This window comes from Pantoea sp. EKM21T (assembly GCF_011800405.1).
Classification (GTDB): Bacteria; Pseudomonadota; Gammaproteobacteria; order Enterobacterales; family Enterobacteriaceae; genus Pantoea; species Pantoea agglomerans.
The window spans coordinates 288358-346028 of record NZ_JAALFV010000007.1 but is presented as its reverse complement, the minus strand read 5'-3'; the positions used below and the strand labels follow the sequence as shown (position 1 = coordinate 346028).

The window sequence follows — 57671 nt, the reverse complement described above, 5'->3', positions numbered from 1 at the left end:
CAGCGTGCATTCGCCTTCTCTGATGCTATTCTGTCTGCCCTAATTTTGTCGCTGCCTCTTTTGCGCAGCGACACTGAGCACGGAACGGCGAATGCGCTTTATTACGGCAACCGATAAAAATCTCTGGCGGCTTGCGCTGCCGATGATCCTTTCAAATATCACCGTTCCCTTACTGGGAGTGGTCGATACTGCAGTAATTGGTCATCTCGACAGCCCTGTCTATCTTGGCGGGGTTGCGGTCGGGACTACAGTGACCAGCTTCCTCTTTATGCTGCTGCTTTTCCTTCGAATGAGTACCACTGGCCTTACGGCGCAGGCATTTGGCGCTGGCGATAAAATGGCGCTGGCACGCGCGCTGACTCAGCCGCTAATCATTGCGCTGCTGGCGGGCGTACTGTTCATCGCTTTGCGTTATCCGATTATTCAGCTGTCGACCCATCTGGTTGGCGGCAATCCCGATGTACTCGAACAGGCGGCACTGTTTATTCAGATTCGCTGGCTCAGTGCGCCTGCCACGCTGGCAAACCTGGTCATTCTGGGCTGGCTGCTGGGCGTGCAGTATGCACGCGCGCCGGTGATCCTGCTGGTGGTGGGCAACCTGGTTAACATCGTGCTCGATCTCTGGCTGGTGATGGGGCTGCACTGGGGTGTCGCGGGGGCGGCAACCGCCACGGCGCTGGCGGAATACATTACGCTGGTTGTCGGCAGCATCATGGTCTGGCGGGTGTTAAAACTGCGCGGAATTACGCTTAGCCTGCTGAAGCAGAGCTGGCGCGGTGACAGCGGCCGGCTGCTGCGACTGAACCGGGACATCATGCTGCGCTCTCTGATGCTGCAGCTCTGTTTCGCCTCGCTGACCGTACTGGGTGCCCGGCTGGGCCCGGATGTGGTGGCGGTTAACGCAGTATTACTGATGTTCATCACTTTTACGGCTTACGCGCTGGATGGCTTTGCCTATGCGGTTGAAGCTTTTGCGGGTGAGGCGCATGGTGCAAAAGATGGCAGCAAACTCCTGCGCGTCTGGCACTCTGCCTGTCGGCAGGCGGTGGTGGTGGCGCTATTCTTCTCGCTGATCTATGCCATTTTTGGCCCGCAGATCGTTACCCTGCTGACCTCTCTTCAGTCACTCCAGCAGACAGCGGACCGCTATCTGGTCTGGCAGATGATTATGCCGCTGATCGGTGTCTGGTGTTATCTGCTGGATGGCATGTTCATCGGAGCGACGCGCGGGCGCGAGATGCGTAACAGCATGGTAGTTGCCGCAGCCGGCTATTTTCTGACGCTGCTTAGCGTACCGGTGCTGGGTAACCATGGTCTTTGGCTGGCAGTCACGGTTTTCCTGGCGCTGCGCGGCCTGTCGCTGTGGCTCATCTGGCGTAAGCACTGGCGTCAGAACAGCTGGTTTGATGCATGAGTCAGCAGTGGCTGCACGCAAGCCGATACGGATTATTCTGTATTATTCCACGGTTAAGAAATTGGCTACTACAATTAACTCTATGCAGCGCAGTTAACCAGCGCTTTGTATCGTTATTTTGTTAAGTAGCAAGATAATCATTAAAACCCGAGGATTGGAGGTCTGCCATGAATAAAGACGAAGCAAGCGGCAACTGGAAGCAGTTCAAAGGCAAAATGAAAGAGAAATGGGGCAAGCTGACCGACGATGATATGCAGGTTATCGAAGGTAAACGCGATCAGCTGGTCGGCAAAATCCAGGAGCGTTACGGCTCTACCAAAGATGAAGCCGAGCGCGAAGTAAGCGACTGGGAAGGTCAGAACAAAGATCACCGCTGGTAATCAGACAATAGCTTGATAATCAGCTGAATGCGTTCCGGTGGGCCCTCACCGGAACCGCACAAGGATGTGCCGATTACCCGCGTTTCCCCCGCTTTTTACCCTCATCCTGATGGTCATGCTCGCAGCTTTCATGGTGCGTACAGGCTTCAACCGCAGCACAATTTTCACATAAACCATGCGCTTCAATCACGCTGTGGCGTAATGCAAACTGCGCTTCACCTGCCAGGCTAGCAATGATTTTCTCTACGCCCTGCGCCTGTTTCTCTGTAACGGCGGCACAGCGGTCACAGACCAGCATCACCGAGGTATGTGCTGGTGCCTCAAAATGGTGACACATGACGTAGCTGTTGTTGGATTCCACCCGATGAATGAAACCCTGCTCCAGCAGGAAATCGAGCGCCCGGTAAACCGTGGGTGGCTTGGCCTGCGGCTCGCTGACCCGGAGTTGATCCAGCAGATCGTAGGCGCTGATCGAGCCAGACTGCTCGGCCATCAGGCGCAATACTTCAGCACGCTGCGAAGTCAGACGCACACCGCGCTGCAGGCACATCTTTTCGGCCTGAATCAAAATTTGCTGCGACGTCATGTTTGTCATGAAAATTCTCCGCTGGATAAGTGATGTTATTTTATCACACATAGTTTCGCGGCGCTGAGGTTGGTTTTCGTCTGAAAAAACAGCATCATTTGCCTGATAAAGCAGCATAATCAGAATTTAAGCCGTCTTCTATCTCAAATCTGACGACAAATCAGATCCATTCCGAATCAACCTGAAGCGGAATTTGTTGGCATTTTGCTTTGCATCTCACTGAGTTAAGAAGTAATGTTCAGAAAGACTTAAGAAAAGTCTGGCATTATTTGAAATATCCCAATGCAGTTTGAACAATTACAACGTTTTTTTGATTGGAAAACGTCCAATCCTTTGAATTAAGACACTGTTTCCTTTGAATTCACAGCAATAACGCGTTAGCCAGGGTTCACAATAGGGCTAACAAACTATTCAGTCATTGAATGTTTCAATGGCAATTTCTCAGGTGATGGCAGGCAAATGGTGAAAAAATCCGCTCAACGTTCAGCGCTAATCTACACAGCTGTAACGACCGCGCTTTTCCTTTCTTCTTCCGCCATGGCGGCAGGGACCTGGTATGATGCACGTAATGACGCCATGGGCGGCACCGGCGTAGCATCTTCTCTTTATGGCTCCGCAGTGCTGGCGAACCCGGCATTAATGACGCGCGCCAAACCCGACGATAGCGTCAGCATTATTTTTCCCTCAGCGGGCATTCAGGTGACTGACAAAGATAAGCTGATAGATAAAGTGGATGATATTACCGATACCGTTGATCGCTACCGCGACGTTGTTGGCAACCTCACTCTTGCAGATTTTTTCCGTGTTAACTCTGAACTGCGCGCTGCCTCAGGTGATGTTGCTGATAAGCTAAGCGATTTGCGCGGTAACAAAGCAGACGGTTCTGCCGGCGCGGCCGTGGCCGTTACGATCCCTAACGAAACTCTGCCTTTCGCCTTTATCACCAAAGCCTACGGTACAGCGCACGTCCGCGCTAACGTGGTACAGAGTGATATTGACTACCTGCGCAGTATAGAAAACGGGGCGTTTCCTCGTCCTGGCGATCAAAATAACCTGCGCTCCAGCGCGAATGGCTTAGCGGCGCTGGTCACCGATTATGGTGTTGCGGTGGCGCATGAGTTCACCATAGCTGGTCAGCCAGTATCGGTAGGCGTCACACCGAAAGTGCAGAAAACCTGGCTCTATAACTACACCGCCAGCATTTACAACTACGACAAAAGTGACATCAATAACAGCCAGTATCGCAGCACCGACACCGGCTTTAACGTTGATGCCGGTCTGGCGACCACCTTTGCTGAAAACTGGACGCTGGGTGTAACCGGACAGAACCTGGTTTCACGCGATCTGCAGACCAAAGAGGTCAATGGTTTCCGCGACACCTACCAGATTCGCCCGCTGGTCACCACCGGTCTGGCCTGGGATAAAGGTCCGTTTACCGTGACGGGCGATGTGGATCTGACTGAAACCAAACGCTTCAAAACTCAGGATAACAGCCAGTATGCGGCAGTGGGCGCGGAATACCGCGTACTTGACTGGCTGCAGCTGCGTGCAGGTTATCGTGCGGACATGCGTTCTAACGACGAAAATGTCGCTACGGCCGGTTTTGGTCTGTCACCGTTTAACAAAGCCGTCCATCTGGATCTGGCGGGCTCTGTAGGTGCTAACAACACCTGGGGCGCGATGATGCAGCTGGGCTTTAACTTCTAAGCGCGTTAATCAGACTGTTCGGGGGCGGGCGATGCACTATCGCCCGCCCTTGTGTTATCCTTGCACAGAATTCCATCACCCCTTAATTACCGGATTGTCTGCGCTTCATGCCTAATTTCTCTTCGCAACGTTTCTCTATCGCCCCTATGCTCGACTGGACCGATCGTCACTGTCGCTATTTTCATCGCCAGTTGACCGGTGACACGCTGCTCTACACCGAAATGGTGACTACGGGCGCAATCATTCATGGCAAAGGGGATTACCTGGCTTACAGTGAGGCTGAGCATCCGGTCGCGTTGCAGCTTGGCGGTAGCGATCCGGCGGCACTGGCGCAGTGCGCGAAGCTGGCAGAGCAGCGCGGTTACGATGAAGTCAATCTTAATGTCGGCTGTCCCTCTGATCGGGTGCAGAATGGCCGTTTCGGCGCCTGCCTGATGGCCGAGGCGAATCTGGTCGCAGATGCCGTTAAAGCGATGCGCGACGTAGTTTCAATTCCGGTCACGGTGAAAACCCGCATTGGTATCGATGAGCTGGACAGCTATGAATTCCTGACCGATTTTATCGGCACGGTGGCGGGACGCGGTGAGTGTGAGACATTTATCATTCATGCGCGTAAAGCCTGGCTCTCCGGCCTCAGCCCGAAAGAGAACCGCGAGATTCCACCGCTGGATTATCCCCGCGTCTATCAGCTGAAACGCGATTTTCCGCAACTGACCATTGCCCTCAATGGCGGCGTGAAAACCCTGGAAGAGGCACTGACCCATCTGCAACACCTTGACGGCGTGATGATGGGACGTGAAGCCTACCAAAACCCCGGCATTCTGGCGCAGGTCGATCAGACATTGTTTGGTCGTCAGCATCCGGCGGCGAACCCGGTTGAAGTGGTGCGCGCCATGTATCCCTATATTGAAGCGGAACTGGCAAAGGGGACGTATCTGGGACATGTCACGCGCCATATGCTGGGTCTGTTCCAGGGGATCCCGGGCGCCCGCCAGTGGCGACGCCACCTGAGTGAAAATGCCCACAAACCCGGTGCCGATGTCCGTGTGCTGGAGGCGGCGCTGGCGCTGGTCGCCGATAAAATCCCGCAGGAAGCCTGACGCCTCACCTGAACCCGAAAAAACCAGCTCTGAATGCTGGTTTTTTTTACGCCATTATGTGGTTTTTCTCACCAGGTTGCGCTCTTATGTTTATCTCTTATCAGCAGAAAATCAATGAGTTAACTGTTGGCACGTTTTTTGTAATAGCTATAACAATCAATCTCAAAAAGGAGCGCTGACGTGGAAATTTTATTCGTATTGGGGTTTTTCCTGATGCTGTTGCTGACCGGCGTTTCGCTGTTAGGCGTGCTGGCGGCACTGGTGGTCGCAACCATCGTGATGTTTGTCGGTGGACTGTTTGCAATTGTTATTAAAGTGTTGCCGTGGCTGGTGCTGGCGGTGATTGCGGTCTGGCTGCATCGTGCCTTTTTTGGCGACAGCGATGAGCGAGCACGTCGCAAGCTGCGGCGTAAGATCAACAGGTTAGACCGCAAAGGCTGGCGCTAAATGCGGTGAAGATCACAGTGTGAGAGATTGGTCAGGGCTGATCTGCAATTAAACATATTTTTTACTTATGTTTTCTGGCAGGATGCCTGTCGTCAAATCGATGTGCCATCGACTCGACACGAATTCATCGCCGCTGTCCCTACACCAGCGCGAACAAAAAATAAAAAAAGATAAGGGCTTCCCGCGGGAGGCCCTTTTTGTTGCTCACTATTATGGAATTAAGAGACAGGATCCCTGCGTGGCGCGGCTCTCCAGCATCTGGTGCGCTTTGCTGGCCTCTTTCAGCGCAAACTTCTGCTGCTCCGGTACATCAACTTTAATTGCGCCGCTCGCCAGCAGCGAGAAAAGCTCGGCACTGGCGGTTTCCAGCTCCTGACGGTTGGTGATATAGCCAAACAGTGAAGGGCGGGTCACAAACAGCGAGCCTTTCTTATTCAGAATGCCGAGATCTATCCCGGTCACCGGACCCGAAGCATTGCCAAAACTGACCATCAGCCCATGACGGCGCAATGAGTCCAGCGATGCTTCCCAGGTATCTTTGCCCACGGAGTCATAAACTACGCCCACTTTTTTCCCATCGGTCAGTTCGCTGACGCGTTGCGCAATATTCTCTTCGCGGTAGTTAATCGTCGCCCAGGCGCCGGCCTTTTTCGCCATCGCTGCCTTTTCTGCTGACCCGACTGTGCCAATCAAATGGGCACCCAGCGCTTTTGCCCACTGACAGGCAATTAACCCGACGCCGCCCGCTGCGGCATGAAACAGAAAGGTCTCACCGGCGCTGATTTTATAGGTCTGGCGCAGCAGATATTGTGTGGTCAGCCCTTTCAGGTAGCTGGCTGCGCCCTGCTCAAAGCTGATCGCCTCCGGGAGATGCATCAGGCGATCTTCCGCCACGTTGTGCACTTCGCTATAGGCCCCCATCGACGCCAGACAGTAGACCACGCGATCGCCGGGCTTAAATAATGTCACGCCACGTCCAACCCGCGACACCACGCCTGCGGCTTCTGTACCCAGGCCAGAGGGAAAAGCGGCGACCGGATAAAGCCCGCTGCGAACATAGGTATCGATGTAATTAATCCCGATAGCGCGATGTTCTACCTGCACTTCATGTTCGGCCGGGTCAGCAGGTTCAAAATCTGTCCACTCTAAAACGTCCGGGCCGCCATGTGCGCTGAACTGAATACGCTTTGCCATTCTGACTCCTGTGATTGTTTCATCATGAGGGTGAGGCACGCACCCCAACTAAGGTATACTTGCGCGTCCCCACAGAAGATCGGTAATGCATTCACTATGGCAGGAAATAAACCCACCAACAAATCGAACGAAACGCAGGATCGCCAGCTCGCAGGCGTGAAAATGCCCCCGCATTCGCTGGAAGCGGAGCAGTCGGTGCTCGGTGGGTTAATGCTGGATAACGAGCGCTGGGACAATGTCTCTGAGCGCGTCGTCGCGAATGATTTTTTCAACCGCTCGCATCGGCTGATTTTTTCAGAGATGCAGCGGCTGCTGGAAAACAGCAAACCTATTGACCTGATTACGCTCTCCGAATCGCTGGAAACCCGTGGCGAGCTGGAGATGGCGGGCGGCTTCGCCTATCTGGCGGAACTGGCGAAAAACACCCCGAGCGCGGCGAACATCGGCGCCTATGCTGACATCGTGCGCGAACGTGCGGTGGTGCGTGAGATGATCGCCGTCGCTAACCAGATTGCCGATGCCGGTTATGATCCGCAGGGGCGTAACAGCGAAGAGCTGCTCGACTTCGCGGAGTCGAACGTCTTTAAAATTGCGGAAGCGCGCGCGGATAAGGATGCTGGCCCGAAAAACATCGAGCAGATTCTGGAATCGACCGTTTCGCGTATCGAATCGCTCTATCAGACACCGCACGATGGCGTCACCGGCGTCGATACCGGCTATCAGGATCTGAATAAAAAGACCGCGGGCCTGCAGGGTTCTGATCTGATTATTGTCGCAGCACGTCCTTCGATGGGTAAAACCACCTTTGCGATGAACCTGTGCGAAAACGCCGCCATGCTGCAGGAAAAACCAGTGCTGATCTTCAGTCTGGAGATGCCCAGCGAGCAGATCATGATGCGTATGCTGGCGTCACTCTCCCGCGTCGATCAGACCCGCATTCGTACCGGGCAGCTGGATGATGAGGACTGGGCGCGTATTTCCGGCACCATGGGCATCCTGCTGGAGAAGAAGAACATGTACATTGATGACTCTTCCGGCCTGACGCCCACCGAAGTGCGTTCGCGCGCCCGGCGTATCTACCGTGAAAACGGTGGATTAAGCATGATCATGATCGACTATCTGCAGCTGATGCGCGTGCCGTCGCTGTCGGACAACCGTACGCTGGAAATTGCTGAGATCTCCCGCTCGCTGAAAGCGCTGGCCAAAGAGCTGAACGTGCCGGTTGTAGCGCTGTCGCAGCTTAACCGCTCGCTGGAGCAGCGAGCCGATAAACGTCCGGTCAACTCGGATCTGCGTGAATCGGGCTCGATCGAGCAGGATGCGGATTTGATCATGTTTATCTATCGCGATGAGGTTTACCACGAAAACAGCGATCTTAAAGGGATCGCGGAGATCATTCTGGGTAAACAGCGTAACGGCCCGATCGGTACGGTACGCCTGACCTTTAACGGTCAGTGGTCACGCTTCGACAACTACGCTGGCCCGCAATACGACGACGAATGATCCCCGGTTTGTGCTGTCATGCACGATCTGTGCATGACAGCCCCCATCATCACAAAATAGTGTTGGACAACCTCTCGGGTTATCGGGTTATCTGTAACAAAGCGACGCCCATCACGCTGTGGAAACGGAATGACTCACGTAGACGATTACGACCTTAAAATCCTGACTTTATTACAATCCAACGGCCGTCTGACCAATCAGGAACTCAGCGATCTGGTCGGCCTTTCTGCCTCACAATGTTCCCGCCGACGTATCAATCTGGAACAGGCTAATCTGATCCTGGGTTATCATGCCCGGCTGTCGCCCGATGCGATCGGGCTTGGCATGGTGGGATTGATTGAGGTGCGTTTAATTAACCACACCGCAGAATATGTTGAGAGCTTTCACCGGATGGTGGAGCAGGAACAGGCGATCGTGGATGCCTATAAAACTACCGGCGATGCGGACTATCTGCTTAAAGTGGCGGTGGCCGATCTCAATTCCCTTAGTGCGTTAATCAGCCAGTTAGTCGCGGGCCACCAGAGCGTTTCCCATGTGAAAACGTCGGTAGTGCTGGGACGCATGAAAGAGAACGGGCTGATGATGCTGCCTGAGCAGAAGACGCGCTAAAAAGGTGCGCGCTGTGCGCTTTTGGTGCACACTTGCGGCAATTAATGCGAAGAGCGCGCATAGAGTCAGAATTTAACGCATAGGTTGACGGTATCAGCCGGCATTTATGCACAAAGTTCTTTTTTAAAGCGCCTTAGATATCAATGGGATATCGCTGGCACCCGGTTTACAGCAGTTCAGTGCTGTGGCGATGGTGCGTTTTTTGCATCGAAACCGCATCATTTGCACTGAGAAAACCCCATGGATAACATCGCAGAACCCTCCCGCGTCCCACATTCGCGCATTGAAGATGCGCTGGCGATGGTGCTTGGCACCCTGATGGTCTCGTTCGGCGTCATCATGCTCAAACAGGCAGGGGCGCTGACCGGCAGCACCGCAGGCATCGCCTTTCTGATCAGCTACCTGTCGCCGCTTTCGTTCGGCAGCGCGTTTTTCCTGATCAACATCCCTTTTTACTGGCTTGCGGTAAAACGCATGGGCTGGGAATTTACGCTGAAAACCTTCTGCGCCGTCGGTCTGGTGTCGCTGTTTACCCAGCTGCACCCGCTGTTCGTCCACTTTTCTGACCTTAACCCCTTCTATGCGACACTGTTCGGTAACGTCATCATGGGAATCGGGTTTATAGTGTTATTTCGTCATAAGGCGAGCCTGGGCGGCATCAATATTCTGGCGCTGTGGCTACAGGATCGCTTTGGGATCCGCGCGGGGAAGCTGCAAATGGTGGTCGATACCTGCGTCGTGCTGGCGTCACTCTTTGTGGTGAGTGGCCCCATCCTGCTCGCGTCGATTGCGGGTGCGGTGATCCTGAATCTGATTATTGCAATGAACCACCGTCCGGGACGCTATCGGGTTTAATCCGCATCTTCCCTCTGGACCAATCATGGAGACCTACACCGTGTTTCAAAACGTTGATGCCTATGCTGGCGATCCGATTCTGTCGTTGATGGAAGCCTTCAAACAAGACCCACGCGAACACAAAGTTAACCTGAGTATCGGCCTCTATTACGACGAAAAGGGCATCATCCCGCAGCTGAAGGCTGTAGCCGCTGCCGAAGAGCAGATCTATGCTGAGCCGCATCAGGCATCGCTCTATCTGCCAATGGAAGGACTGAACAGCTACCGTAGTGCGATTGCACCGCTGCTGTTTGGTGCCGATCATCCGGTGTTAAACGCGGGCCGTATCGCCTCTATTCAGACGCTGGGCGGTTCTGGCGCGCTGAAAGTGGGCGCGGATTTCCTTAAGCGCTATTTCCCGCAGTCTGCGGTCTGGGTCAGCGATCCGACCTGGGAAAACCACGTCGCGATTTTTAATGGTGCAGGTTTTGAGGTAAATACCTATCCCTGGTATGACGCAGAGACCCACGGCGTGCGGTTTGATGCCTTTATCAGCACCCTGAAAACCCTGCCAGCGCAGAGCGTCGTGCTGCTGCATCCCTGCTGTCATAACCCGACCGGTGCTGACCTGAGCGATGCGCAGTGGGATCAGACCGTTGAGGTGCTGAAAGCACAGCAGCTGATTCCTTTCCTGGATATCGCCTATCAGGGCTTTGGTGCCGGCATGCAGCAGGATGCCTATGCGCTGCGTGCAGTCGCGGCGGCGGGCCTGCCAGCCCTGGTGAGCAACTCCTTTTCCAAAATTTTCTCGCTCTATGGCGAGCGCGTGGGCGGTCTCTCTATCGTCTGTGACAGCGCCGAAGAGTCAGCGCGTGTGCTGGGCCAGTTAAAAGCCACGGTTCGCCGCAACTACTCCAGCCCGCCGAATTTCGGTGCGCAGGTTGTCGCGCGCGTACTCAACGATGACGAGTTGAAAGCCAGCTGGCTGGCTGAAGTGGAAGCGATGCGCTTACGCATTCTGGACATGCGTCAGTCGCTGGTGGACGTGCTGAGCACTGCACTGCCAGGTAAAAACTTCGACTACCTGCTGAAGCAGCGTGGCATGTTCAGCTACACCGGCCTGAGTGCGCAGCAGGTCGATCGTCTGCGCAACGAATTTGGCATCTATCTGGTGGGCAGCGGCCGCATGTGTGTGGCCGGTCTGAACAGCAAAAATGTGCATCAGGTGGCTGAAGCGTTTGCCGCCGTGATGTAACTCTGCCGCCAGGCTGTAAAAAAAACCGTCAGGGTGCTCTCTGGCGGTTTTTTTATGGGTCAGGGTTTACCTTTTGGCGACATGCTGCACACTTAAACGGGGTAACCGTTTCAGGAATAAGCTATGTGGCATCAACAAACTATTACGCTGAGCGCGAAGCCGCGCGGGTTTCATCTGGTCACCGATGAGATCGTGAACTCGCTCTCCGGACTGCGTGATATCAAAACTGGTCTGCTGCATCTGCTGTTGCAGCACACCTCGGCGTCGTTAACCTTAAATGAGAATTGCGACCCGACAGTGCGCAGCGACATGGAGCAGCATTTCATGCGGCACGTGCCGGAGAATGCGCCTTATCAGCACGATTACGAAGGGCGTGATGATATGCCGGCGCACATCAAATCGTCGACCTTAGGGGTTTCGTTGTTATTACCGGTTCAGCGGGGACGTCTGGTGCTGGGCACCTGGCAGGGTATCTGGCTGGGCGAGCATCGCATTGAGGGCGGTGCCAGGCGGATTGTCGCCACTTTACAAGGGGAATCGTAATGAATAACTCAGACTTACTGACCTATTGCATGAGTAAGCCGGGCGCGGAGCAGAGCGTCCACAGTGACTGGAAAGCCACGCAGATTAAAAGCAACGGCGTGCTGTTTGCGATGGTACATGAGGCGAAAGGGCGGCCAGCGGTCTCGCTGAAATCGACGCCTGCGCTGGCTGAATTACTGCGCGAAGAGCATAGCGATATTATTCCCAGCGAGCATCTGAACAAGTCACACTGGAGCACGCTGTTCCTGGACGGTTCGCTGAAAGATTCGCAGATCTACTATCTGGTCGATGCCTCATTCCAGCAGGTTGCAACGGCCCGCTAAACGGCAATAAAAAACCCTCTTACCTGAGCAAGAGGGTTTCAGAGGCAGCGGGTTACGCGGCAGGCTGCTCGCGCAGGGTATTGATGTCGATAACGAAGCGGTATTTCACATCGCTTTTCAGCATGCGCTCATAGGCTTCATTGATCTGGTCCATCGCGATCAGTTCAATGTCTGACGTAATGCCGTGCTCACCACAGAAATCGAGCATCTCCTGGGTCTCTGCGATACCGCCAATCAGTGAACCGGCGATGCTGCGACGCTTGAAGATCAGGTTAAATACCTGCGGTGCCGGGTGATCGTGCTCCGGTGCACCCACCAGCGTCATGTTGCCATCCAGCTTCAGCAGGGTGATGAAGGGGTTGAGATCGTGCTGAGCCGCCACGGTATTCAGAATGAAGTCGAAGCTGTTGGCGTGCTGCGCCATCTGCTCCGCATCTTTGGAGATCACGACTTCATCGGCACCCAGACGTTTGCCATCTTCAATTTTGGAAGGCGAAGTGGTGAACAGCACCACATGTGCGCCCATGGCATGGGCGATTTTCACGCCCATATGGCCCAGGCCGCCTAAGCCTACGATACCCACTTTCTTGCCCGGGCCGACATTCCAGTGGCGCAGCGGCGAGTAAGTGGTAATACCGGCACACAGCAGCGGTGCCACGCCCGCCAGCTCCAGGTTCTCGGGAATGCGCAGCACAAAGCTCTCATCAACCACCATCGACGTTGAGTAACCACCGTAGGTAATGGCGCCGGTTTCACGATCTTCACCGTTATAGGTGCCAACAAAGCCGTTTTCACAATACTGCTCCAGACCCTGCTGACAGCTCGGACAGCTGCGGCACGAATCGACCATGCAGCCTACGCCGACCAGATCGCCGACTTTGTATTTCTGCGTCTGCGGGCCAACGGCCGTGACGCGACCGACAATTTCATGGCCCGGAACCACGGGAAAAATGGTGTTTTTCCACTCATTACGGGCCTGATGCAGGTCTGAGTGGCAAACGCCACAGAACAGCACCTCAAGCTGAACGTCATGGGCGCGCAGCTCACGCGGCTTAAAATCGAACGGTGCCAGTTTGGATTTTGCATCCTGAGCAGCATACGCATGCGTAATATTCATGGTGTCTCCAGTTTCGATGTGTCGTGAGTGTTATTCGATGAAGTGCAGCAGCGTTGATGTGCTGCGAAAACAGGGCGACGCCAGGGGCGTGCCAAAGAGGAACCGCTTAAGGATAGTCAGCGTGGGGAAAAGCGTATATGCCTATACATGTCTGAATCTTGCCTGATTCTGCAATTTTCTGGCTGAATCGACAGGGGAGAGTAAAAGGCCCGCACGCGGCGGGCCTGACAGAATTACTTCTGTAACAGTGGCTTCAGGAAGCGCGCGGTATGTGATTTCTCACACTCCGCCACGGTTTCTGGCGTACCAGCCACCAGGATTTCACCGCCGCCGCTGCCGCCTTCCGGACCCAGGTCGACAATCCAGTCTGCAGTTTTAACCACATCCAGGTTGTGCTCAATCACCACGATGGTGTTGCCCTGATCGCGCAGCTTATGCAGCACTTCCAGCAGCTGCTGGATATCGGCAAAGTGCAGGCCGGTGGTCGGCTCATCCAGAATGTAGAGCGTCTGACCGGTGCCACGCTTCGACAGCTCACGCGCCAGCTTCACGCGCTGGGCTTCACCGCCGGAAAGAGTGGTCGCGGACTGACCGAGGCGGATGTAGGTGAGACCCACATCGATCAGCGTCTGCAACTTACGCGCCAGCGCCGGCACCGCATCGAAGAACTCACGTGCCTCTTCGATGGTCATCTCCAGCACTTCGTGAATGCTCTTGCCTTTGTACTTCACTTCCAGCGTTTCACGGTTATAGCGTTTGCCTTTGCACTGATCGCACGGCACATAAATGTCCGGCAGGAAGTGCATTTCGACTTTCAGCACGCCATCGCCCTGACAGGCTTCACAGCGTCCGCCACGCACGTTAAAGCTGAAGCGGCCCGGATTGTAGCCGCGCGAACGCGCTTCCGGCACGCCCGCAAAGAGTTCACGCACTGGGGTGAAGATGCCGGTGTAGGTGGCCGGGTTGGAGCGCGGTGTACGACCAATCGGGCTCTGGTCGATGTCGATTACTTTGTCGAAGTGCTCCAGTCCCGCCACGTCACGGTAAGGTGCCGGTTCGGCGATGGTCGCGCCGTTCAGCGCCCGCTGGGCAATCGGGAAGAGCGTATCGTTGATCAGGGTCGATTTACCCGAGCCGGAAACACCGGTAATACAGGTGAACAGCCCGACCGGCAGCGTCAGCGTGACATCCTTGAGGTTGTTGCCGCGTGCGCCGGTAATCTTCAGTACTTTGGCCGGGTCGCCTTTGACGCGCTCCTCTGGCACTGCAATGCCACGCTTGCCGCTCAGGAACTGGCCGGTCAGTGACGCTTCCTGCGCCATGATCTGATCAACCGTGCCTTCAGCCACCACCTGGCCGCCATGTACGCCCGCACCCGGACCGATATCGATCACATGGTCAGCGGCACGAATCGCATCTTCATCATGCTCAACAACGATCACCGTGTTACCGAGGTCGCGCAGATGAATCAGGGTGCCGAGCAGGCGTTCGTTGTCGCGCTGGTGCAGGCCGATTGAAGGCTCATCCAGCACATACATCACGCCGACCAGACCGGCACCGATCTGGCTGGCCAGACGGATACGCTGTGCTTCACCACCGGACAGGGTCTCGGCGGAACGCGACATCGAAAGATAGTTCAGGCCGACGTTGACCAGGAAGCTCAGGCGATCGCCAATCTCTTTCAAAATTTTCTCGGCGATCTGCGCACGCTGGCCGCTGAGTTTCATATTTTCAAAGAAGGACATCGCATGGCCGATGCTCATCTCAGAGATGGTCGGCAGCGTGGTGTTCTCCACGAAGACATGACGCGCTTCACGACGCAGACGGGTTCCTTCACAGCTGGCACAGGCGCGGTTGCTGATAAATTTCGCCAGCTCTTCGCGTACCGCTGAGGACTCGGTCTCTTTGTAGCGGCGCTCCATGTTATTGAGCACCCCTTCAAATGGATGACGGCGCACCGAGGTGTCGCCGCGATCGTTGATGTACTTAAATTCGATGCTCTCTTTGCCTGATCCGTACAGAATCACTTTCTGTACGTTTTCTGGCAGGCTGCCGAACGACGCTTCGATATCAAAATCGAGGTGTTCCGCCAGCGAACGCAGCATCTGGAAGTAGTAGAAATTGCGGCGATCCCAGCCGCGGATTGCACCGCCCGCCAGCGAGAGTTCAGGATTCTGCACCACGCGGTCAGGATCAAAATATTGCTGTACGCCAAGGCCGTCACAGGTCGGACAGGCGCCCGCCGGATTGTTAAACGAGAACAGGCGCGGCTCCAGCTCGCTCATGCTGTAACCACAGATCGGGCAGGCGAAGTTAGCCGAGAAGAGCAGCTCTTCTGCGGCGCTGTCATCCATGTCCGCCACGATGGCTGTCCCGCCGGAGAGCTCCAGCGTGGTCTCAAACGATTCCGCCAGGCGGGTTGCGAGATCTTCACGTACTTTAAAGCGGTCAATCACCACTTCAATGGTGTGCTTCTTCTGCAGCTCGAGTTTTGGCGGATCGGAGAGGTCACACACTTCGCCATCAATACGCGCACGGATATAGCCCTGGGTCGCCAGATTCTCCAGCGTTTTGGTGTGCTCACCCTTACGATCTTTCACCACCGGCGCCAGCAGCATCAGGCGACGGCCTTCCGGCTGGGAGAGCACCTGATCGACCATCTGGCTGACGGTCTGCGCCGCCAGCGGCACATCATGATCCGGGCAGCGCGGTTCGCCAACGCGGGCAAACAGCAGACGCAGGTAATCATGGATCTCGGTGATGGTTCCCACGGTCGAGCGTGGGTTGTGCGAGGTGGATTTCTGTTCAATGGAAATGGCGGGCGACAAACCTTCGATATGATCGACGTCCGGCTTCTCCATTAACGAAAGAAACTGGCGCGCATACGCAGAGAGCGACTCCACATAGCGGCGCTGACCTTCCGCATACAGCGTATCAAACGCCAGTGAGGATTTACCGGAACCTGACAGGCCGGTTACCACAATGAGTTTGTCGCGTGGGATGGTCAGGTTGATGTTTTTCAAATTATGGGTGCGGGCACCACGAACTTCGATCTTATCCATTCACCTTTCCCGGATTAGCAGCACTCACCGCGCCTTGCCGACACGGCCAGAATAAACGTGTCATTATGGCACAAAAAATAGACTGAATAAATATCCAGTACTCTCAGCCTCCGGCGCGCAGCGGATTAAAACTGGAACCCCGCTCGAAAGTGGGAAACAGACCGCAGGACGTGTTAGAATTGATAGATTAGACTGTATGCATTAACTCATCGGGAGACAGCAACATGGCCAGTCGTGGCGTTAACAAAGTGATTCTTGTCGGGAATCTGGGTCAGGATCCGGAAGTACGTTATATGCCAAATGGTGGCGCTGTTGCCAACATTACGCTGGCTACGTCGGAAAGCTGGCGCGACAAGCAGACCGGTGAAAACAAAGAGATCACTGAGTGGCACCGTGTGGTGCTGTTTGGCAAACTGGCTGAAGTCGCGGGTGAATACCTGAAAAAAGGGTCGCAGGTCTATATCGAAGGCCAGCTGCGCACCCGTAAATGGCAGGATCAGGGTGGCCAGGAGCGTTACACCACCGAAGTCGTGGTTAACGTTGGTGGTACCATGCAGATGCTGGGTGGCCGTCAGCAGGGCGGTAATGCCGGTGCAGGCGCTCCAGCCGGTGGTGGCGCGCAGGGCGGTGGCAACAACAATGGCTGGGGTCAGCCGCAGCAGCCGCAGGGCAACAATAACCAGTTCAGTGGCGGCGCGCAGTCCCGTCCGCAGCCGCAGCCACAGAGCGCGCCGGCCAGCAACAACAACGAACCACCAATGGATTTCGACGACGATATTCCGTTCTGATTCCGTTGGCCAGAGAGTACAAAAAAAGCCCGCTTTGCGGGCTTTTTTTATGCGCGGCGTCTGGCGGCCAGCTACGACCATTCCGCCAGAATCGCCTCCGTGCTCAGCACACGCGGCACGTTGCCGGGGATCAGCAGTGAGGCCCACACGTCATTGTGCTGGTTAATCAGTGCTTCGGCGCTGACCCAGCGGCGATCTGCCGTGGTGTGCGCATCGGCGGCAACGGTAATCGCATAGCCCGCACTGGCACCGACTTTTATCGTGGTATCCAGGCAGTAGTCAGTGGCACAACCGCACACCACAAATTCCTCTACCGCCAGCCTCTTTAACAGCGCGGCCAGGTCGGTGTGCCAGAAGCTGTCGCAGGCAGTTTTAGTCACATAGTGTGCGCCAGCAGGCTGAGCGATTTCCGGCAGCAGCCCGAAAGCCGCATTACCCTCGCACATCTCGCCTTCGCGGTGCTGGATAAATATTGTGATATCGGCGCGTTCGGTCAGCCGGTTAATCTGTGCAATCCTTCCCGCTGTGTCGAAGCGTGGCGTGCTGAAGACGCCATTCTGCATATCAATGACCACGACTACCCGCTGTGCCATGCTTGATCCCATCTGGTTTGAAAAAAACAGTGTTACCTGAGGCATTGTGGAAAGCAATCTTTTGCATTTTCCCCCCTGTCACAGGCATGCTAAACCGACTGGTTAAATAAGGAGAGAGAAGTGGAAGGTGTTCCGGCGAGTTTCCCCTGTGAGAAAGACCGCGCCCGGTTTCAGCAACTCGCCGAACTGCCCGGTGTGGAACTCTATCAGGCCCACATCTCCCGCTACGCATTTGAACCCCATACCCATGAAGCCTTTGGTATCGGCACCATTGAAGCGGGCGCGCAACGCTTTCGCTACCGCGGCACCGAATATACTGCGCCGGAGAACTCGCTGGTCATGATGAATCCGGATGAACTGCATACCGGTGAGTCAGCGTGTGAAGAGGGCTGGCGCTACCAGATGATCTACATTCAGCCGCAGCTGATGGATGAACTGACCGGCGATCGCGGCTGGTGGTTCAACGAGGCGCTGTTGACCGATCCGCGCGTGGCGCGGCCGCTCTCCCGCACGCTGGCGACACTCTGGCAGGCGGAATCACCACTGGCGCGCCAGAGCCTGCTGGCTGAACTGCTGTTGCAGATTCGTCCGCTGGCACGCATGTCCTCACAGGGCAGACCGGATGCACGGCATCGTTTTGATCAGGTAAGAGATTTTCTGCGCGCAAACCTCGCAGAACCGGTGCGGCTGGATGAGCTGGCGGCGCTGGCCTCGCTTTCGCCGTGGCACTTCTTACGCGCCTTTCGTCAGCACTATCACGTTACGCCGCATCAGATGCTGATGGCTTTCCGGCTTTACGACGCCAAGCAAAGGCTGGCACAGGGTGAAGCGGCTGCCAGCGTTGCGGCGGCGGTGGGATTAACCGATCAGGCCCATCTGACCCGCGCCTTTGCAAACCGTTATGGCATCACGCCGGGCCGCTATCAAAAGCAGGTGCGCCAGCCCTGATACCACCGCAATCTGCTACAAGCATTCCCCGCCCGAACCCGCCACACTGAACGAAAAAGCTATATAAGGAAGAAATTATGTTTGCTGGTGTCATGTTTGCCGTCACCGCCGGACTGCTGTGGGGGCTGATCTTTGTCGGGCCGCTGCTGGTGCCTGACTATCCTGGCGCGCTGCAATCGGCGGGACGTTATGTGGCGTTTGGGCTGATTGCGCTGCCGCTGGCCCGGCACGGTCGTCATCGCCTGCGCAAGCTGGCCCGGGCTGACTGGCGTGAAGCGGTAAAGCTCTCGCTGGTGGGAAACCTCTTCTACTATGCGTTTCTGGCGAACGCCATTCAGCGCACTGGCGGACCGGTCTCCACCATGATTATCGGCACGCTGCCGGTGGTGATCGCTGTGACGGCCAATCTCTGTTACGGCCATCTTGAAGGACGCCTGCCGTGGCGGCGGCTGTTTCCGGCACTGGTCATGATGGCGGCCGGATTACTCTGCGTGAATGCGGCGGAGCTACAGAGTCAGGGCCACACCCTTGATCTCAGCCGTTATCTGACCGGTATCGCGCTGGCGCTGCTGGCTGTGGTCTGCTGGACCTGGTATCCGCTGCGCAATGCCCGCTGGCTGCGTACACATCCCGAACTGCGGCCCTCGACCTGGGCAACAGCGCAGGGAGTCGTGACGCTGCCGATGGCGCTAATCATGTACGCGCTGGTCAGCGCGCAGCTCGCCTGGCAACAGCCGGCTTTTTCGCTGCCGTTTGGGCCGCGTCCTGCGGTGTTTATCTCCCTGATGCTGGCGATTGGTCTGCTCTGTTCCTGGCTCGGGACCTTATGCTGGAACGCTGCCAGCCAGCGTCTGCCCACCGTACTGATGGGGCCACTGATTGTTTTTGAGATACTTTTTGGTCTGTTGTGGACTTTTCTCTGGTATCAAAGCTGGCCACCCCTGCTCACCGTGACGGGCATTGTTTGTCTGATGGCTGGTGTCCTGTGGGCAATGCGCATTAAACCGCAGCCTCTCGTCGTCGCGATTAAAGAGTAAACCGCGAAGATCGCCAAAAGACCTCTGCCGCGCGGATAACACGCCGCGCGGCTTTTTAAGATTAAACCCTACCCCGATTTGCTCGCTCTCCGGCAGATTTGTGCCGCGAAATCGATTTCATGCCTCTGCGTAATCGTGCCTTTACCCCCGAAAGCCTCTCTCATCCCCCTTTTGTCAGTGAAAAAACGGGACTGATGGTCTCCTGAACATAGCCATGTTTAGCGTTGCCAGGGAGGAACTGTTCAGATATCGGTCATTAATCAGGAAAAATCGCGCAGCATTATGGACGTTATGCTTTTATCAGCGGCTTTTTATTGCGGTATGGTCCTGAGAAAGGGAGGCTGAAAACCACTATTAACTTCACTCAGTGATGAATGAGTAAGAAAACTCCGCCGCTGCGTTAATAATTAAAGATTAATCTCTGGCATCAATGATGCGCAATGAAGAGAGCGAAAAGATAGACACATAACGTTAGTGATAAGGAGCAATAAACTATTTATCCTGGATTAATCCTGGAGAAAGTATATGCCATTAACCCATTCCCCGGAATTAAACGCAGCCGCAAAAATTTGAGTCAGGTCCAGCATTAACTCAAATATACGGTGATTGTTTTTTGTGCGATGTTTAAATTGGCTTAATGATATTGAGACGATTTAGTTCCGACGATTAGCTGGGCTTACGTAAGAAAGGGAGGGCCCAATCCCGCGTAAACGAGATTGGGAAGGGAAGAGTAGCCGTAGAATGCGAGACGTTTGCTGTTGTGAATCAATTTTACCGCAAAAAAAGAAGCTTAGCCGTGAAGCCATTCATTAGTTATAAATGGAGCGGAAAAGGGTGCCGCAATTGTCCTGTTAAATGATCTTCATCTCTTCTGGTAAGAACAAATCTCAGCGTTAAGTCTAAAAAGCGCGGTAGCATTGGGGTTTAGCGGTTCTCCGTGCCTGACGGATAATGGTATACGCTGCGACTGATATCTAATAAGCGGCAGCTGCGACGGGTGCCGATGTCAAAGGTGGCCTGCAGGAAATCCACAGCCTGACGTTTTTCATTAGTGGTAAAGAAGTGCTTCAGAACGCTCTGCAGCATCTCTTTGTCCGAGTTGAGCGTCTGCAGTTCACGCGTGATGTTCTGCAGTTTTTCTTCCAGCTCTTTGATTTTTCTGCCTTCTTCCGAAGACAACCCAGAAAACTTCTTCTTCCAGCTGTAGAACGTGGCTTCAGAGATGCCTAACTCTTCACAAATCTCTCTGACTTTCACGCCCGATTCAGAAGCTTTAATGGCATTTGTGATTTGATCTTCGCTGTATCGTGACTTTCTCATAAATGCTCTTACCTTTCTTATCGATTAATGGATGAGAATGACTTTAATAATTTCTGGCACTGTAAGATTCTATTAAGGCAGTATTAAAGTGCGCGAATTGAATTGCGAAGCCTAAATTAAGATATTTAGAATAAATATCATCATGGGATAAATCTTATTTTATTCTTATCCGGTGGGCGTGCCTTCCTGGAGGGGGATTTTTGTTATAAATTCATCGCATCCAAAATACGAAAAAATTCTACGTACATTGGATATTTAGCCTGACCGACTTGATTAATATGGCGGGAAGGGCTCTTAAAGGTTGTTTTATTTTCAGCCTGAAATCGTTTCCATCTGAAGTGATTCGCGCCATTTATAATAAGAATTATCCTGAATTAACACTCCGGATCATGATTTACATCTCAATTTTCGGACCAGCTTGGTCTGAAGTCTTACATTTTCGCCAGGCCCACTGAGCGCTTATTAATTCGTTACAGGGATGTTGTACCGAAGCGGTTGTAGTTGAGTAATACTAAGGAAGAGTCGATGAAATTGAGCGTAATGTCTAATGCCGCCTGGATGATGTCTGAGAAGATCATCTCCGTTTTTGGCGTCATTTTTGTGACGTCTTACGTGGCGAAATCCTTTGGCCCAACGGTGTTTGGCCAGATGGCGTTTTCTACTTCACTATTTGCGATGGTGCAAACCGTTGCAATCTTTGGCACCGAAACCATTCTGTTTAAACGCGTCAGCAAAAATGCGTCAAAAGGCCTGCGCCTGATGACCATCGCCCGCACGATGAGAATGGTGCTGTTGCTGGTCACTTCGGTGCCAGTCTTAATCTGGGTCTGGTACAACATGCAGGAAAATTTCCTGGCGTTTGCACTGGCCTCATTTGTTGCCTCGGTTTTTGTCACCCAGGACACCTTCAGCGTTTATAACAACGCGCGTCTTGCCTCGCGTCTTAACACCATCGCCAACGCCGTGGGCATGCTGCTGAGTTTCGGCATCAGCTTCACCGTCGCCTGGCTGCGTCTTAATCCGCTCTGGCTGACGCTGTCGATTGTCGCAGTGACTCTGGTGCCTTACCTGATTAAGCGTCACAACTTCTATCAGGACCATCAGGATCAGATGCCACCACGCGAAAAGCGCACGGCCTATCTGCGTTATCTGATGTATGCCGGTCTGCCGCTGGCGATCTCCAGCATCTTTATCTCTGTGCAGGTAAAAGCGGCGCAGATGTTCCTGGCAGGCACGGCACCCGCGCGCGACCTCGGGCTGTTTGCGGCGGCGAATACCATTTCCGCCTCATGGATTTTTATCCCGGTGGCGCTCATCACCTCCTGCTTCACTGAAATCTTCAGGGAGCGCGGCGAGGTCGCCATTAAGCTGGCTGCGCGGCTCAATGGCTATGTTATGGCCGTTTCATTGCTGATGCTGCTGATCATTTCGCTTTATGGCGAGCGGATCATCATTGCGTTGTACGGCCCGGAATTCACACAGTCAGGAAGTCTCATTACGTTGCTGTCGATAGCGACCAGCTTTTCGGCAATGGGGACCGTAGCGTATCGCTACATGGTCAAAGAGGGAGGATTTAACTACTTGCTGAGGAAAATCATCTGCCTGATGGTCATCAGTTTGCCGCTCTCCTGGTGGTTGATCCAGGGTCACGGCATCATGGGGGCCGCGTGGAGCGTTTTCCTTTCAGAACTTTTGTCCCTGACCGTAATGAATTACTTCTTTAAAAACGGCGTCATTCAAAAGATTCAGGTTTCCTCACTCAACTACAAAACATACAAATGAGGTCAGATATGCTCAAGTTGAAAGAAGAACTCAGAAGAAGTGTGCAGTATTTTATTAAGAAGATGCCCTGGGCTTATCAGGACCGCATCTACTACTTCCATAAGTTCAGAAAGCTGCCCAATCTGCGTCAGCCAAAAGTGTTCAACGAGAAGGTGTTGTACCGTAAGTTTATCTTCGGCGATTACCAGAGCTATGGTCGTCTGTCAGATAAGTACTCGGTGCGCGAATTCATTGCTGAAAAAATCGGTAATGAATACCTGATCCCGCTGGTACACGAAACGACTGACCCGACCACGCTGAACAGCTTACCCTGCTGGAAGGGGACGGTGATCAAGCCGAACCACGCCTCCAACATGGTAGAGATTCTGCTGGAGGAGCCGGACGCACTGCGCAAGCAGCAGATCATTCATGACTGCTATCGCTGGCTGAAGACCGACTTCGCCAACGAAGCGCGTGAGATTCACTATCGCTACATCAAGCCACGTATCCTGGTTGAGAAGTACATTGGTGATGGCAAAAGCGCGCCCATTGATTACAAGTTTCATATGTTCAACAAGCGTGATGGCAAGTTCGAATATGTGCTGCAGGTGATCTACAACCGCTGCCAGCCGCTGCTGTCGATGAATTTCTACGTGAATAACCTCAATGAGGCCTATCACAAGATTCGCGATACCGGTCTGGATGTCTCACCGATTATGCCGTCACTGGAACATGCGCTCGAACTGAGCAAGAAGCTGGCCAGTGATTTCGACTACGTGCGTGTGGACTGGTATATCCATGACGAGCGCATCTACTTTGGCGAACTGACCTTCACCCCAGGTGCAGGACTGGTCACCGGATTAGATCGTGGTTTAAATCAGATGATGGGAGATATGTGGATTCAGGACCGCCGCGGAACGCAGAGCCCGGGCGTTACAGTGCAGGATGTTAATATCCCTGCCATGTTGAAGAAAATTTAAGCACACACAGCAATATAAAAAACCCCGCTAAGCGGGGTTTTTTATGCGCAAAAATCAGGGCATCGGCCAGTCAGCAGGCGCCTGGCTCATCACATCGATAAAGGCATGCTTTGAGATTTCCAGAAAGTTATGCACGTTATCCATACTCAGGGTAATGCCCATCAGACCGGTAACAAACCAGCAGGTCATGCCTAAACCAATCCCGCCACACATAAATGCCATCACGTGACGGCTATCCTGACGAAGTTTGGTTTTCAGGGTGCTGGCAAAAAACATCATGATTGCGCTCAGCAATTCCCAACGCATAACAAGTAAACTGGCGGTTAACGTAGCCATCGGCCGGACCTCAATATCAGTAAGTATTCCTGACAATCTGCGGACATCACCGGCGGCGGAAAAGTGTGTCAGGGGGTGCTTTTTCGCCGTCAACCCAGGTTCAAAGTGTGACTTGGGTCACATTATATCACCCGATTTTAAATTTTGAACAAAATTTGACTCTGGTATGGTAGCGGCGTGAGGGAATAGTGAGCAGTAGAAGAAGAACGGCGGGGAAATCAGTCAGATGCGCCCGGGCGGGCGCATCTGAGGGGTCAACGAACCGGACAGCACTCGCCGGTCGTGCGCTGGGTGAAGCTACTGATACCGTCATTGCAGCCAAAACTCAGCAGGCGAGGGCGCTGAATCGCCTGGCGGCGCATGGTATGGCGGTAAGCGGTAGGCGTCTGTGAAAACTGACGACGAAACACACGGGAGAAGGTCTGCTGCGAGTCATAGCCATACTGCATCGCGATATCAAAAACCGGCCGCTGTGTCTGTGACAGCGCTTCCGCTGCCAGCGTCAGACGGCGCTCGCGAATATAGCCACCCAGCGTCTGTTTCGTTACCGAACGGAACATACGCTGCAGATGCCATTTCGAATAGCCCGATTTTGCGGCAACCTCATCGATCGACAGGCTCTTATCCAGGTTCTGGTCAATCCAGTGCGTCAGGGAATGAATGATCTCTTCTTGCATCATGGTCTCATCCTTCTGGTGCTTAATAAGCGGTAATGGGAGTTTAGTGGTTTTGATGGAGAGCGAGTATAATTCCTCAAGTTAACTTGAGGTAAAGAGTCTGATGAAAAAAGAACGCAACTATCCGAAACCGGTCTTAACACCGGGTGAAGTGGCGCGCCGCAGCGGTGTGGCGGTTTCGGCGCTGCACTTTTATGAGACAAAAGGACTTATTTTCAGCACCCGCAACAGCGGCAATCAGCGGCGATACAGCCGTGACGTGCTGCGACGCGTCGCGATTATCAAGATTGCGCAGCGTATCGGCATTCCGCTGGCAACGGTCAGTGACAGCCTGGATCACATTCCGCCTGACAAGCGCATGTCGACACCGGAGTGGGATGCGCTGACGCAGCACTGGCGCGAAGAGCTGGATAAGCGCATTGAAACCCTGACCCGCCTGCGTAATGACCTGGATGGCTGTATCGGCTGCGGCTGTTTGTCGATGCGCGACTGCCCGCTGCGCAATCCCGGCGACCGGCTGGGTCAGCAGGGCTCGGGTGCGGTGCTGCTTGACCCGGAACAGGATGATAAACATCCGGATGTGGAGTGACGTCTATACTTGGTGAAGGTCAAAACACAGGGAATCATGATGATCACCGTTCACCATCTTGAGAAATCGCGCTCGCATCGGGTGCTGTGGCTGCTGGAAGAGCTGGAAGTGCCGTACCAGATTAAACGCTATCAACGCGAACCGACCATGCTGGCCCCGGAGGCGCTGAAAAAAGTGCATCCACTGGGAAAATCACCGGTCATTACCGACGGGAACCAGGTAGTGGCAGAGTCAGGTGCCATTCTCGAATATCTTGAAGAGAAATATGATCACGAGTTCCGGCTCAAAGTGAGTGATGAGGCGTCGCGGCTGCAGTGCCGCTACTGGCTGCACTATGCCGAAGGCTCGCTGATGCCGCTGCTGGTGATGAAGCTGATCTTCGTTCAGATGGGTAAAGCACCGGTGCCGTGGCTGCTGCGCCCGGTCGGGGCGGCATTCGGTAAAGGCGTGCAGAAGGCGTTTCTGGATAAACAGCTTAAGCCACACATGCAGATGATCGAACAGCATCTGGCTGCAAATCCCTGGTTCGCCGGTCAGCGCTTCAGTATCGCTGATATCCAGATGAGCTTTCCGCTGCTGGCGCTTGCGCGACGTGCCGGACTGGAGCAGATGCCCGCCAGCCAGAAATGGCTGCAGACTGTGCAACAGCGTGCCGCCTGGCAGCGCGCGATCGATCAGGGCGGTGAGCTTTCGCTGCCAGGTTAATTCCCCTCTTCCACTGGCGGGTCGTGTCTCATCACGGCTGCGCCAGTGCGCATCCCCCTGAAAATCGCGTTAACTTCAGGGCGTCAGCGTTTGACGTCGGCCTGGGCCACGTGGCTGCTGGCGACTTAAGCCTGATCTTTATGCTGAAGAATCTCCCTCTGACAGTTGAAAATGTGCCGCTAAACGCCGGATAATCGCATGCCTTTTTATCTGGCCGCTTCTGGCGGCCAACTATCTGCGGCAAGGTAAACGTTTGCCTGCCTGGTAAAACCCGACAGTGACGCCGTCTACCCGCTTATTCCAGGGACAGCGATGGTCGCAGAGCGATCCACACAACAAAAATTTTTGAGGCTCAACTATGTCAACTGAATCACGCCCGGCCAGTGGAAAACTGGACGCCTGGTTCTCGATCTCGGCGCGCGGCAGCAGCGTGCGCCAGGAAATTCTGGCCGGACTTACCACCTTCCTGGCGATGGTCTACTCCGTTATCGTGGTGCCGGGAATGCTGGGCAAGGCCGGTTTTCCCCCTACTGCCGTGTTTGTCGCCACCTGCCTGGTTGCCAGCTTTGGTTCCATCATCATGGGACTGTGGGGCAATCTGCCGATGGCAATTGGCTGTGCAATCTCCTTAACCGCCTTTACCGCTTTCAGCCTCGTGCTGGGCCAGCACATCAGCGTGCCGGTCGCGCTGGGCGCGGTGTTCCTGATGGGCCTGTTGTTTACCCTGATCTCAGTGACCGGCATTCGAGCCTGGATCCTGCGTAACCTGCCGATGGGCGTGGCGCACGGCACCGGCGTCGGAATTGGCCTGTTTTTGCTGCTGATTGCGGCTGACGGTGTAGGCCTGGTAGTGAAAAACCCGGCACCGGGCCTGCCGGTGGCGCTGGGGCACTTCACCACTTTTCCGGTAATGATGACGCTGCTGGGACTGGCAGCAATTATTGGACTGGAGAAGCGCCGGATGCCCGGCGGTATTCTCATGACAATTATCGCCATTTCGCTGCTGGGGCTGATTTTCGATCCGGCGGTGAGCTACAAAGGATTGTTTGCGCTGCCGAGCCTGCGTGATGCCAGCGGTGAGTCGCTGCTGTTCAGCCTCGACATTATGGGCGCGATGCAGCCGGTCGTGCTGCCAAGCGTGCTGGCACTGGTGATGACGGCGGTCTTTGACGCGACCGGCACCATTCGCGCGGTCGCGGGTCAGGCAAATCTGCTGGATAAACAGGGCCAGATTATCAATGGTGGCCGTGCGCTGACTAGCGACTCCGTCAGCAGCCTGTTCGCGGGTCTGGTGGGCGCGTCACCGGCTGCGGTTTATATCGAATCGGCGGCAGGAACGGCGGCGGGGGGTAAAACCGGTCTTACCGCGATTGTGGTCGGCCTGCTGTTCCTTGCCATTCTGTTTATGTCACCGCTGGCGTATCTGGTGCCGGCTTACGCCACCGCGCCTGCATTAATGTATGTGGGTTTGCTGATGCTCAGTAATGTGGCGAAAGTCGACTTTAATGATTTTGTCGATGCGATGTCGGGCCTGTTAACGGCGGTGATTATCGTGCTCACCTGTAACATCGTCACGGGCATTATGATCGGTTTCGCCAGCCTGGTCGTGGGGCGTCTCTTCGCGGGGGAATGGCGCAAGCTCAACGTCGGCACCGTCATTATTGCTATCGCGCTGGTGGCGTTTTACGCCGGTGGCTGGGCGATCTGACTGTACAATCGGGCGTGCGGCTGCACGTCCGGAATTTTTCACTATTTTCCCGCCCGGCGCACGCGTAGCTGACAATCTTCACCGCAGTTTGTTTTACACTTTAGCGCTTAACCAATGATTGAAAGAAACGACGCCTAAGGAAAGCATGGAAATCTTTTTTACAATTCTCATCATGACGCTGGTCGTGTCGCTCTCTGGCGTCGCGGCCCGCATTCTCCCTTTTCAGATCCCGTTGCCGCTGGTCCAGATCGCTGTTGGTGCGATGCTGGCCTGGCCAACTTTTGGTCTGCATGTCGACTTTGATCCGGAGCTGTTTCTGGTGCTCTTTATTCCGCCGCTGCTGTTCGCGGATGGCTGGAAGACGCCGATCAGTGAGTTCCTGCATCATGGTCGCGAGATAATTGGCTTAGCACTGGCGCTGGTCCTGATTACCGTGATCGGCATCGGCTATCTGATCTACTGGCTGGTACCAGGTATCCCGCTGATCCCTGCCTTTGCGCTGGCGGCGGTGCTGTCACCGACCGATGCCGTGGCGCTCTCAGGCATTGTCGGTGAAGGCCGTATTCCCAAGAAGATTATGTCGATCGTGCAGGGCGAAGCCCTGATGAATGACGCATCGGGCCTGGTATCGCTGAAATTTGCCGTGGCAGTCGCCATGGGTACCATGGTGTTTACCTGGGGCGGTGCCAGCGTTGAGTTCCTGAAAGTGGCGGTGGGTGGTCTGATTGCGGGTGTCGCGATCTGCTGGCTCTACGGTAAGTCACTGCGCCTGCTCAGCCGCTGGAGCGGTGACGATCCGGCTACCCAGACCGTACTGCTGCTGCTGCTGCCGTTCGCCTCTTACCTGATTGCTGAACATCTTGGTGTCTCAGGCATCCTGGCGGCCGTGGCTGCCGGTATGACCATCACCCGTTCCGGTATTATTCGTCAGGCACCGCTGGCGATGCGCCTGCGTGCCAACAGCGTCTGGCAGATGCTGGAGTTCGTCTTTAACGGCATGGTCTTCCTGATGCTGGGCCTGCAGTTGCCGGATATTCTGCAGACCTCTGTTGATCAGGCGCAGGCCGATCCGAACGTCGAGCTCTGGATGCTGTTTGCCGATATCGGGCTGGTCTATGCCGCGCTGATGATCGTGCGTTTTGGCTGGCTGTGGATTATGCAGCGCTTCAGCAAACGCCTGCTGAAGAAGAAGCCGCTGGAGTTCTCCAACTACTCGTTGCGTGAACTGCTGATCGCCTCCTTTGCGGGTGTGCGCGGCGCGATTACCCTGGCCGGTGTCCTGTCGATTCCGCTGTTCCTGACCAACGGCGAGCCTTTCCCGGCGCGTTATGAACTGGTCTTTATCGCCACCGGCGTGATTCTCTTCTCGCTGTTGGTAGGGGTAGTGATTCTGCCGATTCTGCTGCGCGGCATTGATACTATTGATAAAGGCGCACACCGTCGCGAGTTGCAGAATGCGCGTGCGGTAATGGCAGGCGCAGCCATTGAGAGCCTGCACAAGATGGAAGAGCGGCTGGAGAATGAGTCGGAAGAGAACATCGATCCGGAGCTGCTTAAAGAGGTGAGTCTGCGGGTAATTGGCAACTTACGTCGTCGCGCCGAAGGGAAGAATGACCTTGAACACGCGCTGTTCGCTGAGAACCTGGAGCGTCGCTTCCGCCTGACCGGACTGCGTGCCGAACGTGCTGAGGTCTATCATCTGCGCGCCACCCAGCAAATCTCCAATGAGACGATGCAGAAGTTACTGCACGACCTGGATCTGCTGGAAGCGCTGCTGATCGAAAAAGAGGAGTAAGTCCTGACTGGCACGCCTGCGCGTTAATGCGGCGTGCCAGCCTTTCACACCGACAGGCGCGGCGGCTCATCCGGCCAATGCTCGCGACAACAGGCTATCCACGCCTGCGCACTGCGCGACAGATAACTCCCTTCCCGCCAGATCAATCCCAGACTCCACTTCAGCTCCGATTCCAGCGGCAGCCACAGCAGCGACTGCTTATCCAGCCGCTGACAGATCGGCTCCGGCAGAATCGCCAGCCCCATCTCCGCCTGCACCATCGCCGCCAGAAAATCCCACTGTCCGCTGCGAACCGCCACCGTTGGCGTCAGGTTGAGCCGCTGAAACGCCTGCATCAGCTGACGATTCAGTGAGAACTCCTCATTAAAAATCAGCAGTGGATGCTCTGCCAGTTCTGCCAGTCCAATCTGCTGGCGGCTGAGCCACTCCGGGCGACGCGGCAGCAGTACGCAGAGCGGATGATGCATCAGGGGCAGGGTGTTCAGCGGCAGCTCGGCATCGACCGGTAGCGCGGTCAGGGCGATATCCAGACTGCCCGCCAGCACCGCCTGCTGGACGGTCAGACCGCCGAATTCAGAGATTTTCAGCTTCACACCGGGATAGCGGCGGCGAAACGCGGAAATCGAACCGGCGATCTGCATACCGACCATCGGCGGAATACCCAGTCGCAGCTCACCGGTTTTGAGCTGGTTGATGTCACCAATCTCCGCTTCCAGCTGATGAAACTCCTGCAGGATCGCCAGGCCGCGCTGATAGACCGCCTGGCCGCTGTCGGTGAGGTGCAGACGACGACCATCGCGCAGGATCAGCGTGCAGCCCAGCTCCTCCTCCAGCTGGCGCAACATTTTGCTGATGGTCGGTTGCGTCACAAACAGCTTCTGCGCCGCACGGGTAAAGCTCTGCTGGCGTACGACTTCAGTAAAGTAACGCAGGGCGCGGACATCCATAACTATTCCTTTCAGGCATGATTTCGATAATTTTAATTCATTTTTTTCACCTTCTGTTGACGATTTATACTGGTGACATCAATTTAATCGGGGAGACAAGGTGATGGCGTTAGCGCTCACTTTACGCAGCAACCGCGCAGTGCAATGGCTCAGCCTGCCGCTCCAGCTGGGTTTCTATATCGGCCTGTTTATCGCCTGCGACCGGCTGGTGAGCTGGCTGCATCTGCCGCTGCCCGCCAATATCGTCGGGATGCTGCTGCTGCTGGCGTTAATCGTGACGCGGATTGTGCCGCTGAACTGGGTGAAAGCCGGATCACGCTGGCTGCTGGCCGAGATGCTGCTGTTCTTTATTCCGGCGGTGGTGGCGGTGGTAAACTATGGCGATCTGCTGCGGGTTGATGGCTGGCGCATCTGTGTGGTGATCGGCGTCAGTACGCTGCTGGTGCTGGCCTCGACTGCCTGGGTGGTGGACCGGCTTTATCAGTATGAAGTCGCGCGCGCCGCGCGTAAGCAGGATCCGCATGCGTGATTTTCTGCTCAGCCTGCTGTGTGTAGCCGTTACGCTGCTGGTTTATGCGCTGAATAAACGGCTTTATCGCCGCTGGCGGACGCTGCTGCTGATGCCACTGGTGATGACGCCGCTGGTGCTGGTGGCATTGCTGCTGCTGACGCATATCAGCTGGCAGGATTACATCGCCGAAAACCACTGGCTGCTCTGGCTGCTGGGGCCAGCGACGCTGGCGTTTGCGGTGCCGGTCTATGAGAACGTGGAAATTATTAAGCGCCACTGGCTGTCGCTGAGCGCGGGCGTAGTGACCGCGACGCTGGTCGCCGTCTGCAGTTCCGTCTGGCTGGCGCGGCTGTTAACCCTGCCGGAGTCGATTCAGCGCAGCCTGGCCGTGCGCTCTATCACCACGCCGTTTGCGCTGGCTGCGGCGGGTCCGATTGGCGGGCAGCCCGATCTGGTAGCGCTGTTTGTGGTGATTACAGGCGTGTTTGGCATGGCAATCGGCGACGTGCTGTTTCTGCGGCTCGCCATTAAGCAGGGCGTGGCGAAAGGCGCGGGATTCGGTGCGGCGTCACACGGTGCCGGCACGGCACGCGCCTATCAGATTGGCGAGCAGGAGGGCGTGGTCGCCAGCCTGGTGATGATGCTCTCTGGCGTGGTGACCGTGGTGCTGGCCCCGCTGATTGGGCACCTGATGTGGACAATATAGGCTACACTCCGTCGCACAGACGCTGGTCTGCGCTGAGACACGTATTTTTACGTAAAGTTTTCCAGATTTTGTTGTCTCCCCATTTCAGGCTGTTAACCTTGCGGCCGAATTAATTGTCCTTTCACGGAGTGGAATCATGTTTAAGCAACTTGTTGCCGGGAGCGCCCTCGGGCTGGTTTTAATGAGCGGTGCTGCTCAGGCGATTGAAGGCAGTGTTGATGTCAGCGAACATAACACCAACCTGAATGTGGGTCTGGGCACCACAACACCCGGTCTGTTTCTGAAAGGTAACTGGCTGCGTAGCGACCATGACGGCAGCACCTACGGTGCCGGTCTGGGTTACAACGTTGATTTCGGGCCGCTGCGTCTGGCGCCGACCGCAAAAGCGATCTTCACCCATCCTGAAGATGGAAAAGATGGATTTGCGGTGGCGCTGGGTGGTGCAGCACACTACAGCTTCAACAGCATGTGGGGCCTGTATGGCGAATATTATTACGCGCCAGAGTCTTTCACCGATCAGCTCGACAGCTATCAGGAAGCCGGTGGCGGCCTGAGCTTCACGCCGGTTTCACTGCTTAACCTGCGTGTGGGTTATCAGTACATCGAACTGAACAACAAAGATGGACGCAAAGATAACGTGCTGGTCGATGGCCCGTACGTGGGTGCATCGCTGCGCTTCTGATTCTGCTGCGCAAAAGAAGAGGGCGACTACTTCGGTAGCCGCCCTTTTTTATTGCCTGCTCTTTATGAACGAAAAGCCACGATCAGTGCGCTTTGCCCTGTTCGATGCCGGTGCCGGTCTGCGAGCGGATAAACTGTGCACGGAAGCGTGAACGTTCTTCTGCGCCCTGCTGCGAATGGTCGGTAATCGAGAAGATCCAGATGCCCACGAAGGCCACCGCCATGGAGAACAGCGCCGGATACTCATAGGGGAAAATCGCCTTCGCGTTGCCCAGCACCTGTACCCACACCGTCGGGCCGAGGATCATCAGGATAACGGCGGTCAGCAGACCGAGCCAGCCGCCCACCATCGCGCCACGCGTCGTGAGTTTTGACCAGTACATCGACAGCAGGATGATCGGGAAGTTACAGCTGGCCGCAATCGAGAAGGCCAGCCCGACCATAAAGGCGATGTTCTGTTTCTCAAACAGAATACCCAGCGCAATCGCCACCACGCCCAGCGCCAGCACGGTAATTTTTGAAACCCGCAGTTCATCTTTCTCGCTCGCCTGACCTTTACGATACACGCTGGCATAGAGGTCGTGAGACACCGCCGATGCACCCGCCAGGGTTAAGCCTGCGACAACGGCCAGAATCGTGGCGAAGGCAACCGCAGAGATAAAGCCCAGGAAGGTGCTGCCGCCCACGGCGTTCGCCAGATGCACTGCCGCCATATTGGTGCCGCCAATCAGCGCGCCGCTGGCATCTTTAAAGGCCGGATTAGCGCCCACCAGCAGGATGGCACCGAAGCCGATAATAAAGGTCAGGAAGTAGAAGTAACCCATAAAGCCGGTGGCCCAGAAGACGCTTTTACGTGCCTCTTTAGCATCCGCTACGGTAAAGAAGCGCATCAGGATATGCGGCAATCCGGCCGTACCAAACATCAGCCCCAGCCCCAGCGACAGCGCGGAGATAGGATCTTTGACCAATCCGCCAGGCTGCATAATCGCGATGCCTTTTGGATGGACCGCCATCGCTTCAGTGAACAGCGTATTAAAACTGAAACCGGTCGCCTTCATTACCATGACCGCCATGAAGGTGGCACCAAATAGCAGCAGCACGGCTTTGATGATCTGCACCCAGGTGGTGGCCAGCATGCCGCCAAACAGCACATACATCACCATCAGAATGCCGACCAGGACTACCGCAACATGGTAGTTAAGGCCAAACAGCAGCTGGATCAGTTTACCGGCCCCGACCATCTGCGCGATCAGGTAGAGCGCCACGACCACCAGTGAGCCGCAGGCTGACAGGGTGCGGATCGGCATCTGCTTCAGACGATATGAGGCGACATCGGCAAACGTATAGCGACCCAGGTTACGCAGTCGCTCAGCGATTAAAAACAGAATCATCGGCCAGCCGACCAGGAAGCCGAGCGAGTAGATCAGCCCGTCATAACCAGAGGTGTAAACCAGCGCCGAAATGCCCAGGAACGAGGCGGCCGACATGAAGTCACCCGCCATCGCCAGGCCATTCTGGAAGCCAGTGATATTGCCGCCCGCGGTGTAGTAGTCATTACGTGATCGGGTGCGCTTTGAGGCCCAGTAAGTAATTCCCAGCGTGGCCCCGACGAAAATCGTAAACATGATAATCGCCTGGTAGTTGGTCGCCTGGCGCTGCACGGCACCGGTTATCGCATCGGCAGCCAGTGCTGAAAACGGCAGCATTAAGGCCAGCAGCCATAAGGTGAGACGAGTCATGATTTCACCTCGCTGAGGATCGCTTTCGTTAAACGGTCAAACTCACCGTTGGCACGCCAGACATAGACGCCGGTCAGCACAAACGACATCACAATCAGCCCGACCCCAATCGGGATACCGCGCGTGACGTTGGTGCCGGCATGCAGCGGGGTACCGAGCCAGCCGGGTGCAAACGCGATCAGCAGGATAAAGCCGACATAGAGCACCAGCATGATCAGCGACAGCAGCGTCGCGAACGCCTGGCGCTTACGGACTAATTCATGAAAAAGGGGATTACGCTCAATCTGTTGATTGATGGCATCCTGATTCGAAAGGGCGTCATTCATCAAATTTTCTCCAGAGGGCTTGCAGGCGAGAACCTCGCGACAGGGCGCGGATTCAGCTGGTTATAATATTTGTGACTACCGAAACAGACTGCGTAGGGCGGGTGTGGCGGGAAGCGATCTTCCCGCCGGACAGCGTGCGCTTAAGGCATTTTGATCGACTGTTTCTCCTCAAGCAGTTTTTCTACTACGCCAGGATCGGCGAGCGTAGAAGTATCACCAAGATTACTGGTATCCCCGGTGGCAATTTTGCGCAGAATACGCCGCATGATTTTGCCGGAGCGGGTTTTCGGCAGTGAGTCGGTCCAGTGCAGTACATCCGGTGTGGCTATCGGGCCAATCTCTTTACGGACCCACTGGCGCACTTCGGTGTACAACTCCGGCGACGGCTCTTCGCCATGATTCAGCGTGATATAGGCATAAATCGCCTGGCCTTTGATGCTGTGAGGAATCCCCACTACCGCCGCTTCGGCAATTTTAGGGTGCGAGACCAGCGCCGATTCAATTTCGGCGGTGCCGAGTCGGTGACCGGAAACATTGAGCACGTCATCGACGCGTCCGGTGATCCAGTAGTAGCCATCCTCATCACGACGGGCACCATCACCACTGAAGTAGACATTTTTAAAGGTAGAGAAGTAGGTCTGCTCGAAACGGTCGTGATCGCCATAGAGGGTACGTGCCTGACCCGGCCACGACTCGGTGATCACCAGATTGCCTTCACAGGCGCCTTCCTGTGGCTGACCTTCGTTATCCACCAGCGCGGGCTGCACGCCAAAGAACGGTCGGGTGGCGGAACCCGCTTTCAGCTCGGTCGCACCCGGCAGCGGCGTGATCATGAAGCCGCCGGTTTCGGTCTGCCACCAGGTATCAACAATCGGGCAGCGGCTGTTGCCGATTTTCTTGTAGTACCACTCCCAGGCTTCCGGGTTAATTGGCTCACCGACCGATCCCATAATGCGCAGGCTGCTGCGGTCGGTGCCGGCAATCGCCTTATCACCTTCCGCCATCAGCGCACGGATGGCAGTGGGCGCGGTGTAGAGCAGCGTGACTTTATGTTTATCGACCACTTCCGCCATACGGCTCGGCGTTGGCCAGTTCGGCACCCCTTCAAACATCAGTGTGGTGGCGCCACAGGCCAGCGGGCCATAAACCAGATAGCTGTGGCCCGTCACCCAGCCTACATCGGCGGTGCACCAGTAGATATCATCCTGATGGTAATCAAAGACGAACTTAAAGGTGGTCGCGGCATAGACCAGATACCCGCCGGTGGAGTGCAACACGCCTTTGGGTTTGCCGGTTGAACCGGAGGTATAAAGGATAAACAGCGGATCTTCCGCGCCGACTTCTGCGGCAGCGTGGTTGGTGCTGGCGTTCAGCATCAGGTCGTGCCACCACTGATCGCGGCCTTCAACCCAGCCCACATCTTTACCAGTGCGCTGGAACACCACCACGTTTTTCACGCTGGTGACATTAGGATTTTTTAACGCGTCATCGACATTTTTCTTCAGCGGAATGCTGCGACCGGCGCGGATCCCTTCATCGGCCGTGATTACCAGCGAGGCGCTGGAATCGACGATGCGGCCCGCGACCGCCTCTGGTGAGAAACCGCCAAAAATCACCGAGTGAACGGCACCGATACGCGCACAAGCCAGCATCGCTACTGCGGCTTCCGGCACCATCGGCATATAGATCGCCACCACGTCGCCTTTTTTCACTTCCAGCAGTTCCAGCACGTTGGCGAAGCGACAGACTTCTGCATGCAGCTGGCGGAAAGTCAGGGTTTTGCTTTCGCTGGCGTCGTCGCCCTCCCAGATAATCGCCGGGTGATCGCCGCGCGTGGCTAAATGACGGTCAAGGCAGTTTGCCGCCAGGTTGAGCGTGCCATCTTCGTACCAGCGAATGTTAATGTTACCTGGTGCAAACGAGCAGTTTTTCACTTTGCTGTAAGGCTTGATCCAGTCAAGGATTTTGCCCTGTTCGCCCCAGAAACTGTCTGGATCGTCGACAGATTGCTGATACATCGCCTGATACTGTTCTGCAGTAATCAGGGTGTTTGCTGCAATATTCTCTGGAACGGGATGTTTGTGTATTTGGCTCATGGCGGATCTCCTTGAAGATGTTAATGATATGTCAATCAATGGTTAATTAAAGCCCGCGCCAAAGCTTTGTTTCTTTTTTGCGCCACAGATCACGTGATACACATCCCCCAAGAAGCGTTAAGCCATTCTGATCTATCAGGTTAACGCTCTGGCGGCGCTGGAGAAGTCAGGCATCGCTTTTACGTTTTCATCCTGAATAAAAAGCGAGCAAACGCGCCGGATCAGTTTTTAAGCGTTTCTGCATAGCTATGCGTAAATTCATCGAAGTAATACTTTTCATAACAGCAGGTTAGGGTTTTTCAGCTCCAGCAGCACTTTATGCTGCTTAGATGGTGAACTTTTAATCGGATCCGCCAGGGGTTGCATTTACCACAGTGAAAATGGTACTTATCTCGCCCCTGTTCTGCAGGTATCAACTCAGACCGCGTCTGAAAATGGGTATGGGAATCATCAGATTTTCATACGAGGCGCTGTTTCAAGACACCCTCTAATTTACCGGGCTTTTTGCTCACTCCCTGTGTGTATTGTCTTCTGCACCTTCGCAGTAGAGAGAAACGGGTTTTGACTGAGGAAATTACACGTTATGAAAGGTTTTAAAATCAGCCTGGCCTGGCAGATTCTGACAGCCCTGGTGCTTGGCATCGTTGTGGGTGCTGTGTTGCATAATCAGCCAGACAATCGTGAATGGTTAGTCACCAACATTCTCAGCCCGGCAGGCGATATCTTTATTCATCTTATCAAGATGATTGTGGTACCGATTGTGATTTCATCCCTGATTGTCGGCATCGCTGGCGTGGGTGATGCAAAGAAGCTGGGACGCATCGGCGTCAAAACGATTCTCTACTTTGAAGTGATCACCACCATTGCCATTGTGGTCGGTATTACGCTGGCCAACGTATTTCAACCCGGCACCGGCATTGATATGTCAACGCTGGCAACGGTGGACATCTCTAAATATGAAGCGACAACGGCAGAGGTACAGGGCGGTCCGCACAGCCTGGTGACCACCATTCTGTCGCTGATCCCGCAGAATATTTTCGCCTCAATGGCGAAGGGCGACATGCTGCCGATTATCTTTTTCTCGGTGCTGTTTGGCTTAGGCCTGTCGTCACTGCCGTCAGAACAGCGCGATCCGCTGGTGAACCTGTTCCGTGGCATTTCTGAAGCGATGTTTAAAGTGACGCACATGATCATGCGCTATGCCCCGGTGGGTGTGTTTGCGCTGATTGCGGTGACGATTGCTAACTTCGGCTTTGCCTCGCTCTGGCCACTGGCTAAGCTGGTGCTGCTGGTTTACGCGGCAATTCTGTTCTTCGCCTTTGTGGTGCTGGGCGGGGTGGCGCGCTTCTGTAAGCTGCGGATTACCACGCTGATGCGTATCCTGAAGGATGAACTGATTCTCTCTTACTCTACTTCCAGCTCGGAAACGGTGCTGCCGCGTATCATGGAGAAGATGGAAGCCTACGGCGCGCCGAAAGCGATCACCAGCTTCGTAGTGCCGACCGGTTACTCGTTTAATCTGGATGGTTCAACGCTTTATCAGAGTATCGCAGCGATCTTTATTGCGCAGCTGTATGGCATTGACCTGTCGCTGACCGACGAGATTGTGCTGGTAATAACGCTGATGGTGACCTCGAAAGGTATCGCTGGCGTGCCAGGTGTCTCCTTCGTGGTGCTGCTGGCCACGCTGGGCAGCGTCGGCATTCCTCTGGAAGGTCTGGCGTTTATCGCCGGTGTTGACCGCATCATGGATATGGCGCGTACCGCGCTGAACGTGGTCGGTAATGCGCTGGCGGTGCTGGTGATTGCCCGCTGGGAAAACCAGTTCGACGTCGAAAAGGCGAAAGAGTATGAGCTGGAGCTGCGGACACAGACCGCAAGCTGAACACGGCATTAACGTAAGAATGGGCTCAACGAAAGTTGGGCCTTTTTTTTTATGAGATTTTTCATGGCAGATATACAGGTTGACTGAAAATTAAAAGGTTATATTTTTATAACTAAAAACCATAATTATGAGACGATAGTATTGTTGTTATGATTGATTATAGTTATATTTCGTTGCGGTAAGTTGACTGTCTTCTTTGACAACATGGAGTGTTGACGGATGCCAGAAATTAACTGGACGAAAAAGGCATTGAAACAGCTTTATGGGCTGCCTCAGAAAGAGGGTAACGCTATTGAAGATGCTGTAGAGGCGCTGGCTAAATGGCCGGATATTCCCCATCTGAAAGTCGAAAAGCTGACTGATGATAAACAGAAGCGAATGAAGCTGGTAGTAGGTCACTACCGCGTACTCTGGAAGATAGAGAAAGGTCAGCCAGTAGTGATAGATATACTTGAAGTCGTAAGAAGAACATCGACCACGTACAAAAAGCGCTAGCAGTGTGGCAGGAGCAATGTGCGTCATCAATAAGTTCTGTGCAGCCGGGTTTAGCGTTCCGCAGCACAGGCAGACGATCAGACAGTGTTGCCTGCCGTACCAGTAAGGAGTGATTACCCATGAATGCTATACAGTTTCTGACGGACGAGCGCGGGAACCGCACTGGTGCTGTCATCCCTATAGAGCTGTTTAATAAGCTCATGGCTGAACGTCATTTAGATGATGTGTTTGAGTCTGTCCCTTATGAAGTGGGTCCAGACGATGATGAAACGATTCCTCACGATGTAATGAAAATCAGCCGACGGCAATCCGTTCCTTTGCATGTTGCCTGGCGTTTGCATCGTCACATGTCACAGGAAGAGGTGGCGAATAAACTGGGCATCACGCAGGCTGGCGTGTCGAAGTTAGAGTCGAGAAAGAAACCTCAAAAACAAACCCTTGAGAAGCTGGCTGCTTTATATGGCTGCAGAACGTCACAACTTTATATTGATTAATTGGATGCGCTTTTAACCTGCGATTGGTGGGTTTTAATTGGCTGACGCGGCTCCCTCGCGATGTCGAATGGTGCCCTCAGAACCCATTATGAGGCAGGCAATTGCTCACTGTTTTCTGATACCTGAAGAGTAAAGCGTCCCACGCCAGGGACAAAAACGCCGGGAGCGTTTTTGAACAACGCAGAGCGTTGGCCCGGCAACGGGCGCACCTCATGGATGAGGTGCGTAATCGCGTGGGCCGAGCGTCATGGATGACGAATGCGTCTTTACGATCAGGTGAACCTTTTCTGACCTGTACCGGTCTCCCAGCGATTCCACTCACATGCACCGCACCCAGGTCGTAATGCTTATACTCATCACTCACTCAACCTGATCCTCCGCAACATGACTCACCCCACATCCATCGAAAAAAGATCTCACCCAATGAATTAATCATTCGTTATGATAGTTAGTAATTTGAATAATTTATTCCTTTGCGGAGCCCGCCATGAAACTCGACCTCAGCCAGATGATCACCGAAGGCCGCAACCCGGCCAGCCAGAATATTGACGAACTCTCCACCGAAGCGATGCTTCGCGTCATCAATGATGAAGATAAAAAGGTGGCGCTGGCGGTTGAGGCCATCGTGCCGCAGATTGCCGCCGCCGTTGACGCCATCTGCGCCGCGTTCCAGGCCGGTGGACGACTGATCTATTGCGGTGCAGGCACCTCCGGTCGGTTGGGCATACTGGATGCCAGCGAATGCCCACCTACCTTTGGCACACCCCGCGAGCAGGTGATCGGCCTGATTGCAGGAGGCCATACCGCCATACTCCAGGCGGTAGAAAACGCGGAAGACAACCGGGAGCAGGGCGCGCAGGATCTGAAAGATATCCACTTCAGCCGCCACGATGTGCTGGTTGGCATCGCCGCCAGCGGTCGCACACCCTACGTACTGGGCGCGCTGGCATACGCGAACGAACTTGGCGCAACCACTGTATCGCTCACCTGTAATCCAGGCAGCGCCATGTCGCAGGTTGCCGCGATTGCGCTCACGCCGGTGGTCGGCCCCGAAGTGGTCACCGGGTCTTCCCGTATGAAAGCGGGCACGGCGCAAAAACTGGTACTCAACATGCTCACTACCGGGTCGATGATCCGCAGCGGAAAAGTGTACGGCAACCTGATGGTCGATGTGGAAGCCACCAATCAGAAACTGGTACAGCGTCAGGTTAACATCGTCATGCAGGCCACTGACTGTGATGAGGCGACGGCCAGCGCCGCGCTCACCGCCTGTGGCGGACACTGCAAAACCGCCATTCTGATGGTGCTGGCTGACCTGGCTGCCGATGAGGCGAAAGCGCTGCTCAGTCAGCATCAGGGCTTTATCCGTCAGGCTTTACAGGCAGCGGGAGCACGCTAATGGCCAGAATCACCGAGGCACTGTTGCGCGACATCCTGCAGGCGGTCGGTGGCGCGCAAAATATCGCGGCCTGTGGTCACTGCATGACGCGGCTCCGCCTGACGCTCAATCAGCCGGGAGAGAGTGATCTGGCACGGTTAAAAAGCCTGCCGGGTGTCTTAGGCGTTATCGACAGCGAGGCACAGTTGCAGATTGTGCTGGGGCCTGGCAAGGCGCAAACCGCCGCCGAGGGGATGCAGAACCTGCTGGCTCAGGGTGATACCGCGCTGGCACCGCAGGGCGAAACAGCGGAACTAAGCCTGCTGGCACAGCAGCAGAAGCAGCAGCTAAAGGCGAAACAGACCAGCGGCGTGCATCAGTTCCTGTCGCGCTTCGCCACCATCTTCACTCCGCTGATTCCGGGCTTTATCGGCGCGGGGCTGCTGCTGGGATTTGCCACGCTGATTGAACAGAGTCTCCACCTCAACGCACCCGGTGACCACTCGCCCTGGCTGCTGCATACCGTGGCGTACATGAAAGTCTTCGGTAAAGGGCTGTTCACCTTTCTCAGCATCCTGATTGGCTACAACGCGCAAAAAGCGTTTGGCGGCAGCGGCGTCAATGGCGCAATTATCGCCTCGCTGTTTGTGCTCGGCTATGTGGCCACGGCCACCACCGGCTACTACAGCGGCATGGAAAACTTCTTTGGCCTGACGATCGACCCGCGCGGCAACATTATTGGTGTGCTGATGGCGGCGATTATCGGGGCGTGGATTGAAAAACAGCTGCGCAAAATCATTCCCGACAATCTCGATATGATCCTCACCTCGCTGTTTACGCTGTTGATCACCGGCGCCATCACCTATCTGTTGATCATGCCGCTGGGCGGCGAACTGTTTAAAGGGATGTCGTGGCTGTTTATCCATCTCAATAACAATCCCTTTGGCTGTGCGCTGCTGGCCGGGCTGTTCCTGATCGCGGTGATGTTCGGCATCCATCAGGGCTTTATTCCGGTTTACTTTGCGCTGATGGAAACCCAGGGTTTTAACTCGCTCTTCCCGATTCTGGCGATGGCGGGAGCAGGCCAGGTCGGCGCATCACTGGCGTTGTGGTGCAAAGCAGAAAAAGGGGCGCTGCTGCGGGCGCAGATCAAAGGCGCTATCGTGCCGGGGCTGCTTGGCGTCGGTGAGCCGCTGATCTACGGCGTCACTTTGCCGCGCCTCAAGCCCTTTATCACCGCCTGCGGCGGTGGTGCGCTGGGCGGGTTCTTTATCGGGCTGGTGGCGTGGCTGGGTTTGCCGGTCGGGATGAACACGGTATTCGGACCCTCCGGCCTGGTCACGCTGCCACTGATGACCTCCAGCCAGGGGATCTTCGCTGGCATGGCGGTCTATCTGGCCGGGCTGATGGTGGCCTGGATCGGCGGATTCCTGCTCACCTGGTGGTTTGGCACCCGTAATGTCGACCTCAGCTGACCCGCTGCCGGAATTCTCCAGTCCGGCTAACGGATGGATAATCAACCAAAAATGTGAAAGCCGCTACAAAGCGGCTTTATTATTGCCACTAATTTAACTTAAACGCTAAAGAGTAGGCAGAAGCATGCCGAAAACATAAAAAAAGGTAATCGTTATCTCTCAGCCCACAGTTTTCATGCCGACACTCAGACCGTCGCGTGCAGGACGTCGGGTCTCCAAGGACTTTTGATGCGTAACAACCAGCCTGTCTCTCAGCGTGAATATCTGTTCGACGATAATGCGACACTGATGTCGACCACCGATCTTAACAGCCACATCACCTACGCTAACGACGCGTTTATCGAGGCGAGCGGCTTCACCGCCGACGAGATCAACGGCCAGCCGCATAACATGGTACGTCACCCCGATATGCCATCAGAAGCGTTTGCCGACATGTGGGCGACGCTGAAACAGGGTGAACCCTGGACGGCACTGGTCAAGAACCGCCGTAAAAATGGCGATCACTACTGGGTGCGGGCCAACGCCATTCCGGTAGTCCGCGACGGTAAAGTGCAGGGCTACATGTCGGTGCGCACCAAACCCACGGCAGAGGAAGTGCGTCAGACTGAGGTGCTCTATCAGGATTTTCGTGAAGGCCGCGCCAGAGGGCGACGTTTTCACAAAGGCCTGCTGGTTCGCAGCGGCTGGCGTCGTCCCGCCTCAATCCTTAAGACGCTGCCCCTTCGCTGGCGGATCCGCACAACGCTGCTGACGTTACTGCCCCTCTCGGTGGCGGGTGTCTGGGCGCTGGGCATGACGCCCGCGGCACTGGCAGGCTTTACCGCGGGAATGGCTGCGCTGCTTCTGCTCTGCAGCCTGTGGCTGGAGCAGCAGATTTCACGCCCTATTGAGCGGATGTGCAAACAGGCGCTGAGCGTGGCAACCGGTGCCAGCCATAAAGTGGAGCAGATGGACCGCGTTGATGAGGTGGGTGTGACGCTGCGCGCCATCGGTCAGCTCGGATTGATGTTCCGCTGGCTGGTGGATGACGTCAGCGGCCAGGCGATCAATGTGCTGAGCGCCAGCGACGCCATCGCCCGCAGCAACAACGAACTCAGCCGCCGTACCGAACAGGCGGCTGCCAACGTGCAGCAGACTGCGGCCACCATGAACGAAATGACCGCCACGGTGAAGAGCAACACTGAAACTGCGCATGAGGCGAATACCCTCTCAGCCGGCACCAGCCACGCTGCCAGCAAAGGCGGCGAGGTGATGACCGAAATGATGGGCATGATGGGCGAAATTGCTGACAGTTCAAAGCGGATTGCCAATATTACCAGCGTCATCGACGGGATTGCGTTCCAGACCAATATCCTGGCACTGAACGCCGCCGTGGAAGCAGCGCGGGCCGGTGAGCAGGGCAAAGGCTTTGCGGTGGTCGCCGGAGAAGTGCGCAGCCTGGCGCAGCGCAGCGCCAAAGCCGCGAGCGAAATCAAAATGCTGGTTGAAACCAGCGCCAGCCGGGTCAACTCGGGCAATGAGCACGCCAGCGCGGCAGGCCGCACGATGCAGGATATCGTGTCGCAGGTGCAGAATGTCACCGCACTGATCGCCCAGATCAGCGCCGCCACGGCCGAACAGGCGACCGCGCTCAGCGAAGTCAGTTCAGCGGTGGAAGATCTTGATGATATCACCCACCAGAATGCCGCCCGCGTGACAGAAAGCGCCGAGGCTTCAGGTCGAATGACCCATCAGGCTAACCGTCTGGTCGAAGCGATCAGCGTCTTTCGTTAAGAGAAGAGATTAAGCGGCCCGGTTAAGAGGCCAGCACCTGCGTGCCGTCGCGTCCGGCACGCAGTGCGCCTGGTGACTGACCGACAATCCGTTTAAAGGCGCGACTGAATGCCGCAATCGAGCCGTAGCCAAGATGATAAGCCACGGCTTCCACCGCTTCACCGTTGTTCACAATCCGCTGCACCGCCAGCCGCATCCGCAACTCCGTCAGATAGCGCAGCGGCGTCATGCCGGTGGCATTGAGAAACCGTCCGGCAAACACTGAGCGCGAACAGCCTGCCACGCTGGCCAGCCGCGCCACCGTCCAGTTTTCGCCTGGCTCCCGATGCATCGCAGCAATCGCCTGACTCAGACGTGGATCGCGCATCGCCTGCACCAGCCCACTGCGCTCGCCGCAGCCGTTCTCTACCCAGCCGCGCACAATCAGCGCGGCAACCACGTCTGCCAGACGCGACAGAATACCGGCGAATCCCGCCTGGCGGGTGCGAGACTCCCGTTCCATCGCCGCCAGAATCGGCTGAATCTCCGGGTATTGCGACAGCAGAGTACTCACCAGCATCACATCGGGCATGGTATTGATCAGCGGCTGCATGCCGCCGAGCTCAAACGCCATGCAGGCGCTGAACAACAGCACACTGTGCTCGTCATCACAGGCATCTTCCGGTGCTGCAATGGCGCAGACGCTGTCGCAGAGCGGCTTGCTCGCCATGTTCTTTATACACTGGCAGCTCGCCTCCTCACTGGAGATCAGGCTGTGGGGTTTGCCGTGCGGCACCAGCAGCGCATCGCCGCTGTTGAGCTGAAACACCTCGCCGGAGGCGCTGCGCACCATCAGTGAGCCGCGTCCGACAAAGTGGAACTGCGCCCGGCCCGGCGCGTGCTCATAGCGCAGCCCAAACGGCGCGCTCACTGCGATACGCTGATAGTTCACGCCATAGAGGCGCATCCCCATCAGCAGCTCACTGGTCAGATCTCCATAGTGGCTCATGTGATTCCAGACGAATTATCAAAAATGAAGGTGTAAGCATCATAGATCGTCCTGACGCGTCGCTCTATGCTCACACTCACTTTTTTTATCTTCCGGAGAAGCAGCATGAGTCTGACAACCGAAGTGGCTGATGAGGTTTCCTCGCCGACCCGTCCCGCGTGGGGCGCGGTATTTGCTATGGCATTTGGGGTGTTCAGCCTCATCACCGCCGAATTTTTACCCGTGAGTCTGCTGACGCCGATGGCCCACAGCCTCGGCGTATCAGAAGGGCAGGCGGGACAGACCGTCACCATCACCGCGCTGGTGGCGCTGTTTACCAGTCTGGTCACCGGCAGCGTTACACGGCGCATCGACCGCCGCATCGTCATGCTGGTGTTTTCGCTGTTGCTGATCGCGTCGGCACTGATGGTGGCGTTTGCGGCTGACCTGACGGTGATCCTGCTGGCGCGGGTGCTGCTGGGTATGGCCATTGGCGGCTTCTGGACACTCTCAACCGCCATCACCATGCGTCTGGTTCCCACCGATCAGGTGCCGCGTGCGCTCTCTATCGTCTTCAGCGGTATCTCGCTGGCGACGATTATCGCTACGCCACTGGGCAGCTATCTCGGCGGACTGGTGGGCTGGCGCAACATCTTTATGCTGACTGCCGGACTGGGTGCGGTGGCGCTGCTGTGGCAGTTCTTTACCCTGCCCGCCATGCCGGCAGAGAACAAAGCCCGCAACGGCGGGGTGCTGGCGCTGCTGCGTATTGGTGTGATGCGCTGGGGAATGCTGGCGGTAATCATGATGTTTACCGGTCACTTTGCCTTCTTTACCTATCTGCGTCCATTTCTGGAAAGCGTTGCGCAGCTCAACCTCAATCAGCTGTCGCTGGTGCTGCTGGCCTTTGGTGTGGCGAACTTCTTTGGCACCTCGCTGGCGGGTTTCCTGGTCACCCGCAGCGTATCACTGACCCTGAGTGGCATGGCGCTGTTGATGAGTGTCACCGCGCTGCTGCTGGTGAGCTTTGGCGATGTCAGCTGGATGGTGGGCGCAGGCGTGGCAATCTGGGGTATGGCGTTTGGTTCGATGCCAACCGGCTGGTCAACCTGGATTTCGCGCGCGGTGCCGGATGATGCGGAGTCAGGCGGCGGTTTACTGGTTGCCACCATCCAGCTGGCGATTACTGTCGGCGCGGCGGCGGGCGGCTGGATGTTTGACCTACGCGGCGCAGGGGGTGTGTTCGTTGCCAGCGGAGTGCTGATGCTGCTGGCCGCGCTGACCATCTTCACCCGGGTACGACATCACGGTTAAATTCTCAAGGGCAGCAATATATGCTGCCTTTTTTAATGGGCGTAGATTATTAACCTTTTGAGTGATAACTGTGCGAAATGTGCTTTTTATCATCAATTTTACTGAACGAGTTAAGCAAAACCCTCCGCTTTTTACTGATCAACTTCCGGACTAATATATCTCTCAACAAGGCAGCACGCCTTACCTGATAAAAATTAACCGAGGAATTGACCATGAAATCTATCAAAACTTTTGCAGCTGTTATCGCGCTTTCTGTTCTGCCATTCGCCAGCTTCGCCCAATCTGTGACCGCCATCGACTCTACGCTGGATGGTGCTGAAGCGAAAATCGCTGCGCAGGCTCAGGAAGCTGGTGCTTCATATAAAATCACTGAAGCTTACACCAACAACGGCGTTCACATGACCGCTGAGCTGCTGAAATAAGTTAAGTTTTACCCTCTTGTGCTGACAGGACGCCTTTGGGCGTCCTGGCGGCGTTTATCCGCTAATAATCCTGTCCCTTTCCCCCCGAAATAATTATTATTCTCAAAAACAATTCTGCATCTGACTGCTGGTCAGCTGTTTCTGGTTGCAATGTCGGGCTTTCTTTTCACTGCGTCTGCAGTGGATTAACTATGGAGAAGTTATGAAAGCGATTACCAATACGTGCCGGACCCTGCGTCCGCTGTTACTGGCTACGGCCCTGTTCTCTGCCTCAGGATGGCTGGCGGTGCAGGCTGAAGATCTCAATCAGGCCGTGGGTAAAGGCGTCTATGAACTGGCAGTCAGCCCGAAAGATAACGCGCTGTTCGTGGCGACAGCGCAGAACAGCAGCGGTGACGGCGGCACAGTTTTCCGTCTCGACCCGGCTACGCTGGCGGTACAGCAGTCGATCAATACGGAGCTGAAATCGTTCGGCGCGGCGATCAACCCGCAAACCAACGTGCTCTACATCGGCAACACCGTAAACGGCTCGGTTACGGCCATTGACGCCAGCAGCGGCAAAGTGCTCAACACGCTGGTGCTGGATAGCCGTAAGCGCAGTGAGACAGTGCGCCCATTGCAGCCGCGTCAGGTGGCGGTTGATGCTAAAACTAACCGGGTTTATATCACCGGCCTGGGACCGCAAAGCGTGGTCTGGGTGGTGGATGGCAGCACGCTGAAGCTTGTCAGTACCATCCCGAATACCGGTAAAATGGGCACCGGCCTGGCGGTAGATTCAGACGCGCAAAAGGTCTACGTCACCAACGGTGATGGTGAACTGGTGACGATCAATGCGCGCACCAATGCCATTGAGAAAAAGCAGAAGATTGACGGCGATAAAGAGCACTTCTTCCTGAACATCGCGCTGGATACGCGCGGTCAGCGCGCCTTCCTGACAGATTCAAAGCAGGCGCAGGTGCTGGTGGTTGATCTGCGTAATCAGCAGGTGATTCAGCGGATTGATGTGCCGGAATCGCTGGCGGTGCTGTTTAATGGTGATCGCGATGAGCTTTATGTCACGCATCGCAAAGCGGGTGAAGTCAGCATCATCGACGCCAGCAGCTATAAGGTGAAGCGCACGGTGAAAACCCCGGCGCTGCCTAACAGTCTGGCACTCTCGGCAGACGGCAAGGTGCTTTATGTCAGCGTGAAGCAGCCTGGCTCGCGTAAGGCGCCGCCAAAAAATCCTGACAGCGTGATGCGTATTGCACTGTAAGGCGTGACGTCCCTGACACTGCTGTGTTGAAGCTGTTTTACATCCGGTCTTTGTAAACGAGAAAGCCACTCTGACGAGTGGCTTTTTTATTTAAACAGAATCGCTTTCGCCGTTTTGAGGGTTCAGATGCGAAAGGCCACTCTTTTTCCGGTCGGAAGTTCCACATCAAGACTGAGTTTTCCGCCCATTGCTTCGACATAGCGTTTCAGCGTGGCAACCTTAATCTCATTTCCGCGTTGCTCAATCTGAGCAACGGCAGGCTGACGCACGCCCATGGCCTCGGCGAGCGTCTTTTGTGATAACTGAAGCTCTTCGCGAATCATCTGAAGCCCGACTTCCAGAATCATTTCATCAGACATTTTTTTGATTCGCGCCTGACTCTCAGGGGAGAAGTCGGCGATAACATCATCCAGGGTTCTCATTAATTATTTCCCTTCTCCTGTTCAGCCAGCCAGGCTGAAAATTCATCGTCAGCGATGCGTATCATTCGGATATAAAAACGTTTGTCATGACTCTTATCTCCGGCACATAACACAATAGCCTGGCGGACAGGGTCAAATGCATAAAATGCCCGAATTGGCTTTCCTGAAAACTGTACGCGGAGTTCTTTCATATTCCTGTACTGCGAGCCCTTGAGAGTATCAGCATAAGGGCGAGGCAAATCAGGGCCGTATACTTTTAACTTTCCCAGATCCGCTAACATTTTTTCCTGCAGGGCTTCTTCCTGCTCACTTAGCCAGCTTTCAAAGCGCGGGCTCAGGAGTACGGTCCACATGACATACTTCCTTGTATATATTCCGTCATACAGGGTACAGATTATAAGCTACAGCTTATAAATTCAAGCCAGAGAACACGCATGACGGCTGATTTAAGCATTAAAAAAGCCCGCTTTCGCGGGCCAGGAGCAGCACATCTCTGCTGTTACAGGAGTCCTGCAGGTTCTTTGCGGGATGATCCGTGGCTGAGGAGAGTGGGGCGGCAATCGACCCGTGCCGCCATCCTTAAGTAGTTACACCTCTTCCGACGCTTCGCGCATCATCTCATCGTGCGGAACATCATCCAGAATCTGTTCAAAGCTGCGCAGACGCTTATAGATCGACATCAGTTCGATCAGCGTCGACCAGGAGGCGATCAGATACTGGAACGAGCCGCGCACCTGATCAAACACGTTGGTGATCTGGTTGAGTAAGCCCAGCGTGATGGTGCCCGCCACAATGGATGGAAACAGCAGGAACAGACCAAACACGTTATCAACCTGCAGATAGAGAATGCGGGTGATGTTGAAGTAGAGATAGTGAAAGTAGAGACGGAAGTAGTTAACCCGCACCCGACTGAACAACTCCTGAACCGTCTGCGGTGTGGCACGATCGGCATTGTCTTCGCCGTAGACCAGTTCTTTACGGTAGGCGGCTTCAACCCGCTGATTGCGGAACTCCAGCCCCGGCAGCTTGATCCCTACCAGCGCCAGCAAGCCAGTACCAAACACTGACCAGAGCACAGCGGCAATTACCAGTGCGTAAGGAATATTGCCGAGGATGGGAATATCTTTCACGTGATGGGAGAGCGCGACCAGCACCGGTAAAAACGCCACCAGCGTCATAATCGCCTGAATGAAACTGACACCCCAGTTTTCCAGCGTGGTCGCAAACCGCATGGTGTCTTCCTGCACACGCTGTGCGGCACCTTCGACATGACGCAGACGCTGCCAGTTGTGCATGTAGTAGTTATTCATGGCGCTACGCCAGCGGAAAACCCAGTGGCTGATAAAGAAGGAGTTGAGTACGCCAATCACCACTGCGATTAATGCGATGCCGAGAAAAGAGAAAACCTCATGGTAAAACTCCGCAATCTGCACCGATCCCGCTTTGGTTAACGCTTTCTGAATCAGATCATAAAACGGTCCATACCAGGCGTTAATGGCCACTCCGACCTGCACGCCAAACCAGGTCACAAAGATGATCAGCGCGGAGCCCCAGACTGACCAGCGTTGCCATGGATGCGCATCAATCAACCGCCAGGCCCCGGCAAAAATGGCTACCATGATCCAGTAATAGAGGTAGAACCAGAGCTGACTCACGGCGATAAAACGCGCTGCCGTCGTCGGCAGGGGCTGTTTCATTGCTGTTTCAAAGGTGGGCCAGATGCCGGGCAGATGCGCGGCAAAGCCGAACCAGGCAAAAATCGCTACTAAGCTCCAGACAGCCGCAGAGCTGAAAAACAGCGCTGGCCGCGGAAAAAAAGACTTAAACATAGGCACTCCGCTGTTGTGTGTTGCTTGTTATAACGTTTTTGACGGGTCGCTGTCTGTAGTCTGTTGTTTCTGCTAATGACAGGAGGGGGATAGATGTTAATGAAATTGTGCGGTTTTGTTTCCTGGAACTAAATCTTTGTGAATGGCAGTGTTACAATAGGTTGTTTGTTACCGGTAACAAACAGGCTCCTGGCCTGTATCTGCTGATAAAAACCATTACAACGCAACCACCTATTTTTTTCATACCGCCGGTCAGCGCGGGAATGAGGCAATGTCATGTCAGAACAAAAAAAGGGTCATTCACGCAGGGATTTTTTGCTGAAGACAATCACCCTGGCGCCTGCAATGGCGGTAGGTTCCACAGCGATGGGTGCTCTCTCCCTGCCGCTGGCCACACAGGCGGCTGAAACCCCGGCCACGCCACAGCAGGCGCGCGACTACCAGCCGAACTGGTTCACCGCCGAAGAGTTTGCTTTTATTACCGCCGCCGTGGCACGGCTTATCCCCAGCGATGAACGCGGGCCTGGTGCGCTGGAAGCGGGCGTGCCTGAGTTTATCGATCGTCAGATGAATACGCCGTATGCCACGGGGTCGAACTGGTATATGCAGGGGCCGTTTAACCCCGACCTGCCGAAAGAGCTGGGCTATCAGCTGCCGCTGGTGCCACAGCAGATCTACCGCCTCGGTCTGGCCGATGCCGATAATTACAGCAAAAAGCAGCACGGCAAGGTGTTCGGCCAGCTCAGTGGCGAGCAGCAGGATGCCTTACTGCAGGCGATGGAAAATGGCAGTGCTGAATTCAGCCAGCTGCCGGCAAAAGTCTTCTTTAGCTTCCTGTTGCAGAATACCCGTGAAGGCTTCTTCAGCGATCCTATACACGGCGGGAATCAGGGCATGGTCGGCTGGAAGCTGATTAACTTCCCTGGCGCACGCGCCGACTTTATGGACTGGGTAGAGCGCGGCGAACGTTATCCGTTCCCGTCAGTGTCGATTCGCGGGGAGAGAAGCTAAGCATGGCAAACGAAATGAAAAAAGTAGATGCGGTGATTGTCGGCTTCGGCTGGGCGGGTGCCATTATGGCGAAAGAGCTGACCGAAGCGGGCCTGAACGTGCTGGCGCTGGAGCGCGGACCGCATCGCGATACCTATCCTGATGGCTCCTATCCGCAGTCCATTGATGAGCTGACCTATAACGTCCGCAAAAAGCTTTTCCAGGATCTCTCCAAAAGCACCGTGACCATTCGTCATGATGCGTCGCAGACCGCAGTGCCCTATCGTCAGCTGGCGGCGTTTCTGCCCGGCACCGGTACCGGTGGCGCGGGTCTTCACTGGTCCGGCGTCCATTTCCGTGTTGATCCGGTTGAGTTGCGGATGCGCAGCCATTACGAAGAGCGCTACGGCAAGAATTTCATCCCGGAAGGCATGACGATTCAGGATTTTGGCGTCAGCTACGATGAGCTGGAGCCGTTCTTCGACAAAGCGGAAAAGGTTTTTGGCACCTCAGGCAGCGCCTGGAGTATCAAAGGCAAAGTGGTCGGCAAAGATACAGGCGGCAACCCGTTTGCGCCCGATCGCTCAGATAACTTCCCGCTGCCCGCGCAGAAGCGCACTTACTCGGCGCAGCTGTTTGCTCAGGCGGCAGAGTCGGTCGGCTATCACCCTTACGATCTGCCGTCCGCCAATACCTCGGGTCCGTATACCAACACCTACGGCGCACAGATGGGGCCGTGCAACTTCTGCGGTTATTGCAGCGGCTACGCCTGCTACATGTATTCCAAGGCGTCGCCTAACGTCAATATCCTGCCTGCGCTGCGTCAGGAGCCGAAGTTTGAGCTGCGCAATAACTCTTATGTGCTGCGGGTCAATCTCAGCGATGACAAAACGCGTGCGACCGGCGTGACCTATGTGGATGGGCAGGGCCGGGAGCAGATTCAGCCTGCTGACCTGGTGATCCTCTCCGCCTTCCAGTTCCACAATGTTCACCTGATGCTGCTGTCGGGCATCGGCAAACCCTACAACCCGATTACCAACGAAGGGACCGTAGGCCGCAACTTCGCCTATCAGAACCTCTCTACGCTGAAGGCGCTGTTTGATAAGAACACCACCACTAATCCGTTTATCGGTGCGGGTGGCGCAGGCGTTGCGGTTGATGATTTCAACGCGGATAACTTCGACCATGGGCCGCTGGGCTTTGTTGGTGGTTCGCCATTCTGGGTTAACCAGGCGGGCACCAAACCGATCTCCGGCCTGCCGGTGCCGGCGGGTACGCCCAACTGGGGCAGCAAATGGAAAGCGGCGGTGGCGGATACCTACACCCATCATCTGTCGATGGATGCGCACGGCGCCCACCAGTCTTATCGCGCCAACTACCTTGATCTCGATCCCAACTACAAAGATGCCTATGGACAGCCGCTGCTGCGCATGACCTTTGACTGGCAGGAGAACGACATCAAAATGGCGCAGTTCATGGTCGGCAAGATGCGCAATATCGCGGAAGCGATGAATCCGAAGATGATCATCGGCGGCGCGAAAAAGCCTGGCACCCATTTCGACTCCACGGTTTATCAGACTACCCACATCAGTGGCGGGGCGATCATGGGCGACGATCCAAAAACCAGTGCGGTTAACCGTTATCTGCAAAGCTGGGATGTGCCGAATGTGTTTGTACCGGGCGCTTCAGCTTTCCCGCAGGGACTGGGCTACAACCCGACCGGCATGGTGGCGGCGCTGACCTACTGGTCAGCTAAAGCGATTCGCGAACACTACCTGAAAAACCCAGGCCCACTGGTGCAGGCATAAGGACATGGCGATGAAAAATGGCATTCTGGCTCTGATTCTTGGCTCCCTGACGTTCGCCGCCCTGGCGGAGAGCAGCCAGGACGATCTGGTTAAACGGGGTGAGTATCTGGCGCGAGCCGGTGACTGTGTGGCCTGCCACACCAGCAAAGGCGGCGCGGCCTTTGCCGGTGGGCTGCCGATGGCAACACCGATTGGCACCATCTACTCCACCAACATTACGCCCGATCCCGCGACTGGCATTGGCGAATACAGCTACGACGACTTCCAGAAAGCGGTGCGTCAGGGCGTGGCGAAAAATGGCGATACGCTCTATCCGGCGATGCCATATCCCTCTTATGCAGTGGTCAGCGATGAAGACATGAAGGCGCTTTACGCCTACTTCATGCATGGCGTCGCGCCGGTCGGGCAGCCAAACCGGGAGAGCGACATTCCCTGGCCGCTGTCGATGCGCTGGCCGCTGGCGATCTGGCGCGGGATTTTTGCGCCCGACGTGAAAGCGTTCCAGCCTGCAGCCCAGGAAGATCCGGTGCTGGCACGTGGTCGCTATCTGGTAGAAGGACTGGGTCACTGCGGGGCCTGTCACACGCCGCGCAGCATCACGATGCAGGAGAAGGCGCTGACCAACAATGAGGGCAGCGACTATCTGGCGGGCAGCAGCGCACCGATTGATGGCTGGACCGCCAGCAATCTGCGTGGTGACAACCGCGATGGACTGGGTCGCTGGAGCGAAGAGGACCTGCGTCAGTTCCTGCGCTATGGCCGCAACGATCAGACCGCTGCTTTTGGTGGCATGACCGACGTGGTGGAACACAGCCTGCAGCACCTGAGCGAGTCCGATATCACGGCGATTGCGCGCTATCTGAAGTCGCTGGGCGCGAAAGATCCGCATCAGGCAGCCTTCAGCGTCGATGACGCTACCGCCAAAGCGTTGTGGAAAGGTGACGACAGTGCGACGGGGGCAGCCACCTACGTCGACAGCTGTGCGGCGTGCCATAAAACCGATGGCAGCGGCTATAAACGTTTCTATCCGGCGCTGCGCGGTAATCCGGTGGTGCTGGCGGACGATCCGACCTCACTGATTCATATCGTGCTGGTGGGCGGACAGTTGCCTGGCGTTAATGGCGCGCCGTCGACCATTACCATGCCAGCATTTGGCTGGCGTCTTGACGATCAGCAGGTGGCGGACGTGGTGAACTTCGTGCGTAACAGCTGGGGCAACAAGGCGTCGGAGCCGGTCAGCGCGAAGCAGGTCGCTGAGCTGCGTAAAGATGAGAAAGATCGGCTGGGCAGTGCAGATATCCGGGTACTGGAAGGCAAATAATCGGCAGTAAAAAAAGGCCGTCATCATCAGGATGACGGCCTTTTCTTTTAGATATTCTCCAGATCGATACCGCGCGTTTTCGGCCCATAAATCCCTACCGACAGCATCACCATCACCATGCTCAGCACGATAAAGGTAATCACACCTGGCGTACCGGCATACTGCAGGATCACCCCAATCAAAATACTGCTGAATACCGTAGAGAGACGGCTGAAGGAGTAGCAGAAGCCAACCGCCCGCGCCCGAATATGGGTCGGGAAAATCTCGGTCTGATAGGCGTGGAAGCTGAAAGTCAGCCAGGCGTTGGACCAGGTGATCAGGAAGCCGCAGAGAATCAGCAATACCGGCTGCGTCTGGAAGGCGAACAACGTGCCGAACACCACCGTCATCAGCGACGACAGGACAATCTGCCACTTATTTTCCAGCTTATCGGCGTAGCGGCTACAGATCAGCGATCCCAGCGGATAGGCCAGCGTGATGAAGAAGGCATAAAGCAAACTGTGCGTCACCGTGGCACCGCGGCCTGACAGCAGCGCAGGCAGCCAGTTACCAAAGCCGAAAAAGCCGATCGCCTGGAAAAAATTCATCACCACCAGCATCAGGGTGCGCTTGCGGTAAGCGGGTGACCAGATCTCGCTGAAGCGCCCCCGTTTTGGCAGCTGCGCCGCGGCGTCATCGGCTGAAAAAGCGGGTCCTGCCGGGATGCCGCAGCGTTGCTCCATCATGGACAACACCTGATGCGCCTCCTGATGACGACCCTGCTGCGCCAGCCAGCGCGCCGACTCCGGCAGGTTCCTGCGCACCAGCCAGATCACCAGCGAGCAGACCGCGCCCGCAATGACCACCCAGCGCCAGCCTTCAAGGCTGAACAGCGTTTGCGGAATCAGCCACCACGACATCAGCGCCACGGCCGGCACCGATAAAAACTGCACGAAAAAGGAGAAGGCAAAGGCGCGGCTGCGCAGATGGGTCGGCACCCATTCCGACAGATAGGTGTCGATGGTCACCAGCTCGACGCCCAGCCCGATCCCCACCAGAAAGCGGAACAGAATAATCATCTCTGCGCTCTGCTGGAACGCCATCAGCAGTGAAAACAGCCCGTACCACAGCAGCGCACACATAAAGGTGAGACGGCGACCAAAGCGGTCAGCGTAGGGTGCCAGCAGGCTGGCACCAAAAAACAGACCGAGAAAAGTGGCTGAGGCGAAGGCCGCCTGATCGGAGAAGCCCAGCACGCCTGCCGCACCCGTGTGAAATACGCCCGCCGACAGCAGGCCGGTACTGATGTAGCCGGTTTCAAACAGGTCATAAAGCTCAAAAAAGCCGCCCAGCGCCAGCAGCGTAATAAAGCGCCACAATCCGGCGGAGGAGGGCAGCGCATCAACACGAGCGGCTAAGCTGTTACGGGCCACCGATGAAGCGTTCATCGGTGGCAGGCTGGTGGAGGAGGTGGTCATGTCAGCGTGAACCTCAGGCAGTGTGGAGACGACTCGCAGCCGGTCGGAGGCTTATTAAAATAGTTAACCGTTAGCAAGCGAAGAAATAGCAGAATAGTCAATTCATCCGCCGTTGCCGAGAGGGGCGTTGCTGACTATTTAGCAACGTACGTTGCAGGTTTTGCCATCCGTGGCAGGCGCACTCCGGCAGCGGCGACCAGGCCAGAATCTGATTGCAGCGAACTCCGGACTGTCTCTCAGTCCGGTAACGCGGGGGCAGGAGCGCATGGATGCAAATGGCGTCCTTGCGTTATCATAGCCTTGCTTTATGACACCTTTTCACGGACGCGGAAAAAGCTGAGCTGAAGAAGCTGACATAATTACTGAAAGATGAGGTGTAACGTGAGTTTTTTTGACGAGCTGAAAGCATCGCTGGAAGAAGCTGTGGAGATCAAAAACGGTGTCAGAGCCCCCGGTCGTGTTACCCGGCATGCGCTGGCAGATGTGAAAGCTATCCGGGCGCAGCTTAACGTCTCACAGAGCGAGATGGCGACGGCATTGGGAACCAGCCTCGATACCATAAAGAGCTGGGAAGCCGGACGGCGTAACCCGACCGGGCTGGCAGCTAAAGTACTGGTCACTATCCAGAAAAACCCGGGATTTTTTAAGGAGCTGGCGGCGCAATGAGCCGTTGTTCCCTGCACGCCGTTTAACAAAAAATAAAACGTGCCACCGATGAAACATTCATCGGTGGCACTGTGCTTTACGGCAGTTTTGGCCAGACGCCTGGCCCGATCGGCAGACCCAGCAGATACCACACCAGCAGCAGCGCTATCCAGCTGATAAAGAACACCAGCGGATAGGGGAAGATCAGCACGTAATAGGTGCCGAGCTGCGCATCTTTCTGGTAACGCTGCAAAAAGGCGAGAAACAGCGGCAGAAACGGCGACATCGGTGCCAGTGGCAGCACGGCGGAGTCGGCGATGCGGAAAATCATCTGGGCAAAGGCGGGATGGAAGCCGAGCAGCATAAACATCGGCACAAAGACCGGCGCCAGAATCGACCAGATGGCTGAGCCGCTGGCGATAAACATGCAGAGAAACGCCGACAGGAACATCAGGCCAAGAAAAGCGGGCGCGCCGCTGACGCCTGCGCTCTCCAGCACATCAGTCAGCCCGATCGCCATGAATTTGCCCATGTTGCTCCAGTTGAAGAACGCCACGAACTGCGACAGCGGAAACACCATCACGATAAAACCCGCCATGCCCTTCATCGGATCGACCAGCAACTGCGGGATATCATCCGGACGGCGGATCTGTCGGGTGACCACGCCATAAGCAATCGCCACCACAAAGAAGAACAGAATGATGATCGGCACAATGCCCTGAATAAAAGGCGAGGGAATAATGGCGCCGGTGGCGGGATTGCGCAGCGGTGCATTTTCCGGCACCACCAGCAGCGCCATCAGGGCGATAAACAGCAGCGCGGCGATCCCGGCAGCCCGCAGACCGCGGTTCTCAAGCGGCGTCAGCGCCGCCAGCTTCTCGCCGTTGCCCTGCCACTTTGGCAGTCGCGGCTCGACAAATTTATCGGTCAGCAGCGCGCCCACAATTGTCAGCACAATCACCGACGTGGCCATAAAGAACCAGTTATCGATGACGCTGACATGCACCGTGTCGCTGACCGCTTTAGCCGCTTCAGTGCTGATGCCCGAGAGCAGCACATCGGTGGTGACAATCAGCAGGTTGGCGGTAAAGCCGGAGGCCACACCGGCAATGGCGGCCAGCAGGCCCGCCACCGGATGACGGCCCACCGCCAGAAAGATTAGTGCGCCCAGCGGCGGCATCACTACCAGCGCGGCATCCGAGGAGATATGGCTGAAAAAGGCGATAAACAGCACCATGTAGCTGGCATAACGGCGGCTGACGCGTGACGCCATCTTCACCATCAGCGACTGGAGCAGGCCGACCTTTTCCGCCAGTCCGGCACCAATCACCAGCGCCAGAATCGATCCCAGCGGGGTAAAGCTGCTGAAATTTTTGATGATATTTGGCAGGATCCACTGAATGCCTGCGACGCTCAGCAGGTTA

The 57671-nt window shown here is 55.5% G+C and carries 54 protein-coding genes (1 of these 54 running past the window's edge); 36 read left to right on the top strand and 18 right to left on the bottom strand.

The annotated features are described in order from the left end of the window. Window positions 1–91 precede the first annotated feature (91 nt). On the top strand, window positions 92–1414 hold the full coding sequence (gene dinF, locus HFD87_RS16590) for an MATE family efflux transporter DinF (RefSeq protein WP_010672211.1): 1323 nt from the start codon (window positions 92–94) through the stop codon (window positions 1412–1414). Between the two features lie 167 nt (window positions 1415–1581). Next, a complete protein-coding gene (locus HFD87_RS16585; protein WP_033770834.1) occupies window positions 1582–1794 on the top strand; it encodes a CsbD family protein in 213 nt (70 codons plus the stop codon). 73 nt (window positions 1795–1867) lie between these two features. Here the strand turns inward: HFD87_RS16585 and zur are convergent, their stop codons facing one another. Beyond that, entirely contained in the window at window positions 1868–2389 is a 522-nt protein-coding gene (gene zur, locus HFD87_RS16580; protein WP_167423686.1) for a zinc uptake transcriptional repressor Zur, read from the bottom strand. Window positions 2390–2839: 450 nt separating this feature from the next. Here zur and HFD87_RS16575 point away from each other — a divergent pair, with 450 nt between their 5' ends. From HFD87_RS16575 to pspG, 3 genes are all read left to right on the top strand, one after another. Continuing rightward, the gene (locus tag HFD87_RS16575) at window positions 2840–4087 is read left to right on the top strand and encodes a conjugal transfer protein TraF (protein WP_158132075.1); all 1248 of its coding nucleotides are present in this window, start codon (window positions 2840–2842) and stop codon (window positions 4085–4087) included. A 107-nt stretch (window positions 4088–4194) separates the two neighbouring features. Further along, window positions 4195–5187, top strand: a complete 993-nt coding sequence (gene dusA / locus HFD87_RS16570) for a tRNA dihydrouridine(20/20a) synthase DusA (RefSeq protein ID WP_010252200.1) — start codon at window positions 4195–4197, stop codon at window positions 5185–5187. A gap of 180 nt (window positions 5188–5367) precedes the next feature. Beyond that, the gene (gene pspG, locus HFD87_RS16565) at window positions 5368–5634 is read left to right on the top strand and encodes an envelope stress response protein PspG (RefSeq protein WP_010252199.1); all 267 of its coding nucleotides are present in this window, start codon (window positions 5368–5370) and stop codon (window positions 5632–5634) included. Between the two features lie 210 nt (window positions 5635–5844). Here pspG and HFD87_RS16560 read toward each other — a convergent pair whose 3' ends face one another. Beyond that, window positions 5845–6828: a quinone oxidoreductase gene (locus tag HFD87_RS16560; RefSeq protein WP_010252198.1), complete on the bottom strand. Its 984-nt coding sequence runs from the start codon at window positions 6826–6828 to the stop codon at window positions 5845–5847. A gap of 96 nt (window positions 6829–6924) precedes the next feature. Here HFD87_RS16560 and dnaB point away from each other — a divergent pair, with 96 nt between their 5' ends. The 6 genes from dnaB to HFD87_RS16530 all read left to right on the top strand — a co-directional run bounded on the left by dnaB (window position 6925) and on the right by HFD87_RS16530 (window position 11895). Continuing rightward, window positions 6925–8331: a replicative DNA helicase gene (dnaB, locus tag HFD87_RS16555; protein WP_010252197.1), complete on the top strand. Its 1407-nt coding sequence runs from the start codon at window positions 6925–6927 to the stop codon at window positions 8329–8331. Window positions 8332–8460: 129 nt separating this feature from the next. Next, window positions 8461–8940 (top strand): Lrp/AsnC family transcriptional regulator, encoded by a 480-nt coding sequence (locus HFD87_RS16550; RefSeq protein WP_010252196.1) that lies wholly within the window; start codon window positions 8461–8463, stop codon window positions 8938–8940. 240 nt (window positions 8941–9180) lie between these two features. Beyond that, window positions 9181–9795: a YitT family protein gene (locus HFD87_RS16545; protein WP_010672216.1), complete on the top strand. Its 615-nt coding sequence runs from the start codon at window positions 9181–9183 to the stop codon at window positions 9793–9795. A gap of 40 nt (window positions 9796–9835) precedes the next feature. Next, the gene (locus tag HFD87_RS16540; protein WP_158132190.1) at window positions 9836–11029 is read left to right on the top strand and encodes an amino acid aminotransferase; all 1194 of its coding nucleotides are present in this window, start codon (window positions 9836–9838) and stop codon (window positions 11027–11029) included. 123 nt (window positions 11030–11152) lie between these two features. Then, window positions 11153–11572, top strand: coding sequence for a secondary thiamine-phosphate synthase enzyme YjbQ (locus HFD87_RS16535; RefSeq protein WP_031591785.1), 420 nt, complete (start codon window positions 11153–11155; stop codon window positions 11570–11572). Beyond that, entirely contained in the window at window positions 11572–11895 is a 324-nt protein-coding gene (locus tag HFD87_RS16530) for an MmcQ/YjbR family DNA-binding protein (protein WP_010252186.1), read from the top strand. The genes HFD87_RS16535 and HFD87_RS16530 overlap by 1 nt, the downstream gene beginning before the upstream one ends. Window positions 11896–11947: 52 nt before the next feature. Here HFD87_RS16530 and HFD87_RS16525 read toward each other — a convergent pair whose 3' ends face one another. Next, window positions 11948–13012 (bottom strand): NAD(P)-dependent alcohol dehydrogenase, encoded by a 1065-nt coding sequence (locus tag HFD87_RS16525; RefSeq protein WP_010252184.1) that lies wholly within the window; start codon window positions 13010–13012, stop codon window positions 11948–11950. Window positions 13013–13245: 233 nt separating this feature from the next. Then, entirely contained in the window at window positions 13246–16074 is a 2829-nt protein-coding gene (gene uvrA / locus HFD87_RS16520) for an excinuclease ABC subunit UvrA (RefSeq protein ID WP_010252182.1), read from the bottom strand. Window positions 16075–16298: 224 nt separating this feature from the next. On the opposite strand from uvrA, the gene ssb1 reads away from it, so the two are divergent. Beyond that, window positions 16299–16862: a single-stranded DNA-binding protein SSB1 gene (gene ssb1 / locus HFD87_RS16515; RefSeq protein ID WP_010252180.1), complete on the top strand. Its 564-nt coding sequence runs from the start codon at window positions 16299–16301 to the stop codon at window positions 16860–16862. A gap of 71 nt (window positions 16863–16933) precedes the next feature. Here the strand turns inward: ssb1 and HFD87_RS16510 are convergent, their stop codons facing one another. Further along, the gene (locus HFD87_RS16510) at window positions 16934–17455 is read right to left on the bottom strand and encodes an isochorismatase family protein (protein ID WP_029519506.1); all 522 of its coding nucleotides are present in this window, start codon (window positions 17453–17455) and stop codon (window positions 16934–16936) included. Window positions 17456–17575: 120 nt separating this feature from the next. On the opposite strand from HFD87_RS16510, the gene HFD87_RS16505 reads away from it, so the two are divergent. Continuing rightward, window positions 17576–18403, top strand: coding sequence for an AraC family transcriptional regulator (locus HFD87_RS16505; protein ID WP_010252176.1), 828 nt, complete (start codon window positions 17576–17578; stop codon window positions 18401–18403). A gap of 77 nt (window positions 18404–18480) precedes the next feature. After that, on the top strand, window positions 18481–19440 hold the full coding sequence (locus tag HFD87_RS16500; protein ID WP_163799191.1) for a DMT family transporter: 960 nt from the start codon (window positions 18481–18483) through the stop codon (window positions 19438–19440). A 924-nt stretch (window positions 19441–20364) separates the two neighbouring features. Here HFD87_RS16500 and HFD87_RS16495 read toward each other — a convergent pair. Beyond that, a complete protein-coding gene (locus HFD87_RS16495; protein ID WP_003855733.1) occupies window positions 20365–20760 on the bottom strand; it encodes a transposase in 396 nt (131 codons plus the stop codon). A gap of 525 nt (window positions 20761–21285) precedes the next feature. Between HFD87_RS16495 and HFD87_RS16490 the strand changes: the two genes are divergently transcribed. Both HFD87_RS16490 and HFD87_RS16485 read left to right on the top strand, forming a co-directional pair. Next, window positions 21286–22542, top strand: coding sequence for an oligosaccharide flippase family protein (locus tag HFD87_RS16490; RefSeq protein ID WP_010252170.1), 1257 nt, complete (start codon window positions 21286–21288; stop codon window positions 22540–22542). An 8-nt stretch (window positions 22543–22550) separates the two neighbouring features. Next, window positions 22551–23501 (top strand): ATP-grasp fold amidoligase family protein, encoded by a 951-nt coding sequence (locus HFD87_RS16485; protein ID WP_010252168.1) that lies wholly within the window; start codon window positions 22551–22553, stop codon window positions 23499–23501. A 54-nt stretch (window positions 23502–23555) separates the two neighbouring features. On the opposite strand, the gene HFD87_RS16480 is transcribed toward HFD87_RS16485, so the two are convergent. Together HFD87_RS16480 and soxS are read right to left on the bottom strand one after the other, a co-directional pair. Beyond that, entirely contained in the window at window positions 23556–23837 is a 282-nt protein-coding gene (locus HFD87_RS16480; protein ID WP_010252166.1) for a YjcB family protein, read from the bottom strand. 254 nt (window positions 23838–24091) lie between these two features. Further along, window positions 24092–24517 (bottom strand): superoxide response transcriptional regulator SoxS, encoded by a 426-nt coding sequence (gene soxS, locus HFD87_RS16475; protein ID WP_010252163.1) that lies wholly within the window; start codon window positions 24515–24517, stop codon window positions 24092–24094. A gap of 100 nt (window positions 24518–24617) precedes the next feature. Here soxS and soxR point away from each other — a divergent pair, with 100 nt between their 5' ends. The 4 genes from soxR to HFD87_RS16455 all read left to right on the top strand — a co-directional run bounded on the left by soxR (window position 24618) and on the right by HFD87_RS16455 (window position 29311). Continuing rightward, window positions 24618–25103 (top strand): redox-sensitive transcriptional activator SoxR, encoded by a 486-nt coding sequence (gene soxR, locus HFD87_RS16470; RefSeq protein WP_010252161.1) that lies wholly within the window; start codon window positions 24618–24620, stop codon window positions 25101–25103. A 39-nt stretch (window positions 25104–25142) separates the two neighbouring features. Next, complete coding sequence (locus HFD87_RS16465; RefSeq protein ID WP_167423699.1) at window positions 25143–25808, top strand: glutathione S-transferase family protein; 666 nt, start codon at window positions 25143–25145, stop codon at window positions 25806–25808. A gap of 358 nt (window positions 25809–26166) precedes the next feature. Further along, on the top strand, window positions 26167–27516 hold the full coding sequence (locus HFD87_RS16460; protein WP_167423685.1) for an NCS2 family permease: 1350 nt from the start codon (window positions 26167–26169) through the stop codon (window positions 27514–27516). Between the two features lie 145 nt (window positions 27517–27661). Continuing rightward, window positions 27662–29311 carry a Na+/H+ antiporter gene (locus HFD87_RS16455; RefSeq protein ID WP_010252155.1) on the top strand — a complete coding sequence of 550 codons (1650 nt, stop codon included), beginning with the start codon at window positions 27662–27664 and terminating at the stop codon, window positions 29309–29311. Window positions 29312–29355: 44 nt separating this feature from the next. Here HFD87_RS16455 and HFD87_RS16450 read toward each other — a convergent pair whose 3' ends face one another. Further along, on the bottom strand, window positions 29356–30258 hold the full coding sequence (locus HFD87_RS16450; RefSeq protein WP_010252153.1) for a LysR family transcriptional regulator: 903 nt from the start codon (window positions 30256–30258) through the stop codon (window positions 29356–29358). Window positions 30259–30361: 103 nt separating this feature from the next. Between HFD87_RS16450 and HFD87_RS16445 the strand changes: the two genes are divergently transcribed. From HFD87_RS16445 to HFD87_RS16435, 3 genes are all read left to right on the top strand, one after another. Continuing rightward, on the top strand, window positions 30362–30787 hold the full coding sequence (locus tag HFD87_RS16445) for a CidA/LrgA family protein (protein WP_010672051.1): 426 nt from the start codon (window positions 30362–30364) through the stop codon (window positions 30785–30787). Then, complete coding sequence (locus tag HFD87_RS16440; protein WP_010252149.1) at window positions 30780–31475, top strand: LrgB family protein; 696 nt, start codon at window positions 30780–30782, stop codon at window positions 31473–31475. The genes HFD87_RS16445 and HFD87_RS16440 overlap by 8 nt, the downstream gene beginning before the upstream one ends. 136 nt (window positions 31476–31611) lie before the next feature. Beyond that, the gene (locus tag HFD87_RS16435) at window positions 31612–32157 is read left to right on the top strand and encodes a YfaZ family outer membrane protein (protein ID WP_010252147.1); all 546 of its coding nucleotides are present in this window, start codon (window positions 31612–31614) and stop codon (window positions 32155–32157) included. Between the two features lie 82 nt (window positions 32158–32239). Here HFD87_RS16435 and HFD87_RS16430 read toward each other — a convergent pair whose 3' ends face one another. The 3 genes from HFD87_RS16430 to acs form a co-directional block, all read right to left on the bottom strand. Continuing rightward, window positions 32240–33895 (bottom strand): cation acetate symporter, encoded by a 1656-nt coding sequence (locus HFD87_RS16430; protein ID WP_010252145.1) that lies wholly within the window; start codon window positions 33893–33895, stop codon window positions 32240–32242. Then, complete coding sequence (locus HFD87_RS16425) at window positions 33892–34221, bottom strand: DUF485 domain-containing protein (RefSeq protein ID WP_010252143.1); 330 nt, start codon at window positions 34219–34221, stop codon at window positions 33892–33894. The genes HFD87_RS16430 and HFD87_RS16425 overlap by 4 nt, the downstream gene beginning before the upstream one ends. A 140-nt stretch (window positions 34222–34361) precedes the next feature. Then, window positions 34362–36317: an acetate--CoA ligase gene (acs, locus tag HFD87_RS16420; RefSeq protein ID WP_010252142.1), complete on the bottom strand. Its 1956-nt coding sequence runs from the start codon at window positions 36315–36317 to the stop codon at window positions 34362–34364. Between the two features lie 583 nt (window positions 36318–36900). Between acs and gltP the strand changes: the two genes are divergently transcribed. The 6 genes from gltP to HFD87_RS16390 all read left to right on the top strand — a co-directional run bounded on the left by gltP (window position 36901) and on the right by HFD87_RS16390 (window position 43817). Beyond that, window positions 36901–38202, top strand: coding sequence for a glutamate/aspartate:proton symporter GltP (gltP, locus tag HFD87_RS16415; protein ID WP_010252141.1), 1302 nt, complete (start codon window positions 36901–36903; stop codon window positions 38200–38202). Between the two features lie 219 nt (window positions 38203–38421). Beyond that, a complete protein-coding gene (locus HFD87_RS16410) occupies window positions 38422–38697 on the top strand; it encodes a type II toxin-antitoxin system RelE/ParE family toxin (RefSeq protein WP_010252139.1) in 276 nt (91 codons plus the stop codon). Between the two features lie 119 nt (window positions 38698–38816). Further along, a complete protein-coding gene (locus tag HFD87_RS16405; RefSeq protein ID WP_022625226.1) occupies window positions 38817–39191 on the top strand; it encodes a helix-turn-helix domain-containing protein in 375 nt (124 codons plus the stop codon). Window positions 39192–39678: 487 nt separating this feature from the next. After that, the gene (gene murQ, locus HFD87_RS16400) at window positions 39679–40590 is read left to right on the top strand and encodes an N-acetylmuramic acid 6-phosphate etherase (protein ID WP_010252133.1); all 912 of its coding nucleotides are present in this window, start codon (window positions 39679–39681) and stop codon (window positions 40588–40590) included. Then, on the top strand, window positions 40590–42044 hold the full coding sequence (gene murP / locus HFD87_RS16395) for a PTS N-acetylmuramic acid transporter subunit IIBC (RefSeq protein WP_045140864.1): 1455 nt from the start codon (window positions 40590–40592) through the stop codon (window positions 42042–42044). The genes murQ and murP overlap by 1 nt, the downstream gene beginning before the upstream one ends. Window positions 42045–42272: 228 nt before the next feature. After that, the gene (locus HFD87_RS16390) at window positions 42273–43817 is read left to right on the top strand and encodes a PAS domain-containing methyl-accepting chemotaxis protein (protein ID WP_010252127.1); all 1545 of its coding nucleotides are present in this window, start codon (window positions 42273–42275) and stop codon (window positions 43815–43817) included. Between the two features lie 22 nt (window positions 43818–43839). Here the strand turns inward: HFD87_RS16390 and HFD87_RS16385 are convergent, their stop codons facing one another. After that, window positions 43840–44805, bottom strand: a complete 966-nt coding sequence (locus HFD87_RS16385) for an AraC family transcriptional regulator (protein ID WP_167423684.1) — start codon at window positions 44803–44805, stop codon at window positions 43840–43842. A gap of 105 nt (window positions 44806–44910) precedes the next feature. Between HFD87_RS16385 and HFD87_RS16380 the strand changes: the two genes are divergently transcribed. The 3 genes from HFD87_RS16380 to HFD87_RS16370 all read left to right on the top strand — a co-directional run bounded on the left by HFD87_RS16380 (window position 44911) and on the right by HFD87_RS16370 (window position 47775). After that, on the top strand, window positions 44911–46098 hold the full coding sequence (locus HFD87_RS16380; RefSeq protein ID WP_010252123.1) for an MFS transporter: 1188 nt from the start codon (window positions 44911–44913) through the stop codon (window positions 46096–46098). Window positions 46099–46310: 212 nt separating this feature from the next. Next, window positions 46311–46520, top strand: a complete 210-nt coding sequence (locus HFD87_RS16375; RefSeq protein ID WP_009092571.1) for a DUF1471 domain-containing protein — start codon at window positions 46311–46313, stop codon at window positions 46518–46520. A gap of 202 nt (window positions 46521–46722) precedes the next feature. Then, a complete protein-coding gene (locus tag HFD87_RS16370; RefSeq protein ID WP_010672046.1) occupies window positions 46723–47775 on the top strand; it encodes a YncE family protein in 1053 nt (350 codons plus the stop codon). A 122-nt stretch (window positions 47776–47897) separates the two neighbouring features. Here HFD87_RS16370 and HFD87_RS16365 read toward each other — a convergent pair whose 3' ends face one another. The 3 genes from HFD87_RS16365 to sbmA all read right to left on the bottom strand — a co-directional run bounded on the left by HFD87_RS16365 (window position 47898) and on the right by sbmA (window position 50026). Then, window positions 47898–48197 (bottom strand): helix-turn-helix domain-containing protein, encoded by a 300-nt coding sequence (locus tag HFD87_RS16365; RefSeq protein WP_010252120.1) that lies wholly within the window; start codon window positions 48195–48197, stop codon window positions 47898–47900. Continuing rightward, window positions 48197–48550, bottom strand: coding sequence for a type II toxin-antitoxin system RelE/ParE family toxin (locus HFD87_RS16360; protein WP_010672045.1), 354 nt, complete (start codon window positions 48548–48550; stop codon window positions 48197–48199). Before HFD87_RS16360 ends, HFD87_RS16365 begins: the two co-directional genes overlap by 1 nt. Window positions 48551–48784: 234 nt before the next feature. After that, window positions 48785–50026: a peptide antibiotic transporter SbmA gene (gene sbmA, locus HFD87_RS16355; RefSeq protein WP_010672044.1), complete on the bottom strand. Its 1242-nt coding sequence runs from the start codon at window positions 50024–50026 to the stop codon at window positions 48785–48787. Between the two features lie 276 nt (window positions 50027–50302). On the opposite strand from sbmA, the gene HFD87_RS16350 reads away from it, so the two are divergent. The 3 genes from HFD87_RS16350 to HFD87_RS16340 are packed head-to-tail and all read left to right on the top strand — an operon-like array spanning window position 50303 to window position 54145. Next, complete coding sequence (locus HFD87_RS16350) at window positions 50303–51037, top strand: gluconate 2-dehydrogenase subunit 3 family protein (protein ID WP_167423683.1); 735 nt, start codon at window positions 50303–50305, stop codon at window positions 51035–51037. 2 nt (window positions 51038–51039) lie between these two features. Continuing rightward, window positions 51040–52824: a GMC family oxidoreductase gene (locus HFD87_RS16345; protein ID WP_010252112.1), complete on the top strand. Its 1785-nt coding sequence runs from the start codon at window positions 51040–51042 to the stop codon at window positions 52822–52824. Window positions 52825–52834: 10 nt separating this feature from the next. Beyond that, window positions 52835–54145: a cytochrome c gene (locus tag HFD87_RS16340; protein WP_033780611.1), complete on the top strand. Its 1311-nt coding sequence runs from the start codon at window positions 52835–52837 to the stop codon at window positions 54143–54145. A gap of 47 nt (window positions 54146–54192) precedes the next feature. Here the strand turns inward: HFD87_RS16340 and HFD87_RS16335 are convergent, their stop codons facing one another. Further along, window positions 54193–55602, bottom strand: a complete 1410-nt coding sequence (locus HFD87_RS16335; RefSeq protein ID WP_167423682.1) for an MFS transporter — start codon at window positions 55600–55602, stop codon at window positions 54193–54195. 381 nt (window positions 55603–55983) lie between these two features. Between HFD87_RS16335 and nadS the strand changes: the two genes are divergently transcribed. Then, window positions 55984–56268 (top strand): NadS family protein, encoded by a 285-nt coding sequence (nadS, locus tag HFD87_RS16330; RefSeq protein ID WP_167423681.1) that lies wholly within the window; start codon window positions 55984–55986, stop codon window positions 56266–56268. A gap of 76 nt (window positions 56269–56344) precedes the next feature. Here the strand turns inward: nadS and abgT are convergent, their stop codons facing one another. Beyond that, a protein-coding gene (gene abgT / locus HFD87_RS16325; protein ID WP_010252101.1) for a p-aminobenzoyl-glutamate transporter crosses the window boundary here: on the bottom strand, window positions 56345–57671 show its 3' portion. The gene runs 191 nt beyond the window's last position; 1327 of the gene's 1518 nt are visible here — the last part of the coding sequence; its start codon lies off the right edge, out of view — the gene reads right to left on this strand; the stop codon is at window positions 56345–56347.

Coding starts and splice junctions, on each gene's coding strand:
- dinF (WP_010672211.1), top strand. CDS start 92: ATGCGCTTTATTACGGCAACCGATAAAAATCTCTGGCGGCTTGCGCTG.
- HFD87_RS16585 (WP_033770834.1), top strand. CDS start 1,582: ATGAATAAAGACGAAGCAAGCGGCAACTGGAAGCAGTTCAAAGGCAAA.
- zur (WP_167423686.1), bottom strand. CDS start 2,389: ATGACAAACATGACGTCGCAGCAAATTTTGATTCAGGCCGAAAAGATG.
- HFD87_RS16575 (WP_158132075.1), top strand. CDS start 2,840: ATGGTGAAAAAATCCGCTCAACGTTCAGCGCTAATCTACACAGCTGTA.
- dusA (WP_010252200.1), top strand. CDS start 4,195: ATGCCTAATTTCTCTTCGCAACGTTTCTCTATCGCCCCTATGCTCGAC.
- HFD87_RS16560 (WP_010252198.1), bottom strand. CDS start 6,828: ATGGCAAAGCGTATTCAGTTCAGCGCACATGGCGGCCCGGACGTTTTA.
- dnaB (WP_010252197.1), top strand. CDS start 6,925: ATGGCAGGAAATAAACCCACCAACAAATCGAACGAAACGCAGGATCGC.
- HFD87_RS16550 (WP_010252196.1), top strand. CDS start 8,461: ATGACTCACGTAGACGATTACGACCTTAAAATCCTGACTTTATTACAA.
- HFD87_RS16545 (WP_010672216.1), top strand. CDS start 9,181: ATGGATAACATCGCAGAACCCTCCCGCGTCCCACATTCGCGCATTGAA.
- HFD87_RS16535 (WP_031591785.1), top strand. CDS start 11,153: ATGTGGCATCAACAAACTATTACGCTGAGCGCGAAGCCGCGCGGGTTT.
- HFD87_RS16530 (WP_010252186.1), top strand. CDS start 11,572: ATGAATAACTCAGACTTACTGACCTATTGCATGAGTAAGCCGGGCGCG.
- HFD87_RS16525 (WP_010252184.1), bottom strand. CDS start 13,012: ATGAATATTACGCATGCGTATGCTGCTCAGGATGCAAAATCCAAACTG.
- uvrA (WP_010252182.1), bottom strand. CDS start 16,074: ATGGATAAGATCGAAGTTCGTGGTGCCCGCACCCATAATTTGAAAAAC.
- ssb1 (WP_010252180.1), top strand. CDS start 16,299: ATGGCCAGTCGTGGCGTTAACAAAGTGATTCTTGTCGGGAATCTGGGT.
- HFD87_RS16510 (WP_029519506.1), bottom strand. CDS start 17,455: ATGGCACAGCGGGTAGTCGTGGTCATTGATATGCAGAATGGCGTCTTC.
- HFD87_RS16500 (WP_163799191.1), top strand. CDS start 18,481: ATGTTTGCTGGTGTCATGTTTGCCGTCACCGCCGGACTGCTGTGGGGG.
- HFD87_RS16495 (WP_003855733.1), bottom strand. CDS start 20,760: ATGAGAAAGTCACGATACAGCGAAGATCAAATCACAAATGCCATTAAA.
- HFD87_RS16490 (WP_010252170.1), top strand. CDS start 21,286: ATGAAATTGAGCGTAATGTCTAATGCCGCCTGGATGATGTCTGAGAAG.
- HFD87_RS16485 (WP_010252168.1), top strand. CDS start 22,551: ATGCTCAAGTTGAAAGAAGAACTCAGAAGAAGTGTGCAGTATTTTATT.
- HFD87_RS16480 (WP_010252166.1), bottom strand. CDS start 23,837: ATGGCTACGTTAACCGCCAGTTTACTTGTTATGCGTTGGGAATTGCTG.
- soxS (WP_010252163.1), bottom strand. CDS start 24,517: ATGATGCAAGAAGAGATCATTCATTCCCTGACGCACTGGATTGACCAG.
- soxR (WP_010252161.1), top strand. CDS start 24,618: ATGAAAAAAGAACGCAACTATCCGAAACCGGTCTTAACACCGGGTGAA.
- HFD87_RS16465 (WP_167423699.1), top strand. CDS start 25,143: ATGATCACCGTTCACCATCTTGAGAAATCGCGCTCGCATCGGGTGCTG.
- HFD87_RS16460 (WP_167423685.1), top strand. CDS start 26,167: ATGTCAACTGAATCACGCCCGGCCAGTGGAAAACTGGACGCCTGGTTC.
- HFD87_RS16455 (WP_010252155.1), top strand. CDS start 27,662: ATGGAAATCTTTTTTACAATTCTCATCATGACGCTGGTCGTGTCGCTC.
- HFD87_RS16450 (WP_010252153.1), bottom strand. CDS start 30,258: ATGGATGTCCGCGCCCTGCGTTACTTTACTGAAGTCGTACGCCAGCAG.
- HFD87_RS16445 (WP_010672051.1), top strand. CDS start 30,362: ATGGCGTTAGCGCTCACTTTACGCAGCAACCGCGCAGTGCAATGGCTC.
- HFD87_RS16440 (WP_010252149.1), top strand. CDS start 30,780: ATGCGTGATTTTCTGCTCAGCCTGCTGTGTGTAGCCGTTACGCTGCTG.
- HFD87_RS16435 (WP_010252147.1), top strand. CDS start 31,612: ATGTTTAAGCAACTTGTTGCCGGGAGCGCCCTCGGGCTGGTTTTAATG.
- HFD87_RS16430 (WP_010252145.1), bottom strand. CDS start 33,895: ATGACTCGTCTCACCTTATGGCTGCTGGCCTTAATGCTGCCGTTTTCA.
- HFD87_RS16425 (WP_010252143.1), bottom strand. CDS start 34,221: ATGAATGACGCCCTTTCGAATCAGGATGCCATCAATCAACAGATTGAG.
- acs (WP_010252142.1), bottom strand. CDS start 36,317: ATGAGCCAAATACACAAACATCCCGTTCCAGAGAATATTGCAGCAAAC.
- gltP (WP_010252141.1), top strand. CDS start 36,901: ATGAAAGGTTTTAAAATCAGCCTGGCCTGGCAGATTCTGACAGCCCTG.
- HFD87_RS16410 (WP_010252139.1), top strand. CDS start 38,422: ATGCCAGAAATTAACTGGACGAAAAAGGCATTGAAACAGCTTTATGGG.
- HFD87_RS16405 (WP_022625226.1), top strand. CDS start 38,817: ATGAATGCTATACAGTTTCTGACGGACGAGCGCGGGAACCGCACTGGT.
- murQ (WP_010252133.1), top strand. CDS start 39,679: ATGAAACTCGACCTCAGCCAGATGATCACCGAAGGCCGCAACCCGGCC.
- murP (WP_045140864.1), top strand. CDS start 40,590: ATGGCCAGAATCACCGAGGCACTGTTGCGCGACATCCTGCAGGCGGTC.
- HFD87_RS16390 (WP_010252127.1), top strand. CDS start 42,273: ATGCGTAACAACCAGCCTGTCTCTCAGCGTGAATATCTGTTCGACGAT.
- HFD87_RS16385 (WP_167423684.1), bottom strand. CDS start 44,805: ATGAGCCACTATGGAGATCTGACCAGTGAGCTGCTGATGGGGATGCGC.
- HFD87_RS16380 (WP_010252123.1), top strand. CDS start 44,911: ATGAGTCTGACAACCGAAGTGGCTGATGAGGTTTCCTCGCCGACCCGT.
- HFD87_RS16375 (WP_009092571.1), top strand. CDS start 46,311: ATGAAATCTATCAAAACTTTTGCAGCTGTTATCGCGCTTTCTGTTCTG.
- HFD87_RS16370 (WP_010672046.1), top strand. CDS start 46,723: ATGAAAGCGATTACCAATACGTGCCGGACCCTGCGTCCGCTGTTACTG.
- HFD87_RS16365 (WP_010252120.1), bottom strand. CDS start 48,197: ATGAGAACCCTGGATGATGTTATCGCCGACTTCTCCCCTGAGAGTCAG.
- HFD87_RS16360 (WP_010672045.1), bottom strand. CDS start 48,550: ATGTGGACCGTACTCCTGAGCCCGCGCTTTGAAAGCTGGCTAAGTGAG.
- sbmA (WP_010672044.1), bottom strand. CDS start 50,026: ATGTTTAAGTCTTTTTTTCCGCGGCCAGCGCTGTTTTTCAGCTCTGCG.
- HFD87_RS16350 (WP_167423683.1), top strand. CDS start 50,303: ATGTCAGAACAAAAAAAGGGTCATTCACGCAGGGATTTTTTGCTGAAG.
- HFD87_RS16345 (WP_010252112.1), top strand. CDS start 51,040: ATGGCAAACGAAATGAAAAAAGTAGATGCGGTGATTGTCGGCTTCGGC.
- HFD87_RS16340 (WP_033780611.1), top strand. CDS start 52,835: ATGAAAAATGGCATTCTGGCTCTGATTCTTGGCTCCCTGACGTTCGCC.
- HFD87_RS16335 (WP_167423682.1), bottom strand. CDS start 55,602: ATGACCACCTCCTCCACCAGCCTGCCACCGATGAACGCTTCATCGGTG.